57 protein-coding genes, 2 rRNA genes and 1 pseudogene (1 of these 60 running past the window's edge) are annotated in these 56318 nt (G+C 52.6%); 30 read left to right on the top strand and 30 right to left on the bottom strand.

Annotated features, from left to right (window positions below):
* Together ABU190_RS20860 and rrf are read left to right on the top strand one after the other, a co-directional pair.
* Positions 1-100, top strand: a 23S ribosomal RNA gene (locus tag ABU190_RS20860); the annotation flags it as partial.
* Positions 101-295: 195 nt separating this feature from the next.
* A 5S ribosomal RNA gene (gene rrf, locus ABU190_RS20865) occupies positions 296-411 on the top strand.
* Between the two features lie 234 nt (positions 412-645).
* On the opposite strand, the gene mobB is transcribed toward rrf, so the two are convergent.
* Together mobB and mobA are read right to left on the bottom strand one after the other, a co-directional pair.
* Positions 646-1149 (bottom strand): molybdopterin-guanine dinucleotide biosynthesis protein MobB, encoded by a 504-nt coding sequence (gene mobB / locus ABU190_RS20870; protein ID WP_354692280.1) that lies wholly within the window; start codon positions 1147-1149, stop codon positions 646-648.
* Between the two features lie 8 nt (positions 1150-1157).
* Positions 1158-1730 (bottom strand): molybdenum cofactor guanylyltransferase MobA, encoded by a 573-nt coding sequence (gene mobA, locus ABU190_RS20875; RefSeq protein ID WP_354692281.1) that lies wholly within the window; start codon positions 1728-1730, stop codon positions 1158-1160.
* A gap of 69 nt (positions 1731-1799) precedes the next feature.
* On the opposite strand from mobA, the gene ABU190_RS20880 reads away from it, so the two are divergent.
* The 3 genes from ABU190_RS20880 (at position 1800) to dsbA (ending at position 3785) form a co-directional block, all read left to right on the top strand.
* Complete coding sequence (locus tag ABU190_RS20880) at positions 1800-2069, top strand: YihD family protein (protein WP_039077379.1); 270 nt, start codon at positions 1800-1802, stop codon at positions 2067-2069.
* A gap of 76 nt (positions 2070-2145) precedes the next feature.
* Positions 2146-3132 carry a serine/threonine protein kinase gene (locus tag ABU190_RS20885; protein WP_354692282.1) on the top strand — a complete coding sequence of 329 codons (987 nt, stop codon included), beginning with the start codon at positions 2146-2148 and terminating at the stop codon, positions 3130-3132.
* 29 nt (positions 3133-3161) lie between these two features.
* Positions 3162-3785: a thiol:disulfide interchange protein DsbA gene (gene dsbA / locus ABU190_RS20890; RefSeq protein ID WP_354692283.1), complete on the top strand. Its 624-nt coding sequence runs from the start codon at positions 3162-3164 to the stop codon at positions 3783-3785.
* Between the two features lie 15 nt (positions 3786-3800).
* Here dsbA and ABU190_RS20895 read toward each other — a convergent pair whose 3' ends face one another.
* On the bottom strand, positions 3801-4709 hold the full coding sequence (locus ABU190_RS20895; protein WP_354692284.1) for an acyltransferase: 909 nt from the start codon (positions 4707-4709) through the stop codon (positions 3801-3803).
* A 424-nt stretch (positions 4710-5133) separates the two neighbouring features.
* On the opposite strand from ABU190_RS20895, the gene polA reads away from it, so the two are divergent.
* Positions 5134-7920 carry a DNA polymerase I gene (polA, locus tag ABU190_RS20900; RefSeq protein ID WP_354692285.1) on the top strand — a complete coding sequence of 929 codons (2787 nt, stop codon included), beginning with the start codon at positions 5134-5136 and terminating at the stop codon, positions 7918-7920.
* A gap of 297 nt (positions 7921-8217) precedes the next feature.
* On the opposite strand, the gene yihA is transcribed toward polA, so the two are convergent.
* Positions 8218-8850, bottom strand: coding sequence for a ribosome biogenesis GTP-binding protein YihA/YsxC (gene yihA, locus ABU190_RS20905; RefSeq protein ID WP_354692342.1), 633 nt, complete (start codon positions 8848-8850; stop codon positions 8218-8220).
* 574 nt (positions 8851-9424) lie between these two features.
* On the opposite strand from yihA, the gene yihI reads away from it, so the two are divergent.
* Positions 9425-9937, top strand: a complete 513-nt coding sequence (gene yihI, locus ABU190_RS20910; RefSeq protein ID WP_354692286.1) for a Der GTPase-activating protein YihI — start codon at positions 9425-9427, stop codon at positions 9935-9937.
* A gap of 185 nt (positions 9938-10122) precedes the next feature.
* Complete coding sequence (gene hemN, locus ABU190_RS20915) at positions 10123-11496, top strand: oxygen-independent coproporphyrinogen III oxidase (protein WP_354692287.1); 1374 nt, start codon at positions 10123-10125, stop codon at positions 11494-11496.
* A 75-nt stretch (positions 11497-11571) separates the two neighbouring features.
* Here hemN and ABU190_RS20920 read toward each other — a convergent pair whose 3' ends face one another.
* The 4 genes from ABU190_RS20920 to glnA all read right to left on the bottom strand — a co-directional run bounded on the left by ABU190_RS20920 (position 11572) and on the right by glnA (position 15946).
* Entirely contained in the window at positions 11572-11694 is a 123-nt protein-coding gene (locus ABU190_RS20920; protein ID WP_139153727.1) for a YshB family small membrane protein, read from the bottom strand.
* Positions 11695-11803: 109 nt separating this feature from the next.
* Positions 11804-13216 carry a nitrogen regulation protein NR(I) gene (gene glnG, locus ABU190_RS20925; RefSeq protein WP_039077372.1) on the bottom strand — a complete coding sequence of 471 codons (1413 nt, stop codon included), beginning with the start codon at positions 13214-13216 and terminating at the stop codon, positions 11804-11806.
* 8 nt (positions 13217-13224) lie between these two features.
* Entirely contained in the window at positions 13225-14274 is a 1050-nt protein-coding gene (gene glnL, locus ABU190_RS20930) for a nitrogen regulation protein NR(II) (RefSeq protein ID WP_071194771.1), read from the bottom strand.
* Between the two features lie 262 nt (positions 14275-14536).
* Positions 14537-15946 (bottom strand): glutamate--ammonia ligase, encoded by a 1410-nt coding sequence (gene glnA, locus ABU190_RS20935; RefSeq protein ID WP_039077370.1) that lies wholly within the window; start codon positions 15944-15946, stop codon positions 14537-14539.
* Positions 15947-16326: 380 nt separating this feature from the next.
* Here glnA and typA point away from each other — a divergent pair, with 380 nt between their 5' ends.
* The 5 genes from typA (at position 16327) to fabY (ending at position 21280) form a co-directional block, all read left to right on the top strand.
* The gene (gene typA, locus ABU190_RS20940; RefSeq protein WP_296426123.1) at positions 16327-18150 is read left to right on the top strand and encodes a ribosome-dependent GTPase TypA; all 1824 of its coding nucleotides are present in this window, start codon (positions 16327-16329) and stop codon (positions 18148-18150) included.
* Between the two features lie 247 nt (positions 18151-18397).
* Positions 18398-18997, top strand: coding sequence for a glucose-1-phosphatase (yihX, locus tag ABU190_RS20945; RefSeq protein ID WP_271850496.1), 600 nt, complete (start codon positions 18398-18400; stop codon positions 18995-18997).
* Positions 18991-19860 (top strand): virulence factor BrkB family protein, encoded by an 870-nt coding sequence (locus tag ABU190_RS20950; protein WP_039077367.1) that lies wholly within the window; start codon positions 18991-18993, stop codon positions 19858-19860. Before yihX ends, ABU190_RS20950 begins: the two co-directional genes overlap by 7 nt.
* Positions 19857-20294 carry a D-aminoacyl-tRNA deacylase gene (dtd, locus tag ABU190_RS20955; RefSeq protein WP_047372414.1) on the top strand — a complete coding sequence of 146 codons (438 nt, stop codon included), beginning with the start codon at positions 19857-19859 and terminating at the stop codon, positions 20292-20294. Before ABU190_RS20950 ends, dtd begins: the two co-directional genes overlap by 4 nt.
* Before the next feature lie 44 nt (positions 20295-20338).
* Positions 20339-21280 (top strand): fatty acid biosynthesis protein FabY, encoded by a 942-nt coding sequence (fabY, locus tag ABU190_RS20960; protein ID WP_354692343.1) that lies wholly within the window; start codon positions 20339-20341, stop codon positions 21278-21280.
* A 47-nt stretch (positions 21281-21327) separates the two neighbouring features.
* On the opposite strand, the gene ABU190_RS20965 is transcribed toward fabY, so the two are convergent.
* Both ABU190_RS20965 and ABU190_RS20970 read right to left on the bottom strand, forming a co-directional pair.
* Positions 21328-21666: a nuclear transport factor 2 family protein gene (locus ABU190_RS20965; protein ID WP_354692288.1), complete on the bottom strand. Its 339-nt coding sequence runs from the start codon at positions 21664-21666 to the stop codon at positions 21328-21330.
* 96 nt (positions 21667-21762) lie between these two features.
* Positions 21763-22680, bottom strand: a complete 918-nt coding sequence (locus ABU190_RS20970; RefSeq protein WP_354692289.1) for an alpha/beta hydrolase — start codon at positions 22678-22680, stop codon at positions 21763-21765.
* A gap of 150 nt (positions 22681-22830) precedes the next feature.
* Here ABU190_RS20970 and ABU190_RS20975 point away from each other — a divergent pair.
* Positions 22831-22989, top strand: a pseudogene (locus tag ABU190_RS20975) (PIN domain-containing protein); the annotation flags it as partial.
* A 36-nt stretch (positions 22990-23025) separates the two neighbouring features.
* Here the strand turns inward: ABU190_RS20975 and fdhE are convergent.
* From fdhE to fdnG, 4 genes are read right to left on the bottom strand one after another with little or no spacing between them, the layout of a single operon-like run.
* Positions 23026-23955 carry a formate dehydrogenase accessory protein FdhE gene (gene fdhE / locus ABU190_RS20980; protein WP_271850494.1) on the bottom strand — a complete coding sequence of 310 codons (930 nt, stop codon included), beginning with the start codon at positions 23953-23955 and terminating at the stop codon, positions 23026-23028.
* The gene (fdoI, locus tag ABU190_RS20985) at positions 23952-24587 is read right to left on the bottom strand and encodes a formate dehydrogenase cytochrome b556 subunit (RefSeq protein ID WP_039077361.1); all 636 of its coding nucleotides are present in this window, start codon (positions 24585-24587) and stop codon (positions 23952-23954) included. The genes fdhE and fdoI overlap by 4 nt, the downstream gene beginning before the upstream one ends.
* Positions 24584-25486 carry a formate dehydrogenase subunit beta gene (fdxH, locus tag ABU190_RS20990; protein ID WP_039077360.1) on the bottom strand — a complete coding sequence of 301 codons (903 nt, stop codon included), beginning with the start codon at positions 25484-25486 and terminating at the stop codon, positions 24584-24586. The genes fdoI and fdxH overlap by 4 nt, the downstream gene beginning before the upstream one ends.
* Positions 25487-25498: 12 nt before the next feature.
* Complete coding sequence (gene fdnG / locus ABU190_RS20995) at positions 25499-28549, bottom strand: formate dehydrogenase-N subunit alpha (protein WP_354692290.1); 3051 nt, start codon at positions 28547-28549, stop codon at positions 25499-25501.
* Positions 28550-28704: 155 nt separating this feature from the next.
* On the opposite strand from fdnG, the gene fdhD reads away from it, so the two are divergent.
* Both fdhD and ABU190_RS21005 read left to right on the top strand, forming a co-directional pair.
* Positions 28705-29541, top strand: coding sequence for a formate dehydrogenase accessory sulfurtransferase FdhD (gene fdhD, locus ABU190_RS21000; protein WP_354692291.1), 837 nt, complete (start codon positions 28705-28707; stop codon positions 29539-29541).
* Between the two features lie 129 nt (positions 29542-29670).
* Positions 29671-29883 (top strand): YdgH/BhsA/McbA-like domain containing protein, encoded by a 213-nt coding sequence (locus tag ABU190_RS21005; RefSeq protein ID WP_354692292.1) that lies wholly within the window; start codon positions 29671-29673, stop codon positions 29881-29883.
* A 50-nt stretch (positions 29884-29933) separates the two neighbouring features.
* Here ABU190_RS21005 and ABU190_RS21010 read toward each other — a convergent pair whose 3' ends face one another.
* Together ABU190_RS21010 and ABU190_RS21015 are read right to left on the bottom strand one after the other, a co-directional pair.
* A complete protein-coding gene (locus tag ABU190_RS21010; protein WP_354692293.1) occupies positions 29934-30437 on the bottom strand; it encodes a YgjV family protein in 504 nt (167 codons plus the stop codon).
* A 57-nt stretch (positions 30438-30494) separates the two neighbouring features.
* Positions 30495-31016, bottom strand: a complete 522-nt coding sequence (locus tag ABU190_RS21015; protein WP_354692294.1) for a Crp/Fnr family transcriptional regulator — start codon at positions 31014-31016, stop codon at positions 30495-30497.
* 140 nt (positions 31017-31156) lie between these two features.
* Between ABU190_RS21015 and ABU190_RS21020 the strand changes: the two genes are divergently transcribed.
* From ABU190_RS21020 to ABU190_RS21060, 9 genes are all read left to right on the top strand, one after another.
* On the top strand, positions 31157-31369 hold the full coding sequence (locus ABU190_RS21020) for a YdgH/BhsA/McbA-like domain containing protein (RefSeq protein ID WP_039077353.1): 213 nt from the start codon (positions 31157-31159) through the stop codon (positions 31367-31369).
* A gap of 413 nt (positions 31370-31782) precedes the next feature.
* On the top strand, positions 31783-32763 hold the full coding sequence (locus ABU190_RS21025; protein WP_039077352.1) for a 6-phosphofructokinase: 981 nt from the start codon (positions 31783-31785) through the stop codon (positions 32761-32763).
* Between the two features lie 10 nt (positions 32764-32773).
* Positions 32774-33088, top strand: coding sequence for a PTS sugar transporter subunit IIB (locus ABU190_RS21030; RefSeq protein ID WP_071194780.1), 315 nt, complete (start codon positions 32774-32776; stop codon positions 33086-33088).
* Positions 33081-34448 carry a PTS sugar transporter subunit IIC gene (locus tag ABU190_RS21035; protein ID WP_354692295.1) on the top strand — a complete coding sequence of 456 codons (1368 nt, stop codon included), beginning with the start codon at positions 33081-33083 and terminating at the stop codon, positions 34446-34448. Before ABU190_RS21030 ends, ABU190_RS21035 begins: the two co-directional genes overlap by 8 nt.
* A complete protein-coding gene (locus ABU190_RS21040) occupies positions 34435-35277 on the top strand; it encodes a class II fructose-bisphosphate aldolase (protein WP_354692296.1) in 843 nt (280 codons plus the stop codon). The genes ABU190_RS21035 and ABU190_RS21040 overlap by 14 nt, the downstream gene beginning before the upstream one ends.
* A 70-nt stretch (positions 35278-35347) precedes the next feature.
* Positions 35348-35617 carry a hypothetical protein gene (locus tag ABU190_RS21045; RefSeq protein WP_354692297.1) on the top strand — a complete coding sequence of 90 codons (270 nt, stop codon included), beginning with the start codon at positions 35348-35350 and terminating at the stop codon, positions 35615-35617.
* Between the two features lie 9 nt (positions 35618-35626).
* Positions 35627-36064, top strand: a complete 438-nt coding sequence (locus tag ABU190_RS21050) for a PTS sugar transporter subunit IIA (protein ID WP_039077347.1) — start codon at positions 35627-35629, stop codon at positions 36062-36064.
* The gene (locus ABU190_RS21055; RefSeq protein ID WP_071194784.1) at positions 36061-36606 is read left to right on the top strand and encodes an AAA family ATPase; all 546 of its coding nucleotides are present in this window, start codon (positions 36061-36063) and stop codon (positions 36604-36606) included. Before ABU190_RS21050 ends, ABU190_RS21055 begins: the two co-directional genes overlap by 4 nt.
* Positions 36607-36748: 142 nt before the next feature.
* Complete coding sequence (locus ABU190_RS21060; protein ID WP_354692298.1) at positions 36749-38251, top strand: glycoside hydrolase 43 family protein; 1503 nt, start codon at positions 36749-36751, stop codon at positions 38249-38251.
* Between the two features lie 40 nt (positions 38252-38291).
* Here the strand turns inward: ABU190_RS21060 and ABU190_RS21065 are convergent, their stop codons facing one another.
* The 10 genes from ABU190_RS21065 to ABU190_RS21110 form a co-directional block, all read right to left on the bottom strand.
* Positions 38292-38990: an oligogalacturonate-specific porin KdgM family protein gene (locus ABU190_RS21065; protein ID WP_039077345.1), complete on the bottom strand. Its 699-nt coding sequence runs from the start codon at positions 38988-38990 to the stop codon at positions 38292-38294.
* A gap of 294 nt (positions 38991-39284) precedes the next feature.
* On the bottom strand, positions 39285-40244 hold the full coding sequence (locus ABU190_RS21070) for a hydroxyacid dehydrogenase (protein ID WP_354692299.1): 960 nt from the start codon (positions 40242-40244) through the stop codon (positions 39285-39287).
* A 45-nt stretch (positions 40245-40289) separates the two neighbouring features.
* Positions 40290-41129, bottom strand: a complete 840-nt coding sequence (locus ABU190_RS21075; RefSeq protein ID WP_052249191.1) for a PTS system mannose/fructose/sorbose family transporter subunit IID — start codon at positions 41127-41129, stop codon at positions 40290-40292.
* The gene (locus tag ABU190_RS21080) at positions 41122-41925 is read right to left on the bottom strand and encodes a PTS sugar transporter subunit IIC (RefSeq protein WP_039077343.1); all 804 of its coding nucleotides are present in this window, start codon (positions 41923-41925) and stop codon (positions 41122-41124) included. Before ABU190_RS21080 ends, ABU190_RS21075 begins: the two co-directional genes overlap by 8 nt.
* 11 nt (positions 41926-41936) lie before the next feature.
* Positions 41937-42431: a PTS sugar transporter subunit IIB gene (locus tag ABU190_RS21085; RefSeq protein ID WP_354692300.1), complete on the bottom strand. Its 495-nt coding sequence runs from the start codon at positions 42429-42431 to the stop codon at positions 41937-41939.
* A 20-nt stretch (positions 42432-42451) separates the two neighbouring features.
* Positions 42452-43627, bottom strand: coding sequence for a glycoside hydrolase family 88 protein (locus ABU190_RS21090; RefSeq protein WP_354692301.1), 1176 nt, complete (start codon positions 43625-43627; stop codon positions 42452-42454).
* The gene (locus tag ABU190_RS21095) at positions 43624-44106 is read right to left on the bottom strand and encodes a PTS fructose transporter subunit IIA (protein ID WP_354692302.1); all 483 of its coding nucleotides are present in this window, start codon (positions 44104-44106) and stop codon (positions 43624-43626) included. Before ABU190_RS21095 ends, ABU190_RS21090 begins: the two co-directional genes overlap by 4 nt.
* Positions 44107-44304: 198 nt before the next feature.
* Positions 44305-46905, bottom strand: a complete 2601-nt coding sequence (locus tag ABU190_RS21100) for a sigma 54-interacting transcriptional regulator (RefSeq protein WP_354692303.1) — start codon at positions 46903-46905, stop codon at positions 44305-44307.
* 153 nt (positions 46906-47058) lie between these two features.
* Entirely contained in the window at positions 47059-47382 is a 324-nt protein-coding gene (locus ABU190_RS21105) for an AzlD domain-containing protein (RefSeq protein WP_039077338.1), read from the bottom strand.
* Positions 47382-48044, bottom strand: a complete 663-nt coding sequence (locus tag ABU190_RS21110; RefSeq protein WP_107223611.1) for an AzlC family ABC transporter permease — start codon at positions 48042-48044, stop codon at positions 47382-47384. The genes ABU190_RS21105 and ABU190_RS21110 overlap by 1 nt, the downstream gene beginning before the upstream one ends.
* Before the next feature lie 105 nt (positions 48045-48149).
* Here ABU190_RS21110 and ABU190_RS21115 point away from each other — a divergent pair, with 105 nt between their 5' ends.
* The 5 genes from ABU190_RS21115 (at position 48150) to ABU190_RS21135 (ending at position 52846) form a co-directional block, all read left to right on the top strand.
* Positions 48150-48698 carry an XRE family transcriptional regulator gene (locus ABU190_RS21115; RefSeq protein WP_039077336.1) on the top strand — a complete coding sequence of 183 codons (549 nt, stop codon included), beginning with the start codon at positions 48150-48152 and terminating at the stop codon, positions 48696-48698.
* A gap of 217 nt (positions 48699-48915) precedes the next feature.
* On the top strand, positions 48916-50130 hold the full coding sequence (locus ABU190_RS21120; RefSeq protein WP_107223610.1) for a PfkB family carbohydrate kinase: 1215 nt from the start codon (positions 48916-48918) through the stop codon (positions 50128-50130).
* Positions 50131-50144: 14 nt separating this feature from the next.
* Entirely contained in the window at positions 50145-51068 is a 924-nt protein-coding gene (locus ABU190_RS21125; protein ID WP_039077334.1) for a dihydrodipicolinate synthase family protein, read from the top strand.
* A 15-nt stretch (positions 51069-51083) separates the two neighbouring features.
* Entirely contained in the window at positions 51084-51575 is a 492-nt protein-coding gene (locus ABU190_RS21130) for a YhcH/YjgK/YiaL family protein (protein ID WP_125125592.1), read from the top strand.
* Positions 51572-52846, top strand: coding sequence for an MFS transporter (locus ABU190_RS21135; protein ID WP_039077332.1), 1275 nt, complete (start codon positions 51572-51574; stop codon positions 52844-52846). The genes ABU190_RS21130 and ABU190_RS21135 overlap by 4 nt, the downstream gene beginning before the upstream one ends.
* Positions 52847-52993: 147 nt before the next feature.
* On the opposite strand, the gene rhaM is transcribed toward ABU190_RS21135, so the two are convergent.
* From rhaM to ABU190_RS21155, 4 genes are all read right to left on the bottom strand, one after another.
* Entirely contained in the window at positions 52994-53308 is a 315-nt protein-coding gene (gene rhaM, locus ABU190_RS21140; RefSeq protein WP_354692304.1) for an L-rhamnose mutarotase, read from the bottom strand.
* Entirely contained in the window at positions 53305-54453 is a 1149-nt protein-coding gene (gene fucO, locus ABU190_RS21145; protein ID WP_354692344.1) for a lactaldehyde reductase, read from the bottom strand. Before fucO ends, rhaM begins: the two co-directional genes overlap by 4 nt.
* Before the next feature lie 490 nt (positions 54454-54943).
* Positions 54944-55948 (bottom strand): ABC transporter permease, encoded by a 1005-nt coding sequence (locus tag ABU190_RS21150; RefSeq protein ID WP_354692305.1) that lies wholly within the window; start codon positions 55946-55948, stop codon positions 54944-54946.
* Positions 55945-56318 carry the 3' portion of an ABC transporter permease gene (locus ABU190_RS21155; protein WP_039077328.1) on the bottom strand. Its footprint extends 631 nt past the window's final position, so the window shows 374 of its 1005 coding nt (coding positions 632-1005); its start codon lies off the right edge, out of view; it ends in the stop codon at positions 55945-55947. The genes ABU190_RS21150 and ABU190_RS21155 overlap by 4 nt, the downstream gene beginning before the upstream one ends.

The raw sequence follows: 56318 nt of genomic DNA on the forward strand, positions 1-56318 counted from the left end.
ACTAAAGGAACGTTGAAGACGACGACGTTGATAGGCCGGGTGTGTAAGCGCAGCGATGCGTTGAGCTAACCGGTACTAATGAACCGTGAGGCTTAACCTTACAACGCCGAAGATGTTTTGGCGGATTTGTGAAGACACAATATTCAGCTTAGATTCAGAGTCCGAAGGATTTTGCGCTGAGACAAGGCGGCAAACGAGGCGATGGAAGGAGCATACAAAAGTATGTGACTGACACTCGCGAGAGCAGCCAACGCAGTATGAGCGCAAAAGACACAGGACGAGCACAAAGAATTTGCCTGGCGGCTTTAGCGCGGTGGTCCCACCTGACCCCATGCCGAACTCAGAAGTGAAACGCCGTAGCGCCGATGGTAGTGTGGGGTCTCCCCATGTGAGAGTAGGGAACTGCCAGGCATCAAATTAAAAGACCTGCACCAGTCTTCGGGGCAGTTCGCTACTCGACAGAGAGTAGGACAAAAGCGAGCGCTTTTGAACGTTGCGCAGCAACGGCCCGAAGGGTGAATCACAACGTGATTCATAAACTGCCAGGCATCAAATAAGTAAGAAGCCCATCCTCACGGATGGGCTTTTTGCGTTTCCGCGCTTAAATTTATTACCAGACACTTTTCCTCCGGATGGTAACCTTCCTTATCGCCCTAACCAGCGCATCACAAATGACGAAATCTGCGCTATATCATTGATATCTAAAAGCGGAACATCCACGGTCAGCGGGACATCACTGGCGATAGCGATGACATGTTTATCGATAATAAGTTCTTCTTCGCTGTGTCCGCAGCCCTGACGAAACAGTAAGATCTTAGCGACTGCTTCGTGCTTAAAGCCCTCAACGAGCACCAGATCCAGCGTAGAAGCATCCATTCGGCTAACCAGATACGCTAAATTCAGCTCCGGCTCATCCGGCGTTTCGGTCATTAAGGCCCAGCGTTGCGAACTGGCCACAATCGTTTGTGCTGCACCGGCTTTACGTAATTCGTAACTGTCCTTCCCGGGCTTATCAACATCCATGTTATGATGGGTATGCTTAATCAGACCGGGGCGGATCCCTTGCTCGCATAATGCAGGAATTAGCTTTTTAAGTAGTGTCGTCTTCCCGGTACCACTCCAGGCGGCAATAGCCAGTGCGGGTATCATACTTTCTCCTACCAGCGCGCCAGATCTTCTGGTGTATTCACATTCACAAAGCTTTCCTTTGCATCGCTAAAGTCGACGGAATGTCCTCCGACTTCACGCATAAAAACCATGACCCGACGTTCTCCTCGGTTAAGGTAATCTTGCAGTTGCGGCGCGTTAATACGGTTTATCAGAGCAATAGTTGGATGGTCACGTTCACCATCATGCACCCATACCGCATTTGTGTTCTTACACTCTGCACTTAATCGCTCGACCAGATTGTCCGGAATGTAAGGTGTGTCGCAGGGAGAGAACAGAAACCACTCGCTCTCACACTGCTGCATGACAGACAGCATACCTGCCAGTGGACCGGGGAAATCAACCATCTGATCCTGGTACACGGGTAAGCCGCTTGCCCGGTAGCTTTCCAGATTACGGTTTGCACTGATCACAATGTGCCCCACCTGAGGCGCCATCGCGTGTGCGACGTATTCCCACAACGGTTTTCCTTTTAGCGCCAGTAATCCTTTATCCTGACCTCCCATCCGCGAGGCTTTACCGCCTGCGAGTATCACGCCTGTTACCACACCCTTTTTAATCAACCTTATCGCCTCTTTTATTGTGGGTTTGACCCTGATAACGTGTCTGTACCAAGAGTAAGGAGCACCACCATGAAATGTAAACGCCTGAATGAAGTTATCGAACTCCTCCAGCCTGCGTGGCAGAAAGAACCAGAATTAAGTCTGATGCAATTTTTACAGAAACTGGCGAATGAATCAGGTTATGAGGGAGAGCTTACCGATTTAAGTGACGACATTCTGATTTATCACCTGAAAATGCGTGACTCAGATAAAGATGCGGTAATTCCGGGTATTAAGAAAGATTACGAAGAAGATTTTAAAACTGCTTTGCTCCGCGCGCGTGGCGTAATTAAAGAGTAAAAGCTTGTAAGTGAAGCCACCGAAAGCGCAGTGAAATGATATCCTCAATCATTCGGCTTTATTTGCGGATAATGGGATGAACCATAACGCTTTTACTTTCCAGACTCTCCATCCTGACACGATCATGGATGCGTTGTTTGAGCGGGGAATTCGGGTCGACTCCGGTCTTACTCCTCTTAACAGCTATGAGAACCGTGTTTACCAGTTTCAGGACGAAGACCGTCGCCGTTATGTGGTGAAGTTCTACCGTCCTGAACGCTGGTCCGCAGAACAAATCCAGGAAGAACATCGATTTGCGCTGGATCTTCTGGGTGATGAAGTTCCTGTTGCCGCACCGCTCGCCTTCGACAATCAAACCTTACTGACCCATCAGGGTTTTTATTATGCGGTTTTCCCGAGCGTGGGGGGGCGTCAGTTCGAAGCGGATAATCTGGATCAAATGGAATGGGTTGGCCGCTATCTTGGTCGCCTGCATCAAACCGGCCGTAAGGCGCTATTCGTCCACCGTCCGGATATGGGGGTGAAGGAGTATCTTCTTGAGCCTCGTCAGGTCTTTGAAGATTCCGCGCTTATCCCAGCCTCGTTGAAAGACAGTTTCTTACGTGCCGCCGATCAGCTTATCGAAGCCGTCATGGCGCACTGGCATAATCGTTTTACCAATCTGCGTTTACATGGCGACTGTCATGCCGGGAATATACTCTGGCGCGATGGCCCGCTGTTTGTGGATCTGGATGACGCCCGTAATGGCCCTGCGATTCAGGATCTCTGGATGTTGTTGCATGGCGATAAAGCCGAGCAGCGCATGCAGCTTGAGATGATTATCGAGGCCTACGAAGAATTCTGCGAATTTGATACGGCTGAATTGAGCCTTATTGAACCGCTTCGCGCTATGCGCCTGGTTTACTATCTGGCGTGGATTATCCGTCGCTGGGATGATCCGGCTTTCCCCAAAAATTTCCCGTGGTTAACTGGGGAGGATTACTGGCGCGATCAGATTGCGACTTTTCTTGGGCAGGTAAAGGCATTGCAAGAACCGCCTCTACAATTAATGCCGATTTATTAATGTGTGACACATCCTGGAGAGATTTAATCATGAAGAAAATTTGGCTGGCGCTGGCAGGAATGATTCTGGCTTTTAGCGCTTCGGCAGCACAATTTACCGATGGTAAACAGTACATTACGCTCGATAAACCGATTGCTGGCGAACCACAAGTCCTGGAGTTTTTCTCATTCTATTGCCCGCACTGTTACGACTTTGAACATGTGTGGCATGTTGCGGATGCTGTAAAACAGAAGCTGCCGGAAGGCACTAAAATGACGAAATACCATGTTGAATTCCTTGGCCCGCTGGGCAAAGAGATGACTCAGGCATGGGCTGTTGCAATGGCTCTTGGTGTGGAAGACAAAATCACCGCACCAATGTTCGAGGCCGTGCAGAAAACGCAAACCGTTCAGTCTGTTGCTGATATCCGTGATGTCTTCATCAAAGCCGGCGTTAAAGGTGAAGAGTACGATGCGGCGTGGAATAGCTTTGTTGTGAAATCACTGGTTGCTCAACAAGAGAAAGCGGCTGCTGACTTGCAGTTACAGGGTGTTCCGGCCATGTATGTTAACGGCAAATATCAGTTGAATATGCAAGGCATGGATACCAGCAGCATGGATATCTTCGTACAGCAGTATGCTGACACCGTTCGATACCTTGTTGAGAAGAAGTAGTACCATAAACGCCGGTCATTGACCGGCGTTGTTATATCCACGTTTGATTGCGTCAATTTGCTGGTCTTTCTCGCTCCATAACGCATTTAGCCACTGCTGAAAACCACGCTTAAAGTTCTTATCGTTAACGTAGTCGCCATGCAAATCTTCGTTAACCGATAACAAATTTACGCGAACAACAATGCGCGTTAACTTCCCGCTTAGCATATCAAAAAACGGTTTTTTGTCGTTTTCCGGATAGCAGAGTGTAACATCAAGCAATTTATCGAATTGCTTGCCCAAAACGCCGAGGGCCATCGCTATCCCTGCTGCTTTAGGTGGGAGCAGGTTATTGAATGCCGATCGTGTCTCGATACGTTTTTCATCGGTAAAGCGTGAACCTTCAACGAAATTCACAATGGTTGTCGGATGGAGACGAAACTTCTCGCAGGAACGGCGAGTGGTCTCTACATCTTTACCGCGACGCTCGGGGTGGCGTATCAGGTAACCCCGCGAATAGCGACGCATAAACGGCATATCCAGCGCCCAGCAGGCCAGCCCAATAAAGGGAACCCAGGCCAACTGTTGCTTAAGAAAGTACTTATTCATCGGGATATGTTTGCGGAAAAGCACGCACAGCACCACGATATCTGCCCAGCTATGGTGGTTGCAGATAAGCAGGTACCAGTTCTTTTTGTTCAGCCCTTCCAGGCCTTCAATATCCCACTGGAGATGCGGGTTAAGATGCAGCAGCCAGGCCAGTCCTTCACACCAGCAATACATCATAAAATTACAAAATGCAGAGATAGCGCGCCACAGTACCGGAATCGGCAGTAATAGCTTAATAATACCGGCGATAATGATCGGTACAGAACAGAATATAGTCACCAGGATGGTGAGTATGACACTCAATACCAGAGTGCATACAGCGAGCAGTCTCGACATAGTTAATTTATTCAAATGGTTAATCACAGCATGCACACCATGGCGCATGCAAGGCGCTGATCTTATCAGAAAACACCTCATATGATTGGGTAAAGGTTAGCCTTAGTGTGCGGTCGTAAGATGTTGTGCTAAATCAAATTACTTTTTCTTATATCCACATGGAGCAAATTGTCGCCAAAAGGCAATAATGATCGTTTCTCTTTTTTTAATGCATTGAAAAATAAGGATACTTACTTTTCTGCGATCGAAAAAAATGCACAATAATCCAGTCCTTAAGAAATAATTCACAAACTTATCCACAGAAAGACGTAGGAAGCGATCCCGCAGATCGTGAAATCTTTTTCGGCAAATGCGGTGAAAAACTGATGTTTTCGCCCGTCTGTGGCATCCTTTAGCCATAAATTGATAAACAGGCACGGACATCATGGTTCAGATCCCAGAAAACCCACTTATCCTTGTTGACGGCTCTTCCTATCTCTACCGCGCATACCATGCGTTTCCGCCGCTGACTAACAGTGCAGGCGAGCCTACTGGCGCTATGTACGGCGTCCTGAATATGCTGCGCAGTCTGATCCTGCAGTATCAGCCGACACATGCCGCAGTGGTGTTTGATGCGAAGGGCAAAACGTTCCGTGACGAACTGTTTGAGCACTATAAATCTCACCGTCCGCCAATGCCGGACGATCTGCGCGCGCAGATCGAGCCATTGCATGAAATGGTCAAAGCGATGGGATTACCGCTGCTGGCCGTTTCGGGCGTAGAGGCTGACGATGTTATTGGCACGCTGGCGCGCGAAGCCGAAAAAGCAGGGCGTCCGGTCCTGATCAGTACCGGCGATAAAGACATGGCTCAGTTGGTAACGCCAGGCATTACGCTTATCAACACCATGACCAATACTGTCCTGGGGCCAGAAGAGGTCGTAACCAAATACGGCGTGCCGCCGGGGTTGATCATCGATTTCCTCGCTTTAATGGGCGACTCTTCAGATAACATTCCCGGTGTTCCGGGCGTGGGCGAAAAAACCGCACAGGCGTTATTACAAGGGCTTGGTGGCCTGGATACGCTGTACGCCGAGCCGGAAAAGATTGCCGAACTCTCTTTCCGTGGCGCCAAAAATATGGCGGCGAAGCTGGAGCAAAATAAAGAGGTGGCTTACCTCTCTTATCAACTGGCGACCATTAAAACGGATGTTGAGCTGGAGCTGACCTGCGAACAGTTGGAAGTTCAACAACCGATAGCGGATACGCTACTCAACCTATTTAAAAAATATGAATTTAAGCGCTGGATTACGGAGCTGGAAGGCGGTAAATGGCTCCAGGCAAAAGGTGCTAAACCGGCCACGAAGCCGCAAGAGACGGTTGTCGTTGAAGCTGAGGCCGAAGTGTCTGCTGCGGTCCTGTCGTTTGATAACTACGTCACCATCCTTGATGAGGACGTGTTAAACGAGTGGATTGCGAAACTCAAAAAAGCTTCAGTGTTTGCCTTCGATACCGAAACGGACAGTCTGGATAACATCAGCGCTAATCTGGTGGGGCTCTCGTTTGCAACCGAACCTGGTGTAGCCGCTTATGTTCCTGTCGCGCATGATTACCTGGATGCACCAGCCCAGATTTCGCGCGATCGGGCGCTCGAATTACTGAAAGACCTGCTTGAAGATGAGAAGGTCCAAAAAGTAGGTCAGAACCTCAAATATGACCGTGGCATTTTGCAGAATTATGGCATTGAGCTGCGCGGCATTGCCTTTGACACCATGCTGGAATCCTACACGCTGGATAGCGTCGCCGGTCGTCATGATATGGACAGCCTGTCTGATCGCTGGTTAAAGCATAAAACCATTACATTTGAAGAGATTGCGGGTAAAGGCAAAAACCAACTGACCTTTAATCAGATCGATCTTGAGCAGGCCGGGCGTTATGCTGCGGAAGATGCGGACGTCACGCTGCAACTGCACCTGAAGATGTGGCCGGAATTGCAAAAGAATGCTGGCCCTTTAAATATCTTCCAGAACATAGAGATCCCTCTGGTACCGGTGCTTTCCCGCATAGAGCGTAATGGCGTTAATATCGATCCTGCGGTGCTGCACAAACATTCGGAAGAAATTGCCCTGCGTCTGGCGGAATTAGAGAAGAAAGCCCATGAAATCGCAGGCGAGCCTTTTAACCTTTCTTCAACCAAACAACTGCAGTCGATTCTCTTTGAAAAGCAGGGCATCAAACCGCTGAAGAAGACTCCGGGCGGCGCACCGTCAACCTCCGAGGAAGTTCTGGAAGAGCTGGCGCTGGATTACCCTTTGCCCAAAGTCATTCTTGAGCACCGTGGTTTGTCGAAACTGAAATCGACTTACACCGATAAGCTGCCGCTGATGATTAATCCAAAGACCGGGCGGGTACACACTTCCTATCACCAGGCCGTCACGGCGACCGGGCGTCTGTCCTCCACCGATCCCAACTTACAAAACATTCCAGTGCGCAATGAGGAAGGCCGACGTATTCGCCAGGCGTTTATCGCGCCAAAAGACTACGTCATTGTTTCCGCTGACTACTCGCAAATAGAATTGCGCATTATGGCGCATCTGTCGCGGGATAAAGGCCTGCTCTCTGCCTTTGCCGAAGGGAAGGATATCCACCGTGCAACGGCGGCCGAAGTGTTTGGTTTACCGCTGGAAAGTGTGTCGAACGAACAGCGACGCAGCGCGAAAGCTATCAACTTCGGTCTGATTTATGGCATGAGCGCGTTTGGTTTATCCCGCCAGCTCAATATCCCGCGTAAAGAGTCGCAGAAGTATATGGATCTCTACTTCGAACGCTATCCGGGTGTACTGGATTATATGGAGCGCACCCGCGCACAGGCGAAAGAGCAGGGCTATGTTGAAACCCTGGAAGGGCGTCGTCTCTATCTGCCGGACATCAAATCCAGCAACGCAGCGCGTCGGGCCGGTGCAGAGCGTGCGGCTATCAATGCGCCCATGCAGGGCACGGCAGCAGACATTATCAAACGCGCAATGATCGCTGTTGATGCGTGGCTGCAAACGGAAAAACCGCGCGTGAAAATGATCATGCAGGTACACGATGAACTGGTATTTGAAGTGCATAAAGACGATGTGGATGCGGTATCGCAAAAGATCCACGAGTTGATGGAAAGCAGTACCAAACTGGATGTGCCGCTGCTGGTGGAAGTCGGCAGTGGGCAAAACTGGGATCAAGCGCACTAAGTACTGGTCACATAAGCTTCTTTTTCTGTAAGTAAGCAACATAACCAGTACATTTTGTGACGATCATTAGAATTCCCTATGTAAAGGTTGAAAAAAAACTACAAAAAGTGCTTTGTGCGAAAACGAAAAGGGAGTAGAGTTAAACACGTAGGGTACAGAGGTAAGATGTTCTATCTTTCAGACCTTTTACTTCACGTAATCGGATTTGGCTGAATATTTAGCCGCCCCAGTCAGAAATGACTGGGGCGTTTTTTATTGGGCGAAAGAAAAAGCGCGAACGGATGCCGCGCTTAAGGGTCATTCTTCGGTGGATTGCTCGGTAATCGGCGCAATGGTGTTAAACCAGTTATCCAGCTTCTCGCGCAATTTATCTACGCCCTGCTTCTTCAATGACGAAAACGCTTCAACCTGCACGTCACCATTAAAGGCAACCACTGCTTCGCGCACCATATTAAGCTGCGCCTTACGTGCACCGCTGGCGAGCTTGTCTGCTTTCGTCAACAACACCAGAATCTGCACATTGCTCTCGACCGCCCACTGGATCATCTGCTGATCGAGATCTTTAAGCGGATGACGGATATCCATCAGTACAACCAGACCCTGCAGGCACTGGCGCTTCTCAAGATATTCCCCTAAGGCACGCTGCCACTTGAGTTTCATCTCTTCTGGCACTTCTGCGTAACCATAACCCGGTAAGTCCACCAGGCGTTTGCCTTCGGCCACTTCGAACAGGTTAATCAGCTGCGTACGTCCGGGTGTTTTGGATGTACGAGCCAGGCTTTTCTGATTTGTCAGCGTGTTAAGTGCGCTGGATTTCCCTGCATTGGAGCGGCCGGCAAAAGCCACTTCTATACCGGTGTCGGCGGGTAAGTGGCGAATATCAGGCGCACTGGTGACAAAATGCGTCTGTTGGTAGTTCCAGTTAGTCAAAATGGTCGTCTCCGTAATCTCGGGCATGGGGGGATTATACCTGAACCCACGTAAAAGACTGTTTTTCTCGTCAACGGACATCTGCCAGAGAATACCCCTGTCGTTTGTAGGATATTTGCCATAAAGCTTATGCGAATTTTCAGAGAAATTGCAGGGTCATAAAAATGTAAGTTAATGAATAAAAAGGTTTTGTTATTAGAGAATTTTCTGAATTTGTGTTTTTGGGGCGTTTTGTTACTTGTGAGTTTAAATTAAGCAGGTAAAGTATTTGTAAAGGCGAGGAAGCCTGCGGGATGAAGACTTAAGGATGAGGGGTCAGGAGCGCCAGGAGGCGAAGACCAGGAAACTGTCCGGATGACAGTCTTAAAAGGGAATAAAAGGACCACAACACGGAACGTGACATGCTAAGGGAAAAACAGGGTGTGTTGTAAGCAAACAGGGAATGTTGTACCCATTGAGGGTTGAGGGTCAGAAAAAAAGGCGACAGATTACTCTGTCGCCTTTTTTCTTTGCTTGCTTTCTGCTAGATTCCGCCGCAATTCTATACTGAATAAAACCATCTAAGCCGATTATCATGAAAAAACCTTCAACCACTCCGCGCGGCAAAACACCTGGCAAAGCGCACCGTAAATCACGTGAAGAACTCAACCAGGAAGGGCGTGACCGTAAGCGCGATAAAAAGCACCGTGGCAATGCGGCTGGCAGCCGTGCAAGCGGTGCGAGCGCGTCTTCTGGCTCAGGAAAAGGCGCTTCTCAGGCCGATCCGCGTATTGGCAGCAAGAAACCGATTCCACTGGGTGCGACTGAGCCCCAGGTCAAAAAGCAGCACAAACCAAAGAGCGAGAAACCTATGCTTTCACCGCAAGCTGAACTGGATCTGCTGGAGAACGATGAGCGCCTGGACGCGCTGCTGGAACGACTTGAAGAGGGCGAAACCCTGAGCGCTGAAGAGCAAAGCTGGGTTGACGCTAAACTTGACCGCATTGATGAATTAATGCAGCAACTGGGCCTCTCCTACGACGATGACGAAGAAGAAGAGGAAGAAGGCCGGGAAGATATGATGCGCCTACTCAAAGGCGGCAATTAACGGTCAGGTATGGGCCTGACTGTCCTGCTTATAACCCTTCCGGTTATATGTTATCTGGTGTGGTTATTCGTTAAACTACAGCGGTTGTCGCGGCGCAAACTGTGGCTGCGCAACCGGCTTATGACCCGAAATGAGGTCAGGCCGGGCCGCCGTACCCGCCAGCGGCGTTATCGGAAGGAGTGAGCATGTCTGAGCAACGAATTGACTGGGATCTGGCCCTTATCCAGAAATATAACTATTCCGGGCCGCGCTACACGTCATACCCTACCGCACTGGAATTTTCCGCTGACTATGGCGAAGAAAATTTCCGTAGTGCCGTCGCACGTTATCCAGGGCGGCCGTTGTCACTGTATGTGCACATTCCGTTTTGCCATAAGCTTTGTTATTTCTGCGGCTGCAATAAGATTGTTACGCGCCAGCAGCATAAAGCTGACCAATATCTGGATGCCCTGGAACAAGAGATTATCCACCGTGCGCCGCTGTTCAGTGACCGTCGTGTCAGCCAGCTTCACTGGGGTGGTGGTACGCCAACCTACCTGAATAAGGTGCAAATTAGCCGCCTGATGAGCTTACTGCGTGGTCATTTTCAATTCGAGGCCAATTCGGAAATCTCCATTGAAGTTGATCCGCGTGAAATTGAGCTGGATGTCCTTGATCATTTACGATCGGAGGGCTTTAACCGCCTGAGCATGGGCGTGCAGGACTTTAATAAAGAGGTCCAGCGGCTGGTTAACCGTGAGCAAGACGAGGCCTTCATCTTTGCGCTGATTAAACGTGCGCGCGACATTGGCTTCACCTCGACCAATATTGATTTGATTTATGGTTTGCCAAAACAGACACCGGAAAGTTTTGCTTTTACCCTGAGTCGGGTGGCTGAGCTGAGCCCGGACCGCCTGAGCGTGTTTAACTACGCACATCTTCCCACCCTGTTTGCGGCCCAGCGTAAAATCAAAGACGCGGATCTGCCGTCCGCTCAACAAAAGCTGGATATCCTGCAGCAGACCATTGTCTCGCTGACTGATGCGGGTTATCAGTTCATCGGCATGGACCACTTTGCCCGCCCCGATGACGAACTGGCGGTGGCTCAGCGCGATGGTGTCCTCCACCGTAACTTCCAGGGCTACACCACCCAGGGTGATACCGATCTGTTGGGGATGGGCGTATCGGCCATCAGTATGATTGGCGACAGTTACGCGCAGAATCAGAAAGAGTTAAAAGCGTATTACCAACAGGTGGACGAAACCGGCAATGCCTTGTGGCGGGGAATCTCGCTGACCCGTGATGACTGTATTCGCCGTGATGTGATTAAAGCGCTTATTTGCCACTTCCGTCTCGATTTCAGCAGCATTGAGAATCAATGGGATTTGCGCTTTAACGACTACTTTGCCGAAGACCTGAAACTGCTAAAACCACTGGCGAATGATGGGCTGGTGGAGATTAACGAGCAGGGTATTGAAGTAACGGCGAAAGGGCGTTTATTAATTCGCAACATCTGCATGTGCTTTGACGTGTACCTGCGCCAGAAAGCGCGGATGCAGCAGTTCTCAAGAGTGATTTAAACGGTTTCCCCGGCGGCGATGTGCTGGCCGGGGATATCAGACCGTGACCTGATAAGCGAAGCGCCTGCTGGCGCTTTAGCTAAATAGCCCAAACAGCGCGGCGCACAATACGGCAGCGACGGCGGCTTGTGGCGTATGGCTGGCAGCGGCACTAACGCCTGCGCTGCTCGACACGATATTGATGAGTGATTCCAGCATGATGACCTCCCCGTGGACGGGCAAGATCATACTGAACTCATCGGAACAGTAAAGCGCAAAATTGCAGCAATTTGCGCTCGCTATTCAATCTTTACATTTAGCTGTATGACTACTCCATCCCCAGCTCTTTCAGCTTACGCGTCAGGGTGTTACGTCCCCAACCCAGCAAGCGTGCTGCTTCTTGTTTGTGCCCCTGCGTGTGACGTAATGCAGTGGTCAACAAGGTCCGTTCCATCTCTGGTTGTGCTTCGGAAAGCAGGTTTTGATGACCGGAACGTAGCGCTCTGTCTGCCCATTGCGCCAACAGCGTTGCCCAGCTATCCGGCAGCGACTGTCCCGTGCTGCTTTCCGGGATCGTGGTTTCAAACAATTCAGCCGGTAAATCCTGAATCAGGACTTCCTGCCCGGCAGCCATCACGGTTAACCAGCGGCAGGTGTTCTCCAGTTGGCGCACGTTACCCGGCCAGGCCAGGCGAGTGAGTGCCGCTTCAGTTTCCGGATGCAACTGCTTCGCTTCCACACCCAGTTCGCGTGCGGCGACCTGAAGAAAATGGCGCGCCAGGCGGGGAATATCTTCGCGACGTTCACGCAGCGGCGGAAGGTGCACGCGGATAACGTTCAGGCGGTGGAATAAATCCTCGCGGAATTTTCCTTCCTGCACCCGCATTTCCAGGTTTTGGTGCGTTGCGGCGATGATCCGAACATCGACCTTCACCGGCGCATAGCCACCAACACGATAGAACTGTCCATCGGCTAGAACGCGCAGCAAGCGGGTCTGTACATCCAGTGGCATATCACCGATTTCATCGAGAAACAGCGTACCGCCATCGGCCTGTTCGAAACGCCCCTGACGAATGGTATTGGCGCCGGTAAACGCCCCTTTCTCGTGGCCAAACAGTTCGGATTCAATCAAATCTTTTGGGATGGCCGCCATGTTCAGCGCAATAAAAGGTGCTTTCACCCGCGGACTATGGCGATGCAGCGCGTGGGCGACCAGCTCTTTACCGGTACCGGACTCACCGTTAATCAATACGCTAATAGACGAGCGCGACAGCCGGCCAATGATGCGAAAGACATCCTGCATGGCTGGCGCTTCACCAATAATATCGGTGGTTGGCCCACTTACCTGCACATTACGCGGTTGCTGCTGTTCCTGATAATGGCTGATGGCGCGCTCAACCAGCGCCACCGCTTCGTCAATATCAAATGGTTTTGGCAGGTAATCAAACGCCCCTTGCTGATACGCGCTGACTGCCGCATCCAGATCGGAATGCGCGGTCATAATGATGACCGGAAGCATCGGATGGCGCTGTTTGATTTGCTTTAATAGGGCAAGACCGTCCATACCGGGCATGCGAATATCTGACAGCAGTACGTCCGGCGTTTTGGTGGTAAGCGCATCAAGCACTTCATTTGCATTTTCAAACGTTGTACAGCTCAAGCCAGCCCCGGTGAGCGCGCGTTCAAGCACCCAACGGATGGAGCTATCGTCATCAACGATCCAGACTATCCCTCGTTGCATAAACACCTCTATTTCCGAATAGGCAGGAACACCGAGAACTCGGTATGGCCTGGCCAACTGGTGAATTCAATTTTGCCAGAGTGTTGATCAATCAAACTTCGTGCGATAGATAACCCTAAGCCAGTACCGCCTTCACGCCCGCTCACCATTGGGTAAAACAGCGTGTCCTGCAGGTTTGACGGAATACCAGGCCCGTTATCTTCCACATCAATACGTGCCGCAAGGCGATAGCGAACGCCGTGCAGCGTGAGCTGAAACGCGGTGCGGGTACGCAGAATAATTTCGCCGCCCTCAGGTCCCAGCGCCTGGAGTGCGTTGCGAACAATGTTCAGTAGCACCTGTTCAATCTGGTCGGGATCGTGTGCCAGCTCCGGCAGGCTAGGATCATAGTCGCGCACCAGGGTGACGTTTTCGGGTAATTCCATCGACACCAGTTTCACGACACGTTCAGCGACTTTATGAATGCTTTCTGTTACGTGCATACCGGGCTGTTGTGGCCCAAGCAGTCGGTCCACCAGGTTACGCAGACGGTCGGCCTGCTCAATGATGACTTTGGTGTATTCCAGCAACGAAGGGTCAGGCAGGGCTTTGCTTAATAGCTGCGCCGCGCCACGTAAGCCTCCGAGCGGGTTTTTGATTTCATGCGCCAGGCCGCGTACCAGATCGCGCGCTGCCACTTGCTGGGCGTGCTGGAGCTGTTCCTGGCTCAGGCGTCGCTGATTGTCCATCGGTGCCATCTCCAGAAGGATGAGGCCCTCAGGCAACCGTTGCGCCGTTAACGAGAGAATATGTGAACGTCCGTCGATAACGAGGGTGACTTCATTGTCCGTAAAGCCTTGTCCGGCATCCAGACTTTCCCGCATCAGGACGATATTGAGCGAGAAATAACTCAGCAGGTCCGGCAAAGGCGTACCGAATAATTTACGGGAACTTTGCGCCAGAAGTTGTTGTGCCGCCGGGTTGGCGTAATGTACCGCCAGCTCGTCATCAACCAGCAAAATGCTGTTGATTAAAGAATTGAGGATCTGCCCAGCATCGGGCAACGAGCCACTTGCCATCCAGCAGTCTCCCAAAGAATGCACTATTTTAGTGCAGTATAGCGTTTTATAAGTAAATAAGGCGGTAATTCAGGTTGTTGGTGGAGAAAAAAGCCCATCTAGGATGGGCTGAAAGTTTCCACGGCAACAAAATATCCTATGTCTTTCTCGCTACAGCGGCATTGTCTTCCTTCGCTTACCCCGATCACATAGATCTCTATGCTCCCGGGGATTCACTCAATCGCCGCCTTGCTGTAACAAGAAATCCCTCGGATTTAAATTATTAAACGCTGTAGTACAGCTCGAACTCTACCGGGTGCGGCGTCATGCGTACGCGGTCGTTTTCTTCGATACGCAGAGCGATGTAAGCATCAATTGCGTCGTCGGTGAATACGCCACCCGCAGTCAGGAACTCGCGGTCTTCGTTCAGGCAGTTCAGTGCTTCTTCCAGAGAGCCTGCAACCTGCGGGATTTCTTTCGCTTCTTCAGCTGGCAGGTCATACAGGTTTTTGTCCATCGCTTCGCCCGGATGGATTTTGTTCTTGATGCCATCAAGACCAGCCATCAGCAGCGCTGCGAAGCACAGGTACGGGTTAGCAGCCGGGTCCGGGAAACGCACTTCAATACGACGCGCTTTCGGAGATGCAACCACCGGAATACGGATGGAAGCTGAACGGTTACGGGCAGAGTAAGCCAGCATGACCGGTGCTTCGTAACCCGGGACCAGACGTTTGTAGGAGTTGGTGGTCGGGTTGGACAGGGCGTTGATCGCTTTAGCGTGTTTAATAACGCCGCCGATGTAGTACAGCGCCTGCTCAGACAGACCAGCATATTTGTCGCCAGAGAACAGGTTTACGCCGTTCTTGGACAGAGACATGTGGCAGTGCATACCGGAACCGTTATCGCCGAACATCGGTTTCGGCATAAAGGTTGCGGTTTTACCGAAGCGGTGCGCAACGTTGTGAACCACATATTTGTAGATCTGAATTTCGTCTGCTTTTTTGGTCATGGTATTGAAGCGGGTTGCCACTTCGTTCTGACCAGCAGTTGCAACTTCGTGGTGATGAGCTTCAACAACCAGGCCCATTTCTTCCATTACCAGACACATAGTGGAGCGCAGGTCTTGTGCGGAGTCCACTGGCGGAACCGGGAAGTAACCACCTTTAACAGCCGGACGGTGACCTTTGTTACCGCCTTCGTATTTGGTGGAGGAGTTCCATGCGCCTTCGATATCATCGATAGCAACGTGGGAACCGGAAATAGAACTGCCGAAACGAACGTCGTCGAACAGGAAGAACTCTGGCTCAGGCCCGAACAGAACGGTGTCTGCGATGCCTGTTGCGCGCAGGTATTCTTCAGCGCGTTTTGCGATGGAGCGCGGGTCGCGATCGTAGCCCTGCATGGTGCCCGGCTCGAGGATATCGCAACGGATGATCAGAGTCGGTTCTTCGTAGAACGGGTCAATGACAGCGGTAGAGGCGTCCGGCATCAGTACCATGTCAGATTCGTTAATGCCTTTCCAGCCACCAATCGAGGAGCCATCAAACATTTTGCCTTCTTCAAAGAAGTCAGCATTTACCTGATGAGCTGGGATCGTGACGTGCTGCTCTTTACCTTTAGTGTCGGTGAAGCGCAAATCAACAAACTTGACTTCGTGCTCGTTCAGCATCGTCAAAACGTGTTCAGCGGACATACTTAAACTCTCCCGGATTTATCATTGTCGTCGTGGTAACGAGGTCTACAATTACGGCGCTAACCTGTCGTTGTTGCCATGAAAAAGATAAAGCGAAATCTATGCCAACTTTTAAATGTCACTAAAAAGGCGCTATTATGCGCACCATAGTGCAAAAGGGCTGCACCACAATGGTTATGTTGCACCAATTCAGTGCTTGTATGTGAACATTGAGCACCGAATTGGTGCAATTTTAGTTGAGCAGCCCGATTTCGCTTCGTGAAAATGATCACAAAGCAACCCTGCAATACTTGTTTGCGGGGGATGTTTGTGATCCTGTTTTGTAGTGCGATTAATCCGTGTACAATAACGCGCTATTTCTAAATGCCTGAGGCAAAGTTGTGATCGAAAATCTGCGTAACATCGCCATCATCGCGCACGTTGACCATGGTAAAACTACCCTGGTTGATAAGCTGCTGCAGCAATCCGGTACGTTTGATGCGCGTGCCGAAACTCAAGAGCGAGTGATGGACTCCAACGATTTGGAGAAAGAGCGTGGGATTACCATCCTGGCTAAAAACACCGCTATCAAATGGAATGATTACCGTATCAACATCGTTGATACCCCGGGGCACGCCGACTTCGGTGGTGAAGTTGAACGTGTCATGTCCATGGTAGATTCCGTTCTGTTGGTCGTTGATGCAATGGATGGTCCGATGCCGCAGACGCGCTTCGTGACCAAAAAAGCCTTTGCTCATGGCCTGAAACCGATTGTTGTTATCAACAAAGTCGACCGTCCGGGCGCACGTCCTGACTGGGTTGTCGATCAGGTATTCGACCTGTTCGTAAACCTTGACGCTACCGACGAACAGCTGGACTTCCCTATCGTTTACGCCTCTGCGCTGAACGGTATTGCGGGTCTGGATCACGAAGATATGGCGGAAGACATGACCCCGCTGTATCAGACCATCGTTGATCGCGTACCGGCACCAAACGTAGACCTTGATGGCCCGCTGCAGATGCAAATCTCCCAGTTGGACTACAACAACTACGTTGGCGTCATCGGTATCGGCCGTATCAAACGCGGTAAAGTGAAACCGAACCAGCAGGTCACTATCATTGATAGCGAAGGCAAAACCCGTAACGGTAAAGTCGGTAAAGTTCTGACCCACCTGGGTCTGGAGCGTATCGAGAGCGATATCGCAGAAGCGGGCGATATCATCGCGATCACCGGTCTGGGCGAGCTGAACATCTCCGACACCATCTGCGATACGCAGAATGTTGAAGCACTGCCGGCACTGTCTGTTGATGAGCCGACCGTAACCATGTTCTTCTGCGTAAACACCTCCCCGTTCTGTGGTAAAGAAGGTAAGTACGTTACCTCTCGTCAGATTCTTGACCGCCTGAACAAAGAGCTGGTGCACAACGTTGCGCTGCGCGTAGAAGAAACCGAAGACGCTGATGCATTCCGCGTTTCCGGTCGTGGTGAGCTGCACCTGTCGGTACTGATCGAGAACATGCGTCGCGAAGGTTTCGAGATGGCGGTTTCCCGTCCGAAAGTTATCTTCCGCGAAATCGATGGCCGTAAACAAGAGCCGTTCGAAAACGTAACGCTGGACGTCGAAGAGCAGCACCAGGGGTCTGTGATGCAGGCACTGGGTGAGCGTAAAGGCGACCTGAAAAACATGAATCCAGATGGCAAAGGCCGCGTACGTCTCGACTACGTGATCCCAAGCCGTGGCCTGATCGGCTTCCGTTCTGAGTTCATGACCATGACCTCTGGTACGGGTCTGCTGTACTCCACATTCAGCCACTACGACGACGTTCGTGCCGGTGATGTGGGTCAGCGTCAGAACGGCGTACTGATCTCCAACGGTCAGGGTAAAGCGGTTGCGTTTGCACTTTTCAGCCTGCAGGACCGCGGTAAGCTGTTCCTGGGCCACGGCGCAGAAGTTTACGAAGGTCAGATCATCGGTATTCACAGCCGTTCTAACGACCTGACTGTAAACTGCCTGACCGGTAAGAAACTGACCAACATGCGTGCGTCCGGTACTGACGAAGCAACGGTTCTGGTTCCGCCGGTTAAGATGACCCTGGAGCAGGCTCTGGAGTTCATCGATGATGACGAACTGGTAGAAGTTACCCCGACCTCTATCCGTATTCGTAAACGTCACCTGACGGAAAACGATCGTCGTCGCGCTAACCGTGGTTCTAAAGAAGACTAATCTTCTTTTTTAACCAGATACGTGATGCCGGGCGGGCGTAATAGCCAGCCGGAAAAAAGCCGCTGCTCTCAGCGGCTTTTTCTTTTGCTGAGTGCGTACCACCTGATGAATGGGGAGGCTTTTTTCATCATCGTCTGTCCGGGAACCTCTACCCATCACAATCCTGTTGCCCGCCAGCGCGGGCAAACTATTCAACTTCTGACTTTCCCGCTACAGTTAACTTTCCACGGAAAATAAGGAGAGAGAGATGCTCTATATCTTTGATTTGGGTAACGTGATCGTTGATATCGACTTCAATCGGGTGCTGGGCGTATGGAGTGACTTTAGCCGCGTGCCGCTTGCGACGCTCAAACAAAGTTTCACGATGGGCGAGACGTTCCAGCTTCATGAGCGGGGTGAAATCAGTGATGAAGATTTTGCCAAAGCGCTCTGTGAAGAGATGTCTATGTCGTTAAGCTTTGAGCAGTTCGCAACGGGCTGGCAGGCGGTTTTTGTCTCCCTGCGTAAGGACGTTATCAGCATCATGCAAAAACTGCGTGAGCAGGGGCACCGCGTGGTCGTGCTCTCTAATACCAACAGTCTTCATACCACGTACTGGCCGGATCAATACCCGGAAATTTTGGCTGCCGCCGACCATATTTATCTTTCGCAAGATATGGGGATGCGTAAGCCGGAAGCACGCATCTACCAACGTGTTCTCGAACTGGAAGGCTATAGCGCTGATAATACTGTCTTTTTCGATGATAATGCCAATAATATAGAAGGGGCTAACCAGTTGGGGATCACCAGTATTCTGGTGACGGGTAAGAACACCCTCCCTGACTATTTTGCGAAGCAGTTATGCTGAAATTTATTCGCCATAAAACGAAACACCATACGCGACCCATTTGGTCGTGGCTGAAATTACTCTGGCTGCGTATTGATGAAGACCACATGACAACACTGGCGGGAAATCTCGCCTATGTTTCGTTGCTTTCATTGGTGCCACTCATTGCCGTTATCTTTGCGTTATTTGCCGCTTTTCCGATGTTTTCTGAGGTTAGCATCCAACTGCGTCACTTTGTTTTTGCTAATTTTATTCCGACTACCGGCGATGTGATTCAACGCTATATCGAACAGTTCGTTGCCAATTCAAGCAAAATGACCGCCGTTGGAGCATGTGGGCTGGTGGTCACCTCATTACTGTTGATGTACTCCATCGACAGCGCCCTCAATTCTATCTGGCGCAGTACGCGCGTGCGTCCGCGGATATACTCCTTTGCTGTCTACTGGATGATTTTGACGCTGGGGCCGCTGCTTGCCGGGGCAAGCCTGGCGATAAGCTCTTACTTGCTCTCTCTGCGCTGGGCCAGTGGGCTCAATGGCGCGATAGATAATATGCTGCGCGTTTTCCCGCTCATTTTGTCGTGGATCTCTTTTTGGTTGTTGTACAGCATTGTACCAACCACCCGCGTGCCCAACCGTGATGCAGTGATTGGTGCTTTTGTCGCCGCTCTATTGTTTGAAGCGGGGAAAAAAGGGTTTGCGCTTTATATCACCACATTTCCTTCTTACCAGCTCATTTATGGCGTGCTGGCGGTGGTCCCGATTTTGTTTCTGTGGGTCTACTGGACATGGTGTATCGTCTTGCTTGGCGCTGAAATAACTGTCACTCTCGGTGAATATCGACGATTAAAAAAAGCCGCAGAACAAGAAGAAGACCAACCATGATTGCATTGATACAACGTGTATCCCAGGCCAGCGTTACCGTGGCGGGTGAAGTGACGGGTGAAATCGGTCCGGGACTTTTGGTGTTGTTAGGTGTCGAAAGGGAAGATGACGAGCAAAAAGCGAACCGCCTGTGCGAGCGCGTACTGGGGTATCGTATTTTCAGTGACGCTGACGGCAAGATGAACCTCAATGTTCAGCAGTCCGGCGGCAGCGTGCTGGTGGTGTCACAATTTACGCTGGCGGCGGATACCGAACGCGGCATGCGTCCTGGCTTTTCCAGAGGGGCCGCGCCGGAAAAGGCGGAGGCGCTGTATGACTATTTCGTCAGTCGCTGCCGTAGCCAGCAGATAGAAACACAGACCGGACGATTCGCCGCAGATATGCAGGTATCGCTGGTTAATGACGGCCCCGTAACGTTCTGGTTGCAAGTATGAGCCAGCTTGCGGAGTTGCCACGGGTAACAAGAGAGAATACAGCTATGTATCACCTTCGCGTACCGCAAACAGAAGAAGAGCTAGAGCTTTACTACCAGTTCCGTTGGGAGATGCTGCGCAAGCCATTGCATCAGCCGAAAGGCTCCGAACGTGACGCCTGGGATGCCATGGCCCATCATCAAATGGTTGTGGATGAAGAAGGCAAAATCGTTGCCGTTGGTCGGTTATATATCAATGCTGACAATGAGGCTTCGATCCGTTTTATGGCCGTCCACCCCTCCGTGCAGGATAAAGGGCTCGGTACGCTGATGGCGATGACGCTGGAGTCTGTCGCGCGTCAGGAAGGTGTGAAGCGGGTGACCTGTAGCGCACGTGAAGATGCGCTAGAGTTCTTCGCAAAACTGGGTTTTATCAATGAGGGCGAAATCACCGCCCCGCAAACCACGCCGGTGCGCCATTTCCTGATGATCAAACCCGTGGCGACGCTGGATGATATTCTGCATCGCGGCGACTGGTGCGGGCAGTTGCAGCAGGCCTGGTATCAGCATATTCCACTCAGCGAAAAGATGGGTGTGCGCATTCAGCAGTACACCGGTCAGAAATTTATCACCACCATGCCGGAGACGGGCAACCAGAACCCGCACCATACGCTGTTCGCCGGAAGCCTGTTCTCGCTGGCGACGCTAACGGGCTGGGGGCTTATCTGGTTGATGCTGCGCGAGCGGCATCTGGGCGGGACGATTATTCTTGCCGATGCGCATATCCGTTACAGCACCCCAATCACGGGTAAACCGAGCGCGATTGCCGATCTCGGCTCTCTGAGCGGTGACCTCGACAGACTGGCTCGCGGGCGTAAAGCGCGTGTTCAGTTGCAGGTTGAACTGTTTGGCGACGATAAACAGGGTGCCTTGTTTGAGGCGGTTTATATCGTGTTACCCGCTAAACCTTATGGCGCTTATGAAGAAGGCGGCAACGAAGAAGAGTGATTAGCGAGTCCGGCGCCAGCGCCGGGCTCAACCCAGGCAAAATAAAGCTATTCGGCAAAGTAAAACCACACGGTTTTAATCAAGCCATCCTGAATCTCATACACCGCCATATTCTCGATAACCTGCTCGCCGATGCCATAGATTTTTTCGTGATCGAACACCTTATTGCCCATCACGGTGCGGCTAAGCAACTCTGCCCTCAGCGCCGGGTTGTTAAAACGATGCTGGCTGTAAAATGCGCGCAGTGCTTCCCGACCACGGGTGGAAGGGGATGTGGCTGGCATACGCCATGCGGTAAAATCTTCGCTAAAACAGGCCACGAACATCTCAATGTCATGGGCGTTATAAGCGGCAAATTGTTTTTCGACGGGCGCAACGATGGACATGGTGTTTCCTTGCTTCGTTAAGGGGTGTTTCTTCCTTTCAGCTATCTCTTGCAGCGTTAATGAACTTTCGCCGCTACGCAAACCTTCATTAAGTTCTCAATGTGGTAACTCTCTCAACCGCCATGCCACATCCCTTATCGCCCCGCGAGCTGTTTTGCTGATGCCAGCAAGCTGAAAGAAACCGTGAATCACCCCAAGATGGTGCTGGCAGGAACATGCCACCCCTTGCTCGGTCAGCCGTTGAAACAACGCTTCGCCTTCATCGCAGAGCGGGTCATATTCGGCAGTAAGAATATGCACCGGAGGGAGACCGTTAAAATCATCGCGCCAGAGCGGGCTGGCTTCCGGATGCATGGGATCCGTGTCACCGAGATATAGCTCGTAGCCGCTCAGCAGCGCGTCACGGGTAATCACATAGTCCTCGCCGTTGCTGGTATAGCTTTCAAAATAAGCGGTGGCATCGAGCATGGGATAAATCAGGATCAATTGAGCGGGTTGCCATGCCTGCGCTGCTTTAAGACGAAGTGCCGTAACCAGCGCCAGATGACCACCCGCGCTGTCTCCTGCGAGGGTGACTTTTTGCCGATCTACGCCCAGCTCATCGGTGTATTGCCAGATAATCTCGGCCCCTCTGTATGCGTCATCATGCGCGGCAGGAAAGGGATGTTCCGGGGCCAGACGATATTGCACCGCAATCACCCGACAGCCGCTATGAAAAGCGAGCTGGCGCAACTGGTTGTCATGGGTGGCAAACTCGCCGCTGATAAAGCAGCCGCCGTGGTAATAGACAAGCGTTGGCAATGGGCCGGTTGCCTCAAGCGGGGAGATAACGCGAAACGCCATACCGTCGAGATGCACATCTTCTACGTTTACCCGGGTTTCCGTTTCGCCCGCCAGCACGGTGCTGGCGATATAGCCCGCCCTCCGTTCATCAATACTTTTATCTCGCGAGGATGGCCGCCCGGCGGCAATAAACTCCCTGACCAGCTCTGCAATTCCGATTTCCAGTGCCATTACCACATCTCCATTCTGTATATATATCCAGTGTTATAACCTGGATTGACGTCGGTGGGAAAGGTGATTTTCAGGAGGCGAGTGAATCTGGAAAGCGTCTCGCAAAGATGAAATACAGGCAGAAAGACGCCTTATTCATGCACAGGTTAAATTGCAGAGCGGAGCGGTAAACTGCGGCAAGAATATGGCATGACGCTGCCAGACGCCATAATCCTGGCGACAGCGCAGATTCATCGCTGTGAATGGGTGACGCGAAATACACGTGATTTTGCCGGTGTAGCGGGAGTGATCACACCGTATCAACTGTAGCCGGGCGTATGGGCAACCCGGCACAGATAATGGCGCTTACTCCCCTTCGCCGGGGAAGAGGAATGGATTGATGGAACTGCGGGCGAACCCTTCCTGTTCCATGCGGGCATCGAGCACCAGTGAAGCTAAATCATCGGCAACAGGCTCCACATTCGGATCTTTTTCCTGATACAGAATCTTCAGATAGGTGCCGCAATCGCCACAGCTTTCGGCTTTGATTGCCGCCTTCTCGTTGTCCAGCGACCAGTAGTGTAAGTCGCGAGTCTGCTCGCAGTTGCTGCATTTAACGCGCACCACGTGCCACTCGGTTTCACAAAGATTGCAGTGCAGATAGCGCAACCCCTGGGTGGTGCCGATATGCACAACGCTTGAAACAGGTATCGATCCGCATACCGGGCAGAACTGACGCTGCTCGCCATATTCCGCACGGGCTTTGCCGGGGATCAGGCTGGCCATTTGCGACCAGTAGAGAGAAAGCGCAGCCCAAATAAACGGCGCTTTATCACTGCTCACCGCGCTAAAATCAGACGCAAACAGCGCGCTGGCCATCTGCTCCAGCTCCTGTTCGGAGGATTTTTCCAGATTTTCAATGACGGCCAGCGCAGGCCCACTCATTTCCGGTTTGAGTTCGGCAATGAGGGAGTGCAGCAGCCGGTGCCAGTGCTTATCGCGCGGCAGGACATGGATATCCAGCGGCGGCTTGCCCTCAGCGGCGGCCTGTTTGATACGTGCTGTCAGATCGATTTCCAGCGGATGGTCGTACAGCACCACCTCCTGGGCATGGGCGATCAGCGCGGCAAAACGCAGGTAATCACCCAGCGGATTGTGCTCTGCTAACGTGCGCAGGCGTTCTGCCCGGCGGTTATAGAGATTTTTCAGTCTGGGGAATAATAACGGCGGAATCACTTCCGCCGTGCGTTTCTCGCTCTTCTCCAGCTCGTCTTGCGGGATTATGCGAATACTCATTCCGTCGTTTTTTCCTCTTTCTGGCGGACTTCACGGTACCAGCGCGGGTGATGTTTCTTCGCCCACGTTTTGGTTACCCAGCCTTCCACCATGGCGGTTATCGTGCCCTTCACCCATAGTGCGGCGTAGATATGCACCATAATAACCACAATTAACGCTACTGCGGCAAACGAATGAACCATAATCGCGATTCGAATGACCGGGATAGAGAAAACGGGTGCGAAGTACGGACGCCACATAATGATGCCGCTCACCAGCAACAACACCAGGAAGAGAATCGCCGCCCAGAACACACATTTCTGGCCGAAGTTATAGCGCCCGGTATCACCCACTTCCTCGTTGACGACGATCTTACGAATATTCTTCGCCCAAAAGATATCATCCCGATTGATTAGGTTGTGATGCCAGTAGCGGAAGAACATGATGATGAACGACGCGAACATCACCACCCCAACAAACGGGTGCAGAATACGCGCTAACTGCGGCGTACCCAGAATGTGCATCAGCCAGTTAAAGGATGGGAAAAAGAATCCCAGTCCGCTCACCGCCGCCAGCACGAAGCAGAAGGCGGTGACCCAATGGTTGATGCGTTCCGGCGCCGTGTAGCGCACGATGGTGTCACGTCTTTTCATTTGCGCACCTCGTCTTTTTCTTCATGCAGATTGTCGTCTTCTTCCTCTGCGCGGTTTGGACCGACACCGACGTAGTGGAAGATACTGGCTGCAAATGTCGCTGCAAAACCCACAGCGGCCAGCGGCTTCCAGATACCTTTCCAGAATTTCACGGTTGCGCTGATTTCCGGGTTTTCCGGCAGGCCGTGATACAGATTCGGCTTGTCAGCGTGGTGCAGCACGTACATGACGTGTGTACCACCAACGCCGGCCGGATCGTACAGGCCCGCATTGTCATAACCCCGAGTTTTCAGCTCCGCCACGCGTTCGCCTGCCAGCGTTTTCATATCCTCTTTGCTACCAAAGTGGATAGCGCCGGTTGGGCACGTTTTCACGCAGGCCGGTTCCTGACCGACAGTAACGCGGTCTACGCACAGCGTACATTTGTAGACGCGGTTGTCTTCCGGGTTCAGGCGCGGCACGTTGAACGGGCAGCCTGCAATGCAGTAGCCGCAGCCAATACACTGTTCAGACTGGAAGTCGACAATCCCGTTGGCATACTGAATGATAGCCCCTTCTGAGGGGCATGCCTTCAGACAACCCGGATCGGCACAGTGCATGCAGCCGTCTTTGCGGATAAGCCATTCCAGTTTATCGTTCTGCTCCACTTCGGAAAAACGCATGACTGTCCATGACTTAGCGGTCAGGTCCGCCGGGTTATCGTAAACCCCGACGTTATGTCCCACTTCATCACGAATATCGTTCCACTCCGAGCAGGCTACCTGACAGGCTTTACATCCAATACAGGTGGTGACGTCGATAAGCTTCGCCACCTCCTGCTGGTGATCCCGCGCCTGTGGCGCGGGGGTAAAACCGTTAGTGGCGGAACGACGGATAATATCTTGAGATTGGTAAGCCATAATTCGTCTCCGCTATACCTTTTCCACATTCACCAGGAAGGCCTTAAACTCCGGCGTCTGGGTGTTTGCGTCACCGACAAACGGGGTAAGGGTGTTCGCGATAAAGCCTTTCTTCGCCACGCCTTCATAACCCCAGTGAATGGGAATACCGATGGTATCCACCTCTTTGCCGTGTACGTTCAGTGTGCGAATACGCTTGGTCACAACAGCCTTGGCTTTGATATAGCCGCGGTTGGAGGAGACTTTCACGGTATCGCCCTGCACGATCCCCAGCTTGCCCGCCAGCTTTTCACCGATTTCCACAAACTGCTCCGGCTGTGCGATCGCGTTCAGCAATGCGTGCTTGGTCCAGTAGTGGAAGTGTTCGGTCAGACGGTAAGTGGTGCCGACATATGGGAATTTATCCGCTTTACCCATCGCGGCCATGTCGTCTTTAAAGACGCGCGCGGCCGGGTTAGAGACCACATTCGGGTGCAGCGGGTTAGTGCCCAGCGGAGTTTCAAACGGCTCGTAATGTTCCGGGAACGGCCCTTCCGCCATCTTATCGATAGCGAACAGGCGGCCCATCCCTTCCGGCTGCATGATAAACGGCCCCACATCGCTGCCCGGTGCTGCAGTGCTGTAGTCCGGGATATCCGCGCCGCCCCATTTCGCCCCGTCCCATTTCAGGAGCTGGCGTTTCGGATCCCACGGTTTACCCTGCGGGTCAGCGGAGGCGCGGTTATACAGGATGCGACGGTTAAGCGGCCATGCCCATGCCCAGCCGAGCGTATTGCCAAGGCCTGACGGGTCGGCATTATCGCGTTTGGCCATCTGGTTACCATCCGGCGTCCAGCTACCGGCGAAAATCCAGCATCCACTGGAGGTGGTACCGTCGTCACGTAACTGGGCGAACGAACTGAGCTGCTGACCTTTTTTCACGAGGACCGTATTGGTAACCGGATCGATAATATCCGCCAGCGCCTTGCCGTTACTCTCCATTGCCACCTCTTCCGAAGCCGGTTCGTGTGGTGTGGAGTAGTTCCAGGTCATGCTTAGCACCTGTTCAGGGTTGGCACCGCCCTCTTCGGCGTACATTTTGCGCAGGCGCAGGAAGATGCCTGCCAGAATCTCACCGTCGGTGACCGCTTCCCCCGGCGCATCCTGGCCTTTCCAGTGCCATTGCAGCCAGCGACCGGAGTTCACGATGGAGCCGTTCTCTTCGGCAAAGCAGGTGCAGGGCAGACGGAACACTTCGGTCTGGATTTTTGATGAGTCAACGTCGTTCGACTCACCGTGGTTCTGCCAGAACGTGGAGGTTTCCGTGTTTAGCGGGTCGATGGTCACCAGGAATTTCAGTTTCGACAGTGCCGCCACAACTTTGTTTTTGTTCGGGAACGATGCGACCGGGTTGAAGCCCTGGCAGATATAACCGTTCACCTGACCTTTAAACATCATGTCGAAATACTGCAGGACGTCGTAACTCTTATCCCACTTCGGCAGCAAGTCGAAGCCCCAACTGTTTTCTTTCGTCGCTTTTTCGCCATAGAAGGCTTTCATCATTGAGACGAAGAATTTCGAGTAGTTGCCCCAGTAGTTCACCTGACCCTGCAACAACGGTTTTGGCGTGTTGGCCGTCAGGTAGGTTTGCAGATCCGCCTGTTTCTCGCTTGGCAGCGTCATATAACCCGGCAGGCTTTGCGACAGCAGGCCTAAGTCGGTCAGCCCCTGAATATTGGAGTGGCCGCGCAGGGCGTTAACACCGCCGCCTGCCATCCCCATGTTGCCGAGCAGCAATTGGATCATCGCCATGGTACGGATGTTCTGCGCACCAACAGAGTGTTGCGTCCAGCCCAGCGCGTACAGGAACGACGCTGTTTTGTCGTGAGCGCTGGTTTCCGCGATGTATTCACAGACTTTCAGGAAGTCCGCTTTTGGCGTACCGCAGATGTTTTCCACGACCTCTGGCGTATAGCGAGAAACGTGTTGTTTCAGTAAATTCCACACGCAGCGCGGATGGGTAAGGGTGGTATCGCGTTTAGCGAAGCCCTGTTCATCCAGCTCATAGTTCCAGCTTGAACGGTCATATTTGCGTTTTTCCGCGTCATAGCCAGTAAAAAGGCCATCTTCGAAGCCGAAGTCCTCACGCACGATCAGGCTGGCGTTGGTGTAGGCTTCGGTGTATTCGCGGTTGTATTTTTCATTTGTCAGCAGATACAGCAGAACCCCGGAGAGGAAAGCGATATCCGTCCCGGAACGAATGGGCGTGTAAAAGTCCGCGACCGAAGCGGTACGCGTAAATCGAGGATCGATAACGATTAATTTGGCGCCATTATGGATTTTTGCTTCCATCGCCCAGCGGAATCCCACCGGATGCGCTTCAGCAGCGTTCCCTCCCATCACGATGATGAGATTGGCGTTTTTCATATCTACCCAGTGGTTGGTCATCGCACCGCGACCAAATGTTGGAGCAAGACTTGCTACCGTTGGTCCGTGTCAGACACGCGCCTGGTTATCCACGGCGAGCATGCCGAGGGCGCGGGTAAATTTCTGGGTTAAATAACCGGTTTCGTTACTGGATGCGGAGGCGCACAGCATACCGGTGGAGAGCCAACGGTTGACGGTAGTGCCTTCGGCGTTTTGCGCGATGTAGTTGGCATCGCGGTCTTTTTTGATCAGTTTTGCGATGCGATCAAACGCGTCATCCCAGGTGATTTGTTGCCATTTGTCGGAGCCTGGCGCACGGTATTCTGGATATTTCAGGCGGCTTTCTGAATGAATAAAATCCACCAGACCTGCACCTTTCGGGCAGAGCGCGCCACGGTTAACCGGGTGATCCGGGTCGCCTTCGATATGGAAAATAGATGCTTTGGCGTTTTTCGCGCCGTCGCCGAGGCTATACATTAAAAGCCCACAGCCGACAGAACAGTATGTGCAGGTATTTCGCGTTTCACGGGTGCGCAGTAATTTGTATTGCCGCGTCTCCGCCAGTGCTACGCCTGGGGCAAAGCCCAGCGCCGCTACCGTTGTACCTGCCATACCGCCAGCGCAGATCTTAAAGAACTGCCTTCTGCTGACCTGCATGGTTTGCTCCTTGTTTCGACATTGTCACGAGGTTTTTTTTACTTTGCGGTCGTCGCCGCAAAGGTACAAAATTGCTGTAAATCCCCTGGCCCAAAAGGGGTATGACTCAGAATACCACATTGCGGTTACGCCTGTTTTAATTCGGTTAATACAACGTGAACAAAATCCATACTGAACAATACGAAGTTGCTACTCAGATCACAGGTTCCCGCCAGGTCGCACTCTGGAAGCGCGATGATCTGCAACATTCTCATCCCGATGTGTTAGCGGAGGAAGTGCCCGTTGCGCTGGTTTATAACGGCATTTCTCATGTGGTGATGATGGCCTCCCCCAAAGACCTGGAGTGGTTTGCCGTCGGTTTTTCCCTCTCCGAAGGAATTATCGAAACCCGCCAGGAAATTTTTGGTATGGAGGTGGTGCCGTCCTGCAATGGTCTGGAAGTGCAGATTGAGCTTTCCAGCCGTCGGTTTATGGGTCTAAAAGAGCGTCGTCGCGCGCTGGCCGGGCGGACAGGGTGTGGCGTGTGCGGCGTTGAGCAACTGAACGACATTGGCAAACCCGTCGCACCACTGCCGTTTACGCAGACATTTGATCTGGCAAATTTGGACCAGGCGCTGGCGCATCTCACCGATTTCCAGCCGATTGGCAAACTTACGGGCTGTACCCATGCGGCCGCCTGGATGCTACCTTCCGGGCAACTTGTGGGTGGGCATGAGGACGTGGGGCGTCACGTGGCGCTGGATAAGCTGCTTGGTCATCGCGCCCATGAAGGGGCATCCTGGCAGACGGGAGCAGCGCTGGTCTCCAGCCGCGCGAGCTATGAAATGGTGCAGAAATCCGCCATGTGCGGCGTGGAAATTCTGTTCGCCGTTTCCGCTGCGACCACGCTGGCCGTTGAGGTTGCTGAGCGCTGCAACCTGACGCTGGTAGGTTTTTGCAAGCCGGGCAGGGCAACGATTTATACCCATCCGCAGCGTTTGATTCCGGGTTAAGATATAAATCAGTTTTTTTGAATGTGGAGAGCAAATTCTTCCGCTTTTTGTTGATGAGGTTCAGGTCTAGTATTTATTTCATCGAGGCAAAACGCCTCACCTCAACAAACATTCAGAAGGGTTTATATCATGAAAAGCATCAAAAATTTTGTCGCAGTTATCGCTCTGGCTTCTTCTTTCGGTTCATTCGCTGCACAGACAGTGACCGCGACCTCCTCCACAATGGACGGTGCAGAAGCGAAAATCGCCGCTCAGGCTCAGCAGGCTGGTGCCTCTTCTTACCATATCACCGAAGCTTTCACCGGTGACCGCGTGCACATGACCGCAGAACTGACCAAATAAGCGTAACACTGTCGAAAGAGCGCCTGCGGGCGCTTTTTTCGTTTCTGGTGTTACCCGCCCACCGCCACACCTCGCTTTAGCCGCCAGTACGAAACCAACGTACTCAGCATAAACGTGCCTTCCATGACTATCGCCATGGGCGAGCCCGCCAGAACATTATTGATAAGCCAGCACAGGCTGCCGCCCAGGGTGATCAGCCGTAACCCCGCTGCCGTTGGCTGAAATGCGGCAATCGTCATGAGTAAACTGCCCGCTAGTGGGAAAATATCTGTCGGGTGTTGCCAGGTCAGTCCGCTGCATAGCACCGACGCACAGAGAAATCCCCCTTTTACTCTTTGGCTTGTGGTGACGATTGCCAGCAGGTATCGGCTGGCGGCCAGCGCCATCAATCCACAGGCACTGTTTTCACCGAGCAGCCAAAAATGGAACGCCAGCAGGCTGGTAGAACAGGCGAGCGTCAGCAGAGAACAGTGTCGACGGATAAACTGAAAGGCCAGCAAATCCAGGCCAAACGACAGGCCCGCCAGGATCTGTGAGAGGAAAAATGGGGTCATCGCATTGCCCGCAGAGAGAACGAGGGGGCAGCATAAGACGGGCGGGTGTGTCGGTCATTAACCTTTGTTAAGACGTGCGCGAATTCGCGACAAACTCACCGGGGAGATGCCAATGTAGCTGGCGAGATCTTTTTGCGTGAGCTGTTGCTCCCAGTCCGGAAAATTGGCCTGTACGTATTGCCAGCGCTGTTCGGGATTATTGAGCAAAAACATCTGCTCTTTCTTTTCCTTGTAGACCACCTGTTGGCTGAGCAGAGCCAACCGCGCAGCAAGGTGTTCGGGTTTATCAAGCAGACGCAGCGGGATTTCACAAAGCCTGCCTGGGGTCAACATTTGCAGGCTGTAATCCGCCACCGATCCGGTAAGCCAGCTCAGGTAGAGAAAACAGCATTCACCGGCGAAATAGAATTCTTTCACTTTTTCCTGGCCCTGTGCGGAGTGATATACCGCCCGGGCAGTCCCTTCCTGTAGCCAAAAAAGACGGTGTTGTGGCTCCCCTTGCCGTTGCAGAGTCTCCATTGCCGACATGCTGCGCATGCGTCCAAATTGCTGCAAGGCGGTGAGCCAGTCTGTGGTCATTTTCCTCTCTCTTTTATGTTCAGATAATTTGAAAGATAAATGCAAATCATTCCGCTGTCTGTTGATGGGATTAAGGTCTATTATTTATTTCATCGAGGCGAAGCGCCTCATTCCAACAAACATTCAGAAGGGTTTATATCATGAAAAGCATCAAAACTTTTGTCGCAGTTATCGCTCTGGCTTCTTCTTTCGGTTCTTTTGCTGCTCAGACAGTAACCGCAACTGACTCTACACTGTCTGGTGCAGAAGCGAAAATTGCCGCTCAGGCACAACAGGCTGGTGCCTCTTCATACCAGATTACCGAAGCTTTCAGCGGTAACCAGGTTCATATGACCGCTGAACTGACAAAATAAGTTTTCCCGCATTGCCGCTGTCCCTGACTCTTCGGAGCGGGGACAGGTTATTTCCCCGCTGTTTTTGCTCTCCCTTTTCTGAATCCTCCTCCCGTATGCCTCTTTTACGTTAAAAAATGAGGTTGCAATCACAAAATTACCATCCTTCTAAAAGCCTTAATCGCAGTTTTATTTCTCCGAAATATTTCAAATTACCTTCTTTTATAACTCAATGATTGGAAAGGAATTAATAAAAATACTGTGAGTTGAATCCCACTGTGTTTTTGTGATTAAAGTCGCAAATAAAAGCCATTTAACATATGTGTCAATGGTTGGTTGACGGAAAATTATCGATAAAATGTGACTTTCATTGCAAATGTACCTCTTGAAGTCAGGGAAAAATATTCCCACGGGAAGCCAACGGAGAATTTGCGATGAGAATCGGTGTGGTCATTAGCGGTGGTGATGTATCGGGAATAAATAACTTTATTTTCCAGATCGCAAGACTGATGCAGGCAGACATTACTCTGTTCAATGGCGGGATACCTGGTTTACTTGAAAAGAAGCATAACGAAATCGCCTGGCGCGATTTGGTGGATTTCTCTATTGCCTCTATACCCATTATTACCTCTGGTCGCACAACCCGAAAATTAGTACGAAGCGAATATGAAATAATTGCAAAAAAATTAAGGTCGCTACGTATTGATGTACTGGTTATGGCGGGCGGTGATGGATCGCTGCAATTTTTAAATACGCTGAGCGAATTTGATGTGAATTGCTTTGGTGTCGGCATGACAATTGATAACGATGTCTATGGCAGTGATTATTCCATTGGCTTTTCTACCGCCTGCGAACAAATTATTAAGGAAGTTTCCCGACTCAGGAATACCGGTCGGGCGTTACCCGGCCGTGTCTTTATGGTAGAGGTCCTGGGAGGATACTGTGGGGAGTTGACGCTGCAATCAGCGATAAAAAGCAATGCGGATATTGCCCTTATACCGGAGTGCCAGATCCCAATTGATGAGTTATCTCAACGCATTACAGACCGGCTTGCCAGCCAGAACAGTGTCGTTATTTTATGTTCAGAAGGTTACACCAGAGAGTACACGCCGGGCTTTCAGGGGGCTATCGATACCATGATCAAGCAGCTTGAACCGCGAATTGGCGTGCGTATTCGTAAAACGATTATTGGTTATGGTTTACGTAACGGTGACCCTACCTGCGAGGAGATTTATCAGGGCACTATCATGGCCAGTGAAGTGGTTCGTTGTATTCAATCTGGTATGAAGAATAAAGCCATTATTATCAATTCGAGTAATAAACCTATCCCTATTGATCTTATTAGTATGAAAAAACGTCTGGTAGACACAGAAGGACATCATTACAAACTGGCCAAACAACTCAATATTATTTGAGGAGATTTACATGCTTAAAGTTCTTTGTGTATGTGGCTGCGGCCTCGGCTCCAGCTTTGCGATCGAAATGAGCGCGAAAGCGGTGCTGAAAAAATTAGAAATTCCGGCAAAAGTTGAACACACAACCGTTTCTGAAGCTGGTGCATTTAAGTCCGATATGATTTTGACGCAAAAAGTCTTTGCCGACATTTTAACGGCGGATGCCAGTGAAGAAGAAATCAGCCGTGTCGTTGTGCTTAATAAATTGACCGACAAAGAGGAAATCGAGCAGAAGATTATCGCATTCTTAAAAATGCATAACATGAAGGTAACTGACCATGAATAGCTTCATTGAGTTTATCGTCAAAGATCTACTCGGGCAGGCGTCAATATTAATTGCCTTTATCGCCATGCTCGGTTTGATCTTACAAAAGAAATCACCGGGAAAAATTGCCGAAGGGACATTTAAAACGCTGCTCGGTTTTTTAATCATGATGGCCGGTATCAATATCATTGTCGTCACATTGACCTTCCTGAATGATATTTTCACCCACGGTTTCGGGATGAAAGGCTACATCACCGATGTGGCGGCCATCGCCGGGCTGGCGAACCGCGAACTGGGTTCAGAAGTGGCGCTGACGCTGATGGTGATTTTCGCAGTCAATATCATCATTGCCCGCCTGACACCGCTGAAATACATCTTCCTTACCGGACAAGCATTGCTGTGGATGGCAACCATCGGGGCGGTTATTGGCTATAAAGCCGGTCTGACCGGGCTGCCACTGATCCTCACGGGCGGTATCTTTGGCGGCGCGATGGCGGTACTGATGCCTGCGCTGGCACAACCGGTGGTCAGACGCATTACCGGTTCTGATGATGTGGCGCTGGGGCACTTCTGCACCATCGGCTACCTGGTGCAGGCAGCAGTGGCGAAAGTGGTCGGTAAAGGCTCCCGCTCAACGGAAGATCTGCAACTGCCGGATAACTTTAAATTCCTGCAGGATACCTATCTGGCCATGGCGGTGGTGATGGTACCGATGTACCTGATCCCGGCCGTGGCTGCGGGGCCGGAATACATCTCTCAGTTCTCCCATGGCGTGAACTTCCTGATGTACGCCTTCATGCAATCCATCCAGTTTGTGGCCGGGGTATTCGTTCTTTACAGCGGTGTTCGTCTGCTGTTGAACGAACTGGTGCCCGCTTTCCGTGGTATCGCCATGCGCATCGTCCCGGACGCCAAACCGGCGCTCGATTGCCCGGTGCTGTTTCCCTACGCCCCGAACGCGGTCATTGTCGGCTTCCTGGCCACTACCGTTGGTTCGATTATTGGCATGTTGGTCTTTCCGATGTTTGGTCTGGCGATGATTCTGCCAGGACTGCTGACCAACTTCTTTGCGGGCGGCACGGCGGGCGTCTTTGGTAACGCACTGGGTGGGCGTCGTGGCGCGGTTATCGGCGGCGTTGTCCACGGTCTGTTTATTACCTTCCTGCCCGCCATCCTGGTGCCAATGCTGGAAAGTTACGGTTTCACCGGGGTGACGTTCAGTGACTCTGATGTCATCAGCTCTGGTCTGGTGCTGGGGCATGCCTTCCAGAATAACTGGCTGTTTGTCGGTCTGTTTATTGTCTTTGTCGCGTTCCTTGCCTGGTTCGTTAATGGCAACTCAGCTAAACCAAAAGGGGAGAAAGTCCATGAGTCTGCATAATTTCACTGCGTTGTTAGAAATTGCCAAAGCACGTCAATTTAAAGCTGTCGGTTCCTTTAATTTACACTGTCTGGAAATGCTGCCTGCTTTTTTTAAAGCGGCAAAGCAAACGAACAGCCCGTTAATGATTCAGATATCAACCGGAACGGCGCAATATCTGGGATATCAATTACTGGTTGATTCCGTGCGCTCATTATCAGCAAGTGAAAATGTGCCTACCTGTTTGCACCTGGATCACTGTTCGGATATTAACGCGATTCAAACGGCGATTGATGCCGGATTCAGTTCAATAATGTATGACGGTTCGCATCTGGATATTGATGAGAATATTGCCAGGACCCGTATTGTGGTGGAGATGGCGCGACCACGCGATATTTCGGTCGAAGCCGAATTAGGCGCAATTGGCGGTTCGGAAGACGGTAAAGCCGTTGCCGAAGAGGATATCTGCTTCACCACCGTGGAAGACGCGAAGCGTTTTGTCGAGGAAACCCGCGTGGACATGCTGGCGGTTTCGGTCGGCACGGTACATGGGCTATATACCGGTAAGGCGCAGATCCAGCATCAGCGTTTGCAGGAGATAAGCGCCGCCACAGGGACGCCGCTAGTGCTGCATGGCGGGACCGGTGTGAGCGACGAGGATATGCGCAAAGCCGTGACCGAAGGGATCAATAAAGTGAATGTCGGCACGGAGATGAATGTGCAATGGGTTGGCCAGTGCAAATCGACCTTTGAAAAAGGAAAGGTGAACGACAGCGTGCGGAAGTTTTTGATTCCGGCGAACGACGCCGTCACCCAGGTGCTGGTCGAGAAAATGAATTTATTTAAATAATCCTCCATTACCACGTTAATTTTATTCCATAACCCTGGTGCTCCGGCACACGTCGGGGCGGGAGTGAGCCATGTTTGAATCATTGAAGTCGTTGTGGAAAAAAGATGATACGACGCTGGAAGAATATAACAAGCAGGCACAATTGCTGGCTGTCGATATAAAAGCACTCGAAGGTAATCTGGCGGAGGATCCGCGAAATAGCGATGTTCAAAAACAATTAATGCTGCTATATAACCGGGCATTAAATGTCTTTGTTAAAAGTAAACAATATCGCCATGAAGTGGATTCTCTCTTTATTCGTATCGACGAGTTGCGCAATATTATTCGGCGTAATATTTAGGGAGAACAGATGACGATTAAAGATCTTCTTATTGAAGCGGATGCGATTCAGGTTGGCGTAACGGAAAAAGACTGGCGGCAGGTGATTCGGCTTGCCGCCCGCCCGCTGATTGACGGGGGCTATCTGGAGGCACGCTACGGCGAGGCAGTGATCGACAGCACGCTGGAGCATGGCGCGTACTATGTCTTTGATGAGGGCATCGCCATGCCGCATGCACGCCCGGAATGCGGGGTAAAGCGTGACTGCTTTAGCCTGGTATTGTTGCAGGAACCGATTCGCTTTGGCGAAAGTGAAGCGGCGGATATTGTTATTATGTTCGGGGCGCGCGACAGCAATGCGCACATCGAAGAAGGTATTCGCGCCATTGTGCATCTGCTGGACAGTGATGACACGATGGCGGCGCTCCGGGCGGCACGGACAAGGGAGGAGGTGGTAGCGCTGCTATGACTACGCAAATAAAAACGGTCGTACTGGTCAACGGTGTACCGGCATCGGGCAAAACCACTGTAACACGTCAGTTGTCGGAACGGTTTTCGCTGCCGGTTCTGACCATCGATGGCATCAAAGAGCCATTTATGGCGCAGTTTAGTGAAATAGACCGGGCGTTTAACCGCAAGCTGGGCTGCGCGGCCTATGACGTCATCTGGTCAATTATTCGTAATGCGCCAGCAGGCTGCCCGTTTCTTGTCGACGCCTGGTTTGGTTTTCAGCCGAAGGAGAAGCTGGTTGAGTATCTGGAGAAGGCCGGGGTGACACGGATCCTCGAAGTCTGGAACGCGGTCGCCCCTGACGTGGCCGTCGCGCGTTATGCACAGCGTCTTGGCGAGCGTCGGGTTGGTCATCCTGGCGAAGAGTACCTGCCGGAGCTGGCGGTACTGGCCGCCAAAGCCGAACCGATGGCGCTCGGCCCGGTGTTTCGCTTTGAACAGGGAAGTGAAGAGGGGTACACCCGCCTGTTTGCCTGGATGGGCGAGCATTTGCGGGCCTGAGGGGAAAATAACCGCTACCGTCGAAAGAGCGCCATCTGGCGCTTTTTTTGTGTCTTTCCGTTTTTAATATATTGAAAATAATCATAAAAAATTGGTGGCGTGATTATTGCAGCGGCTTCGACAGATAAAAAGGAGCCATAGCATGCCGTTACACTATCAAAACCCTGTTATTCACGCCGATTACGCCGATCCTGATGTTATTCGGGTAGAAAATGATTTCTGGATGGTTTCATCCAGCTTTAATCAGCTCCCCGCTTTACCGATACTCCACTCACGCGACCTGATTCACTGGCGCATCGTTAACCATGCCGTTAAGCGGCTCCCGTCACCAGAATATGATGCTGTCCAGCACGGGAAGGGGGTCTGGGCACCGTCAATTCGCTATCACGATGGGCAGTTCTGGATTTTCTACAGCCTGCCGGATGACGGTATTTTTGTTACCCATACCCGTGACCCGCTTGGCGAATGGAGCACGCCGCGCTGCCTGAAAAAAGCGCCTGGCTGGATTGATCCCTGCCCGTTCTGGGACGAAGATGGAAGGGCGTGGCTGGTGCATGCTTTTGCGTATAGTCGCTGCGGCATTAAAAATAAGCTGCAACTGATTGAAATGGCACCGGATGCTTCCCGCCTGCTTGATGACGGACGGATTATTTTCGATGGCACGTCCTCACACCCGACGCTGGAAGGGCCAAAGCTCTATAAACATGCCAATGAATACTGGATTTTTGCGCCCGCGGGCGGCGTTAAACGCGGCTGGCAAACGGTATTACGCGCCGCACAGCTTTCGGGTCCGTGGCAGCACCGGGATGTGTTGCATCAGGGCGATACGGCGATTAATGGCCCACACCAGGGGGCATGGGTAGCGCTGGAGAATGGGGAACACTGGTTTTTCCATTTTCAGGACAAGGGCGTCTATGGCCGGGTCGTGCATTTGCAGCCCCTGCGCTGGCAGGAAGATGGCTGGCCCGCCATCGGTGAACCGCTGGGCAATGCGGGCAAAGGGCAGCCCGTCATCCTTCATCCCCGGCCTTCCTTACCGGTAATGCCTTGCTCACCACAAACCAGCGATGACTTCCCCGAAGGTAAGCCGGGCCTGCAATGGCAGTGGCAGGCTAACCCTCAGTCGCAGTGGCTTGAGGCCAGCACAGCGGGCCTGGCGCTGCGCTGTGCGCCCCATACCGGTAGCCTCTATACCTTGCCGCAGATGCTGTTGCAAAAATTTCCCGCTGAACGCTTTGTGGTCACCCTTTCACTGGAGAACCGGTTCAGCCAGTTGGGGGATGAAGCGGGCCTGATTATCTATGGCGAGCGTTTTGCCGCGCTGTGCCTGGTACGTGAAGCCTCTGGCGTGCGGTTATGGTTGCGCCATGGCTGGAACAGCGATAGGGGGGAACTGAGTGAATCCGTGTTGCCCATTTGCGACGACATGTCAGGGAACCCTGAACTAGGTTTCCATGTTGATTACGATGGTATCAGCCGTTTTTGCTACCGCGTTGCCGGTGAAGCGTGGCGGGAAGTAACTCCGGGTTTCTCTGCAGGGGCGGGGAAATGGGTTGGGGCCAGATTTGGCCTTTATGCCTGTGGGCAGGGGAGTGAGACGCAGGGGATGGCGCTGTTTTCGCACATCGTGGTGCGCGAGGCATAAAAAAACCGGGGCAGCATGCCTGCCCCGGCGGATAATGCGTTTAGTTGATGTAATAGCGGATACCGATACGGAATCGAACCTGGTCGTCATGGTTCTGATCCTGGTCCAGCCAGGCCACTTCGGCATACGGCATCCAGTTTTTATCCAGCCGATAGCGCGCCACAATGCTCGGTTCCCAGTGGGTTTTCTGTCCATTTGAGGCGTTGAAATCGTTGGCGTTGACGAAAAACTCCGGGTTTAACTGTAACCAGAGTTTATCCGTGGCCTGGTAGTTGAAGAACAGGTCAAACTGATGGCTATCGTTGTAGTTCATGTTGCCGTTGTAATCATGCTCTTTGTGGGTCATGTGGTTATAACGGTAGCGACTGCCAATACTGAAAACTTTGCTGACTTTATAATCCAGGCCTAAATACGGGGCGATTTTCGTGCCGTTACTGTCGATATCGGACAGTCCACCCGGCGTGAGCGTCCATTTATCGTTCAACGGAACAGGATACCACCCTTCATATTCCTGAAAGGTACTGCGCATCTGATCAAAATTTTGACCTAAATCGTACATCGCCGAAACCAGAATACCGGCACCGTTATCAAAAATATGTCCTGCGCCAATTTTATACTGGTTTTTCTCAGAGGCAGTGGTATGCGCGTAACGATTATCTACCCAGGTGGCGGCAGAGAAAGCGTTCATGGTAAATAAGGTTAGCGGTAAGGCAATGGTAAAATAAGTTGATTTTTTCATGGTTTGTCCATTTATTTATTAACAAGCATGGTCTTAACGCGCATCTGTAGCGTTATTTTTAAATTTAAAATACGGGTGCGGCGTGAGTCGTTATTATTTATCTGTGCCTCGATTGTGTTGATGGTTGAAAATATAAGTGCAAGTCACGTGCCAAATATTAACCTTATGAAATTTCGATAATTTATCTGGGTGCTTTTTGTTAGCGTTAGACACAATAAAGAATGTTGGAAATTGCTAAACACTAGCTTTGACCGTGCTCACATAAATTAAGGCTATTCTTAGGGGTGTTGGAAATTAAAATATTACCCGATGCTGTAGCGGTTCATTGTCCATCCAGCGTTTAAATTCAGCGATAATAAGATCGCCAAGCCTGCGCGTTTCATTATTTAGTGCGCCAGCAATATGGCTGGTCAGTAGAATATTGGGTAGCTGATAGAGCGGTGAGTTGAAAGCTGGTGGCTCCGGGGACGTCACATCCAGTAAGGCAGTCAGATCGGGGCGTTGCTGCATGACAGTGATAAGCTCTGCCTCGTTAACCTGCATCCCTCTGCCGGTATTAATAAACACCGCGCCGGGGCGCATTCGGCGAAATAAATCGCCATTGAGAATGTGTTTGTTGTCATCGCGATTGGGTAAATGGTTACTTACCACCAGCGCGGTTTCAAAGGCGGCTTCCAGACTTAAGGTTCGCTTCCCGGCGTGGGAAGGAACAGTGATCACCTCCAGTGCAAAGGGGTGAAGAAGCTGGGCCAGTGTCTGTGAAATAGCCCCTGCACCAATTAATGCGACGCGCTCATCATAGACACCGGGCGCGGGGTGCTGATAGTGTAACGGCGTAAAATCTGCGGGTGTCTGGTATTCTCGCTGATTACGAAAATACCCTTTGCAGGCCAGTAAGATCTGTGCGAGACAAAATTCCGCCACCGGTACGGCATTAGCGCGCCAGGCGCTGACGACGATAATGCCGCGTTTAATAAGTGTACTGGCGAAAGCATCCGTTTTCCCGGCGGCATAAAACAGAACTTTTAAATTTGGCAGGGCATCAAGCTGGGATTCATTAAGGGGAAACATGCCCCAACTCGAAAATATCACCTCAGTTTTTGCAAGCTCAGGAAGTCGTGCTGAAATATTTTGCTCGGTGATCGTCTGCGGATAAAACTGACACCAGTTGGAGAGTTGTTGTAAGCGCCCTGCGGAGAAAACCTGATTAAATTTTTCTGGTTGGTTGGTAAAACAGGCGGCGTATAACGTCATTATCAGTCCTGTTATGCCCCTCTTTTCTCAAGAGGGGCACGTAAATTAAATAATGCCGATACCTGCGGCAGCGAAGCCAAATATAATCAGGAATATAAGAATCTTATTTGGGCTGACCTTTTTATTGAGCATACGCAGGCACACCAGTACCAACAGCAGGGGAATAAGCCCAACGCAAATTTTGTCGAGAATATCCTGCAGCACGAAGGGCTGCCCGGCGATGGTCGTTTTAAAGGTGGTGGTAAATTTCACCATGCTGGCGCTCATTGCCCCGACCATCATTAGCCCCATTATCGCCGAGGCTTTGGTGACGCAACTTAACAACCCAGACTGTGTCGCTTCGGCAATATATTTCGACCCCAGCCGGTAGCCCATCACCCCGCCGTAATAGCGAATCAGGTAGCTTGGAATGTTATAAATCAGCAGGAACAGCAATGGCCCGAGCGGGTTGCCCTGAGACGCCAGGCCGATGGCGATACCGGTGGCGATAATGCGCAGAACGCCATAAAAGAAGGAGTCACCCACGCCTGCAAACGGCCCCATCAAGGCGACTTTGATACCGTTAATGCTGGACGTATCAAAGTTAGGGTTCGCCGCGTTCTCTTTTTCCATCGACAGCGTCAGGCCCATGATAAACGGTGCCAGATGCTGGTTGGTGTTGAAGAACTGGCTGTTGCGTTTTAACGCTTCCATATAGCGGTGCGGATCCGGATAAATCTTTTTCAGCATCGGCGCCAGCGCCCAGCCATAGCTTAGCCCTTCCATACGGGTAAAGTTCATCGTGCCCAACAGGGGGAACTGGCGAATAAAGAGCTGACGAAACAGCTTTTTCTCGCTTTTATCATCATCGCGGGCGGCGACGTTTTTCATGTGAATATCAGTCATTGAAGAACCCATCCTTATCATCAACAGACGCGGGCGCGGTGGTCGCGGCTTTCTGTTTGTTGGCTTTTAGCTGATTGAACTCGTTCAGGCACAGGTACACGGCAACGGAGGCGGCAATAATGGCGATGCCGATGATCGGCAGCTTGAGGTAGGCGGTCATTGCGAAGCCGATAAAGAAGAACGCGGCAATATTGCGGTTCCACAGGGCCTTGAGCAGGATGGCGAAACCCAGCGCAGGCAGCACGCCGCCCACCGCCGTCATGCCGCGCATAACAGTATCGGGAATGCTTTCCACCAGGCTGCGGATTACATCGGTGCCGAAAAGCACGCCAAAGAAGGCGATCACGGCGAAGGGTACGCCATAGAAGAAGGTCATACCGAGCACCAGTCCCAGCGCGGCGCGATCGCGCCCCTCTTCCAGCAGCGCATCATATTTTTCCACCAGACCGGTGTAGACCAGCTTGAGAACCTGGTAGACAAAAACGGCCAACAGGCTGATCGGCAGTGCGAGCGCGACGGCGACAGGCGGCTCGGCTTTGGTGAGGATAGTGAAGGCGGTTGCCAGAACGGAACCGACCGCCAGATCGGCAGGCACAGAGCCGCCAATCGTGATGGTACCCAGGAAAATCAGTTCCAGAGTGGCACCAATGATGATCCCCTGCTGAAAATCCCCCAACACCAGCCCCACCAGCGCACCGCAAATCAGTGGGCGCTCCACAAGCGGCTGGCCGAGGGTATGGTCGGCGGTCTTGGCGAAGAACATAACAAGGGCAACGAGTATGGCTGACGTTAACATAGCGGCCTCTCTTAACCGGCGTGGTTCAGCATTTCAATCAGGTTTTTGACCGGATGAGACGGTAAAACCTGGTAGTCCACCTGCACACCGCGTTCGGCGATGGCGTGGAAATCCGTGACATCTTCCGGGGTGACGTAGACGGTATCGCTGATGCGGGTTTTCGCCGCCAGGTTGTCGGTGATGCGCCCATAATTGGCAACGTTAAGCGCTTTGATCGCCGGTACCTGCTCGATCAGACGGCGGGCATCAGCGGCGTTATTTACGATAACCATAATTTTCATCGCCTCTGAACGTGGGTCATTCAGAACATCACCTGCATCGCTCACCGCCATGATGGCGCATTTCGCCGTATCCGGTGCGGCCATGCGCAGGGACATCTTCTGGACTTCGTTATTCACAATCTGATCGTTGGCAACCAGAATGCGGTTAACACCCAGATGCTTGGTCCAGACAACCGCGACCTGGCCGTGGATTAATCGGTCATCAATTCTTATTAGCGAAATCATTACGTACTCCTGTTTTTGTTTTACCAGTAGGGTGTCCAGACGCGGGAAAGGCGTACCAGGGCTTCAAACCAGAAGTAGTCGCCCCAAAGATTCGGTACGTTGATGCCCATATCACGGCCAAAGTTGTAAACGCCTTCGCGCAAGAGGCCGTCTTCGTTATGCGCAAAGTAATGAGCCTGAAGGTGACGCATCATCAGGCTGATAGCATTGAGGTAAGCCGGACGCAGCGAATCGGTCAGCGGCAGGTGTTTAAGCAGTTCCGCCATACCGCAAACGGCAATCGCAGCGGCTGAGGTGTCCCGGTACGCGTGGTCCTGGGCGGTGAAGATTAAATCCCAGTAGCACACACCATCTTCCGGCAGACGATTAAGGAAATAATGCGTCAGCTTGCGGGAGAGCTCTGACAGCGCAGGGTTGCCCGTGTGTTGAAAACCCAGCGCAAAACCGTAGATGCCCCACGCCTGGCCGCGTGCCCAGCATGAACTGTCGCTGAACCCCTGATGGGTATCGCCGCGCAGTGGTTCGCCGTTCGAGATATCCATATAGAACGTATGGAACGTCGAGGCATCTTCGCGCACCAGATAACGGGCTGCCTGGGCCAGGTGGCGTGTGGCCGCGTCGCGCCAGTCGGTATTTCCGGTTTCATTAGCGGCCCAAAAGAGCAGGGGAACGTTGAGATTACAGTCGATAATCATTCGCCCCTGGCGCGCCGGGTCGTTTAAATCCCCCCACGCCTGAATAACGCCCGCCGTGCTGTTGAAACGCCGATAAAGCAGGTCCGCCGCCCGCAGCGCCAGGGCGCGTGCTCGGGTGTTACCGGTGAGCCGCCAGCTATTCACGCAGGAAAGCAGATACAAAAAACCGAGGTCGTGGGTATCGACTTTAATCTGCTTATCCAGGCGCTCTTCAAAGTTATCGAGAAAACCCTCTGCGACGCGACGGTATTTCTCTTCTCCCGTGAGTTCCCAGGCGAGCCACAACAGGCCAGTCCAGAAGCCTTCCGTCCAGTCCACTTTCTCAACGGGGGGATAGAAGCCGCCTTGCGCGCTGGCCGACGGGAACGTCTGGCTAAAGCGCGGCAGCATGGCATCAATGCTGCTGAGCACATCAGCGATTGCGTCATTGAGCCAGGCTTTGTCCAGTGCGGGCTGTGGTGCGAAGTAGCGGCAGTCCAGCCTTTCCAGGATGACGCTCATAGGTTGCTCTCCATCGCAAAGAAATCGTCCGCATTGTCCCGGTGAGCGGCAAGCGTCGCCTGGCGCGCCGCCATGATCTCTGGCACAACGTTCATGTATTGCATGGCGTCCCTTGCCGCCCGAATCGCATCCTGCAGGCGGTCTTCTGTCCGCGCATGTTCTGACATACAAAATTCCATCAGCATGATCAGGTTCGCGCCGCTGATGACATGCATATGCGGATATTTCACCATCAATTGCACCGCAGTATTGTTGACGCTGCCGCCCTGCATATCGGTAAACAGCACCAGCTCATTGCCGCGGCGTGCGGCTTCGCTGGCGATAGTCTCAAAATGGTGGCCAAGTTCTGCTGTTGACCCAATCTCCCCGCAATAGGCGCAAATGGGGATGACGCCGTGGTCTTCGCCAATTAATAAATTCAGGCCGGAAATAATGCCTTCGGCATAGCGGCCATGACTTGCGATATAAATCTCTCGCATCAGGTATTCCTTCATTTTTTCTGGGTGCGGGGAATATTTTGCAAGCGGTGTGCCAGAAATTTAATTTGTTGTTTTAAATGGTTTTTTAATAATTTTTGGACGCTGGAATTACTGTTGAAAGCAGTGCTTTTGGCTAGCGTCGAAAGGGAAAATGCGCGTGTCGCCCGGGTGCTTTGCTTATCCGGGCGACGAACTGACCTAAACGGCGTCGGTGGTGATCCACGGCTCCATAATTTCATAAATCATCAGCACTTCGGTGAGCGGCACGGCGAGATGGTATTTACGGTTCAGGGCCTGGAAGAAGGTGTCGTGGACGGCTACAAACGCTTGTTGCTCCAGCGCTAATTCGACGTCATCCCGATGACGCATGCCGGTATTGACCATCACGCGCTCAATCATCAGGGCGATGTGCATAAAGAGATTGATGCGCAGATAACTCTCGAAATGGATTTTATAAAAGGACTCGTATTGCTTAATGACCGATTCAACTTCGTCGATGATGATCACCGGATTGAGGAAATTCAGACGGCTGGCAACGCCTTCGACGGTAAACAGTTTCACCACTTCTTCCACCATCGGTTCGAGGCTGTCTTCTACTACCAGGTCCGTAAAATAGTCGCGGCGTAGCACCTGCGTTTTTTCTTTAATTAGCTGTTCGACACTCAGCAGCGGAATATAGCCTGCCTCCAGATCGGTAGTGGTGATGATAAGTCTTGTGCCGTTCAGGGCCGGGTCAGCTCGGGCAATTTTCCATTTCAGATCGTCGTATTCCATGGTGACGATGTCGATCTCTTCCCGGGCCAGGTAGCGGCTTAAAATATCTTTCAGCTTGCGCGATATCCCTTCCCCCGAGATGCAGGAGATGATGATTTTATTGCCGGGAAGTACGCCTGCGTAATAGCGGGTCTCGATTTCATAGGCCCCTTTTACGCCCTCGATAATTTCTTCCATCGGCAGTTGGCTTTGTATTTTCCCGGCGATATCCAGCGCCATGGCCGTGCTGACGTTATTAATAACCAGCAGCTCGCCGTGCAGATGGAGTTTGATCTCTTCATAGATCTCTTTTAGCGAGCCCATATCGACCAGAATAATGAGCCCCGCCCCTTGTTTCAGGGCCGCCAGATGGGCAATCAGCAAATCGATAATATCGCGCGTTGACGTGGCCCACGGCATATCAAACGCGTTGAAGTAATACCCACCGGTCAACTGGTTGGCGATACCGGCGATGCTGGAAGCGGTTGAACGCCCGTGCGACACGATAACGCCCTGAATGGCATCGTCTTCGCCCGCTAACTTATTAAGAGCACAGCTCAGCAGCGGCAAAAGAATGGGCAGAGGTCTGTCGGTCACGTGTTTGTTGAGCAGAGTGACGCAGCTTTCCGCCAGCAGACGCGCCTTGCAGGAGACATAGTCTGTGGCAGCCTGCAACTCTGCGGTTTGCGCTTCATCGTGCGTGACGTGTAGCGCCCAGATCAGGCAAAGCCAGATGGCCTTGCGAAGTTCCTGGCCACACTCCACGCCGGTCTGCGTTTCCAGTTCGTTGATGGCATGCATCGTATTTTGCCAGATATAGCCCGTAAACACGCTGTCCTGAGCGATGACGCCATGCACGGTAGTCAGCAGTTGCTCCAGTTTACGGTTTAACAGCATCACATTGCCGCTGTGGCAAAACTCGCGAAAGATAACGTCATCGCGCATCGCTTTCGGGAGCAGGGTGGCGATATCCAGCGCTGCGGATTTTCCTTTCGCCGCAATCACCAGCACCTCACCGCTGGGGCGCGACGTCTGCAAGGTGATAAAGGGACTTTGCTGCTGCTCGCTCCAGGCGCTGGCGGCCATCACTTTGATCTGATTCTTTAACTCGCCAATATTGCCGCGCACCGGGGACATCACCAGTTGGTGCATTAACTGCGTGTCCAGGTGGATATCACGACTCAGGCTGGCTGCTTCTGCTTGCAGGAAATGTTCGACCTGCGCCACGCGCTCGGTGAGTGGGCGGGAAATGTAGTTGGGTAACGTAACGCGTACCGGGATGCGCCGCCGGAAGGTGTTTAATAACACGGTGTCGATATTTTCCGTGGTGGCGAAGATAAAGCGCAGCGTGGCAGGGTGGCGCGTGCGGTTATCGCCAAGACGGTAAAAGTAGCCCTTATCCATAAACAGAAAGAGCTTCTCCTGATTTTCCGCTGAGAGACGATGCACCTCATCCAGAAATAAAAAGCCGCCGTCTGCTTCATCAAACGCGCCACGCTTTTCCCGGTCTGCGCCGGTAAAAGCCCCGCGCGTGTAACCGAACAGCGTGGCTGACAGCAGTTCCGGGTTATTGGCGTAATCCGCGCAGTTGAGTTCAATAAATGGCTTATCGGTAGAAATCACGCCGCGCTCCAGTGCGTACTGCCAGATAAGCGACGCCAGATGGCTTTTGCCGACACCACTCTCACCGGAAAGCAAAATGGGTAGACCGCTTTTGGGGTAATCCACTGCCGAACGACACAACGACACGATCTCTTCGAGACTTCCCTGTGCGCCAATCAGTCGACTGAAGGCATCACTGCTTTTCGACACTGGCATCGGACGATGGGGTTGGGTGGCGGCTGCATCGTTCACAAAAAAGCGTACCGGGCGGGTATTATCTTTCTGTAATTTCCCGTCGTCACACAGCCGATTGAGGTAGTGGCTGATGACGCTGCGATTCACGTGCATGAAGTCAGCACAGTCCTGAGCGGTAAATCCCGCCGTATGATTCGCATAGTGCGTTAAAATATTCTGGAAGAGTTTTTCTTTGGCAGACAGTGCCATCTCAGCGCCCCACAAATGCCAGCAGCGCCCAGTGTCGATTTGTTTTCGACACTAGACACTAATAAAGTGATTGAACACTGTTTACTTTCTACCGACATGCAGGAAAATGAAACTCTGTTTTAATCAGAGTGTGACGGGACTCGCAACGGTTTTTTATGCCACTCCTGCCAGGCGCAACAGCGCGGTGACCACGGCGGCAGAGAGGATCACCACGATAAGCGGCATTTTGCGCCAGGCGAGAAACAGGGCAAACATCACTCCCAGCACGCGGGCCATACCGGCGAAATGTTCGCCTTCATACAGCGTTGCCGCCAGCGCCACGGCGAACAGTAACGTGGTCGCCGCATCGGATAACAGTGCCTGGGCGCGTTCCGACAGCGCCAGTTTATTGCCAAGCCGGGCGCCGCCAAAACGCATCAGGTAAGTACCCACCGACAGCACCGCAATACCGATAATGACCAGCGTGGTATTCGCCATTATTTCTTCCTCGTAAGCAGGCCAAATAAAGAAAACAGCACCGGCAAGCCCACAGGGGCAAAAGGCACGGCGGCAAGGGAGAGAACGGCTCCGCTGGCAGCGCGAATCAGTGTGGTTTTCTTTTTCAGTGCCGGCAGCACCAGCGCCAGCAGGATAGCCGGGAAGACCGCATCCAGCCCGATGGTTTCCGGGGCGGGTAGCAGTTTCCCAACCCCAGCGCCAACAATAACGCCAAGCGGCCAAAGCAGGGCGACGCCCGTCCCGCACAGCCAGTAGGCGGCTTTACGCTGTTCCGGCGTCGGTTGTGCCAGGCCAAACACGACACTTTCATCATTCATAATGTGACAGCCGAAGAAAGCCTTCGCCCGCGTGCCCACCAGGTCGCGCACCGTGACGCCAAAGGGAAGATGGCGGGCATTCACCAGCAACCCGGCAAGCGCCGCCGCCAGCGGATTGCCGCCGCTGGCGACAATGCCGATAAACATGAATTCGGAGGCGCCAGCCAAAACCAGCGTGGAAAGGGCAAGGGGAACCCACAGCGGAAAACCGTAGGCCATCGCCAGTGAACCGTAGGAGATGCCGACCACGCCAACCGCCAGACAGACCAGCAAAATGGCTCTGATCGTATCGCCTGTAAGATTTGAGAAGTTGTGTTTGAACATACAATTTTTTGGCTATATCGAACGAATATTCATTATAATGAACACATCGGGTTCGTTTTTCAAGAAGAACGATTCGTTCATTTTATAGAACACTGGAGCCGTGTAATGACACAGCCTATTAGCGTGATCGCCAAAAGTCTGGTACGAGAACGCCTGCGAACCGGGCTTTCACTGGCGGAAATTGCCCGCCGTGCCGGAATTGCCAAATCCACACTTTCCCAGCTTGAGGCCGGCAACGGCAACCCGAGTATTGAGACTCTGTGGTCTCTGTGCGTGGCGCTGGATATCCCCTTTGCCCGCCTTCTGGAGCCGCAAGCCGCCAAAACACAGGTCATTCGCCGTGGCGAGGGGACGAAAGTGGTCGCCGAACTGGCGCATTACCAGGCGACACTGCTTGCAACCTGCCCGCCGGGGGCGCGACGCGATATCTATTTTCTTGATACTCAACCCGGGGCTGACCGTATTTCGCAGCCGCATCCGCCCGGTTCAGTTGAGCACATTATCGTGACCCGTGGTCGGGCGATGGTGGGGCTGACGGAAGCGCCAGAAGAATTAAGTGAAGGTGACTACATCTGTTACCCGGCGGATCTGCCACATATTTTTAAGGCGCTGGAGCCGGATACCCAGGCTATCCTGGTGGCGGAACAGAATTAAGTTATCCCTGCGTGTTTTGCTGACACGCAGGTCATTTATCGCCTGCTTCTCTCTAATTCACCCTCATTAATAGTACGAATAACGCCTGAAAATACAGCTTTCCGCTTTTTATCCTGCCATTTTTGTTTGGTTCCGTTTTGCCTGGAAACATGAGATTGATGTCACTCTTAAAACGGTATGCGGTTCGTATACTTCTATTGTGATTTCGGGGTTTATTATGTTTCTTGAAGAACGAAGACATCGTATCTGGCAATATTTGAATGAAAATGAACGTGGGAATGTTAATTATTTTTCCACGCTTTATGGCGTGTCTAAAGAAACGATACGCAGTGATTTAAATATTTTGGCGGAAATGGGGCTGGTGAAACGGTGCCACGGCGGGGCAATTATTTTGCGGCGAAGTTTGCAGGCAGAATTGATCTCCGAGACAGGGCCGGGATTTGAAGTTTTACTCCAGCAAATAGACCACCGTAAACCGCAGAACGATCATCAACAAAAAGGAAAAACCATGCAGGGTAAGGTCTGTGTTTTCGGTTCATTTAATGTCGATATTGTTGCGCGAGTGGAGCGCTTCCCACGCGGTGGCGAGTCCTTGCTGGCCCTGGCCAGCAGCCTGGGGCCGGGCGGTAAAGGCGCCAATCAGGCCACGGCGGCAAGTAAGGCCGGGGCAAAAGTGCATTTTGCGGCGAAAGTGGGTAAAGACCAGTTTAGCCAACTTGCTGCCGACCATTTAAATGCGTCCGAAATTCACTCTTATACCTTGTATCAATCCGACAGTGAGCCTACCGGTAATGCAATTATTTATGTCTCGCAGGAAAATGGCGAGAATATGATTGCCATTTATTCGGGTGCCAATAAAACCATTACGCACAGTGAAGTTCAGGCTATTTCTTCTGAATTATCTTCATCGGATGTACTGTTGGTGCAACTGGAAAATAACCTTGATGCTACTGTGGCATTAATTCAAATTGCCCATGAGCTTGGTAAGACAGTCATTCTTAATCCGGCGCCGTGCTCTGATGAGATAATTTCATGCTTGCCGTTTGTTGATGTCATTACTCCTAATGAAACCGAGGCGTCTTTATTATCCGGCGTTGAGGTTCGCGATATCGATACCGCAAAAGAAGCGGCATTAATTATTGCCGGAATGGGGGTGAAAAAAGTCCTCATTACGATGGGATCACGCGGCGCATTGTTACTGGATAACAAACAATTTAGCCATATTCGCGCTTTCCCTGCCGTTACCGTCGATACCACCGGTGCCGGCGATGCGTTTAATGGTGCGCTGGCAGCGTCACTTGCCGCCGGAAACAGTCTGGTTCAGGCCGCGACCTGGGCCTCTGCATTTGCCTCTCTCGCCGTTGAGCTGGAGGGCGCATCCAATATGCCTGACTTCGAACAGGCAACAACACGACTCCGTACTCACAACTAATTCAGGACGAGAAAATGAAAACCATTAACGGTATTGTTCCGGTCATGTTGACCCCTTTCACGGCCGATGAGCAGATTGACTACCCGGCGCTGGCGAAACTGATCGACTGGTATCTGGAGAAAGGCGTCGACGCGCTGTTTGCCGTTTGCCAGTCCAGCGAAATGCAGTTCCTTTCCTTGCAAGAGCGTGTAGAGCTCGCCCGCTTTGTGGTGCAGCACGTTGATGGACGTATTCCGGTGATCGCCTCCGGCCATATCAGCGATGATATCGCCGCGCAGAAAGAAGAGTTGCTGGCGATGGCGCAGACCAACATTGATGCGCTGGTACTGGTCACTAACCATCTTGATCCGCGCAACGAGGGGAGCGAGACCTTTTTTGCCACCCTGAATACGCTGCTCGACGCCCTGCCAAAAGAACTGCCGCTGGGGCTTTATGAATGCCCGGCGCCGTATCGTCGTCTGCTGACGGATGATGAATTTAGCTGGTGCGCCAACAGTGGTCGTTTTGTGGTACTGAAAGATGTGAGCTGCGATCTGCCGACCGTCGAACGCCGCGTCAAACTGGCGCAGGGCACCCCGCTGAATGTTATCAATGCCAATGCCGCCATCGCCTGGCCTGCCATTCTGGCGGGTTCGCAGGGGTTCAGCGGTGTGTTCACTAACTTCCATCCAGAGCTGTATAGCTGGCTGTGGCATAACGGCAAAACGCAGCGCGCACTTGCCGACGAACTGGCGATTTTCCTCTCGCTGGGCGCCGTAACCGAGACCCTTGGCTACCCCAAAAACGCCAAAATCTATCACCAGCGTCTGGGGACGTTTGACGATGTGACCTGCCGGGTAAACAAAGATGATGTGCTGGCGAAATTCTGGGGGCTGACGGTGATCCTCGATCAAATCCGTGCAGGCACTGAGCTTTGGCAGACGCGCCTTGCGCGCTAATGCGGAGAGACTGTCATGATTGTGACCAGCCTTCAGACCTGGCCTGCCCAGGCCAGTGCGTATCATCCGGTCTTTCGCCGGGCGCTGGAATTTATCGCGCAGCACGATTTTCGACATGAGAAGCCGGGGAAAATCGACATTATTCCGGGAAAACTTTTCTGCCTGTTGCAGGAGATGGACAGCGTGCCATTCAGCGATGCGCGTCCGGAATCACACCGCCAGTTTATCGATATTCAGTACCTCATTTCCGGCCATGAAGTGATGGGAGTGAGCTCGGTGAGTAGCGGTAAACATAGCGTCGTGGAAGACCGTACGCCTGAACAGGACATTCTGTTCTGGCAGGTTAATGAGGATGAAAACCCGGTGACGCTGACCCCGGGTATGTTTGCCATTTTTTTCCCTGATGACATCCACCGCCCGTGCGCCCACCAGCCTGGCGATGCGCCATGCCATCTGCGTAAAGCGGTTATCAAAATTCACCGTGAACTTCTGGAGGAAACGGTATGAGTACTGTGCAATCTCCCGCTGAATCCGTTGTTAAGGCACCTGAACTTTCGCGTCGCCGCTGGGGCATCATCTTCATTCTGTTGCTGGCGGCGGTGGTGAACTATCTGGATCGCGCCAACCTCAGTATCGCCAACACGACGATTTCACAAGAGTTTGGTTTTTCTGCGACCCAAATGGGACTGCTGCTCTCTGCGTTTTTGTGGCCATACGCGCTGGCAAATCTGCCTGCCGGTTGGCTGGTTGACCGCTTTGGTCCGAAAAAGATGTTTACCGGCGCGCTGGGGATGTGGTCGGCAGTGACCTTCCTGATGGGATTTGTTAATACCTATAGCTTCTTCTATGGCCTGCGTATGCTGCTGGGGATTGCGGAATCACCGTTCTTCACCTCCGGCATTAAAATTACCCAGAGCTGGTTCTCGGAAAAAGAGCGCGGTCTGCCTACCTCTATCATCAACACCGGCTCGCAAATTGCGAATGCGATTGCGCCGCCGCTGCTGACCATACTGCTGCTGTGGGTGGGCTGGCGAGGCATGTTTATCGCCGTAGGGTTGTTAGGTCTGCCGTTGATTCTGGCCTGGCTGAAATTTTATCGCGATCCTGATGCGCGTGAAGCGATGCAGATCCACACCGGGCAGGTGACTACCGCCGCATCGGACGAACCAAAAGGGAACTGGGGCACGTTATTTCGCAACAAGACGACCTGGTGCATGATTGCCGGTAACTTCTGCATTATGTTCACCATTTGGGTCTACCTGACCTGGTTGCCGGGATACCTGGAAAAATCCCTTGGCTTTAGCCTGAAACAAACTGGCCTGATCGCCTCGGTGCCTTTCTTCGCCGGGATACTCGGGGTGTTATGTGGCGGTACGCTGTCTGACCGCCTGGTGCGCAGAGGCGTTTCTGCGGTGACGGCGCGTAAGGTTCCGATCGTCTTAGGGGCCGGGATGGCGGCCTGCTTCGTGATGCCGATTCCGTTCGTGAGCGATACCACAACCGCGATTACATTGCTGACGCTGGGCTATTTCTGTTCACAGATGCCTTCCGGTGTTATCTGGACGCTGGCGACGGATATGGCGCCGAAAGGGCAGGTGGCTTCGTTAGGGGCTATTCAGAACTTTGGTGGTTTCCTCGGAGCCGCGCTGGCACCGATCGTCACCGGTATCATTCTGGATGTGACCGGTCAGTTCACCAATGTCTTTATTCTTGGCGGTTGTCTGTTGTTTATGGGCGCCTGTTTCTACGGCTTCTTTGTGCGTAAACCGATTCGTTAACAACGGATTGATACAGGAGAAATGAGAAGCCTGACGGGTAACCGCCGGGCTTTTTTTATTCGCTTGACCCTTCCTGAACGCATTTGCCGGCGGCCTACAAAACGACTGTTTCGCATAATAGCTCCCCCTGCGAGGAGCTATTACGTTTTACGCCAGGTAAAACACCTCTTTAAGCTCTGCGCTTACCGGGCTGTTGTCCGGGTTGGAGGGCATCACATCGCGCATGTGCTTCCACCAGCGCTGGCACACGTCGGTATTGGCCACCGCGTTCCAGCGCTCTTCGGACTCAATTTCTACCGTCGCGAACAACAAGTTACGTTCTTTATCGAGATAAATCGCGTAATGGTGCGCGCCATGTGCTTTCAGCACCGCCTCCAGCTCGGGCCAGATAGGGCTATGGCGACGTTCATACTCTTCGTGTGCATCGGGGTTAACCTGCATCACAAAGGCCTTGCGGATCATAATGCCTCCAGGTAGAGCTCGCGGACTTCGTCGCGGCTTGCGGTGCGTGGGTTGCACGGCGCGCAGGGGTCTGCCAGCGCTTTGTCCAGCCAGCCTTCGATATCCTCTTTGGTGACGCCCAGTTTACTGAAACCAGACGGAATACCTACGCGCGCGCTGAGATCGCGAATCGCCTGAATAGCCGCCATGCTCGCCGCTTCGTCGCTCATGCCACGGGTCTCAACCCCCATTGCCTGCGCGACGCGCGCGAAACGTGCCACGGCATTCGGGCGGTTAAAGTTTTCGATGATCGGCAGCAGGATGGCGTTACAGACGCCATGCGGCAGGTTGTGAGTTGCACCCGGCTGGTGGGCGAGGGCATGCACCAGGCCAAGACCGGCACTGTTAAATGCCATCCCCGCCAGGTACTGGCCAAAGGCCATTTGTTCGCGTGCTTCCAGGTTGTGGCCATCATCGACGGCTTTCGGTAGCCACAGGTTGATCAGGCGAATGGCTTCCAGCGCATTGGCGTCTGTCAGTGGATGGGCACCAATGGAGACAAAGGCTTCGACCGCGTGGGTCAGGGCGTCCATACCGGTTGCGGCAGTGACAGAGGCCGGGATTTCCAGCATCACGCTGGCATCGTCCACGGCAATATCCGGGATGATATTCGGGTCGATGATGACCTCTTTCACCTGGCGGGCGGAGTCGATGATAACCGCGTTGCTGGTCATCTCAGCGGCGGTTCCGGCGGTGGTGTTGATGGCCACCAGGGGGACGCCCGCGTTTTTCACTTTGCCCACGCCGGAATAGGCGGTGGACGGACCTGGGTTGGCGGTGAGGATTTTCACGGCTTTCGCGGTGTCTATCGGGCTACCGCCGCCGAAGGCGATAACGTAATCGCAGCCCGCGGCTTTGTATGCCGCATAGCCTTTTTGCACCAATTCTTCGGTCGGGTTCGGGAAAACCTCATCGAACAGGTGATACGCCATCTGGTGCGCTTTCAGCGCCGCAAACAGGCTATCGAGCAGGCCGAGTTTGACCAGTTGGCCGTCGGTGACAATCAGCGCTTTACCCCACTGTTTGCCTGCGACCAGGTTGACCATATCGCCGATTGCGCCCGCGCCATGCAGGCTGATTTTGGGAAGGGCTAACATAAAGCTCATCATATTCTCCTTAACATTGATTTTGGGAAATCCTGTTCCCCTCACCCTAACCCTCTCCCCAAAGGGGCGAGGGGACTGTCCGGTGCGGCCCAGTACACGGGAGCCAAACAACGGCTCCGCGCGGTTTTCACCCTCTCCCCAAAGGGGCGAGGGGACTGTCCGGTGCGGCCCAGCGCACGGGAGCCAAACAACGGCTCCGCGCGGTTTTCACCCTCTCCCCAAAGGGGCGAGGGGACTGTCCGGTGCGACCCAGCGCACGGGAGCCAAACAACGGCTCCGCGCGGTTTTCACCCTCTCCCCAAAGGGGCGAGGGGACTGTCCGGTGCGGCCCAGTACACGGGAGCTAAACAACGGCTCAGCGCGGTTTTCACCCTCTCCCCAAAGGGGCGAGGGGACTGTCCGGTGCGGCCCAGTGCACGGGAGCTAAACAACGGCTCAGCGCGGTTTTCACCCTCTCCCCTTTGGGGAGAGGGCAGGGGTGAGGGGCAAATTAAATGCGCCTGCGCTGCATGATCCGGCGGTAAATAATCGGCAGTGAAATCACCACGATCAGCATCGCGCCGACGATAATCGACATCACAATCCCCGGTACATTGAGCAGGCTCAGACCAAAGGTCACCAGCCCCATCAGGAAGGCGGCAATCACCACGCCCACCATGCTGCCGGAACCACCAAGAATATTGACGCCGCCCAGCACCGCCATCGTTACCACCGCCAGTTCCCAGCCCATGGCAATCGTTGGGCGGGTACTGCCCAGACGCGAAGTGAGCAGCACAGACGCCAGACCTGCCATCAGGCCCACCAGTGCGAACAGAATCAGGTTGTGGCGTTTCACATTGATACCGGAATACCACGCACCGGTTGGGTTATTGCCGATGGCGTAAGTGCGGCGACCAAAGTTGGTGCGATGCAAGACAAAGGCGAAAACTGCGGCAAGCACAATAAACAGCGCAAACTCGAAGGACAGCGCGCCGAAGACATAGCCCTGGCCGAACCAGGCGAAACTCTCCGGATACGCATTGAGCGCCTGATCGCCGAGCAGGATGTAAGTGATGCCGCGGTACAGACTCATGGTGCCGATGGTGATAACGATGGAGGAGAGGTTAAAACGCGTCACCAGGAAGCCATTGAACAAGCCGCACAGCAACCCCACGCCCAGTCCCACGCAGACCAGCAGTGCGGTATCCATACCTGCGGCGGCGCAAAAGCCCATTACCGTTGAGCTGAGCGCCATGGTGGAGGCCACCGACAGGTCAATCTCACGGGCGATAATCAGCATCGCCATTGGCAACACGATGATCGCTTTTTCCGTGAAGTTGAAGGTCGCGTCGGACAAGTTCCAGATATTAAGGAAATAGGGTGACGCCAGGGCGTTAGCGATAAACACCGCGAGGGTCACCGCCAGCAAAAAGCCTTCCCAGCACATCAGACGCTGCCAGAACGGGGTGGCGGTGGGAACGCTTTTCATGGCGTCGGAAGTCAGCATTTTTGTCATGATTTCACCGCCAGTTTTTGTCGGGCCAGGGCCGCATCGCGCAGGATTAAACGCCCTTTACGCTTGTTGCCACGTTCATTGAGCAGAACCGCAATGACAATCACCGAACCGGAAATCGCCATCTGCCAGAAGGGGGAAATACCGATGACCGGTAGCGCATTGTTGATAACGCCAAGGAACAGCGCGCCCAACAAACATCCCAGCACGCGGCCTGTGCCGCCCATGGTGCTGATGCCGCCAATCACACAGGCTGCCACGACCTGCAGTTCAAAACCGTTAGCCACATCGACATACGCCACGGCGAAGCGGGAAATCCACAAATAACCACAGAACCCCGCCAGCGCACCGGACAGACAGAAACTGACGAACT

Origin of the sequence: Phytobacter sp. RSE-02, assembly GCF_040578655.1 — a bacterium.
GTDB classification, from domain to species: domain Bacteria; phylum Pseudomonadota; class Gammaproteobacteria; order Enterobacterales; family Enterobacteriaceae; genus Phytobacter; species Phytobacter diazotrophicus.

Coding starts and splice junctions, on each gene's coding strand:
- ABU190_RS21015 (WP_354692294.1), bottom strand. CDS start 31,016: ATGACCACAGACTGGCTCACCGCCTTGCAGCAATTTGGACGCATGCGC.
- ABU190_RS21110 (WP_107223611.1), bottom strand. CDS start 48,044: ATGTTCAAACACAACTTCTCAAATCTTACAGGCGATACGATCAGAGCC.
- glnA (WP_039077370.1), bottom strand. CDS start 15,946: ATGTCCGCTGAACACGTTTTGACGATGCTGAACGAGCACGAAGTCAAG.
- rhaM (WP_354692304.1), bottom strand. CDS start 53,308: ATGATCCGCAAGGCCTTTGTGATGCAGGTTAACCCCGATGCACACGAA.
- ABU190_RS21130 (WP_125125592.1), top strand. CDS start 51,084: ATGATTGTGACCAGCCTTCAGACCTGGCCTGCCCAGGCCAGTGCGTAT.
- fdoI (WP_039077361.1), bottom strand. CDS start 24,587: ATGAAAAGACGTGACACCATCGTGCGCTACACGGCGCCGGAACGCATC.
- ABU190_RS20895 (WP_354692284.1), bottom strand. CDS start 4,709: ATGTCGAGACTGCTCGCTGTATGCACTCTGGTATTGAGTGTCATACTC.
- ABU190_RS21075 (WP_052249191.1), bottom strand. CDS start 41,129: ATGACTGATATTCACATGAAAAACGTCGCCGCCCGCGATGATGATAAA.
- fdxH (WP_039077360.1), bottom strand. CDS start 25,486: ATGGCTTACCAATCTCAAGATATTATCCGTCGTTCCGCCACTAACGGT.
- ABU190_RS21115 (WP_039077336.1), top strand. CDS start 48,150: ATGACACAGCCTATTAGCGTGATCGCCAAAAGTCTGGTACGAGAACGC.
- dtd (WP_047372414.1), top strand. CDS start 19,857: ATGATTGCATTGATACAACGTGTATCCCAGGCCAGCGTTACCGTGGCG.
- ABU190_RS21105 (WP_039077338.1), bottom strand. CDS start 47,382: ATGGCGAATACCACGCTGGTCATTATCGGTATTGCGGTGCTGTCGGTG.
- ABU190_RS21090 (WP_354692301.1), bottom strand. CDS start 43,627: ATGAGCGTCATCCTGGAAAGGCTGGACTGCCGCTACTTCGCACCACAG.
- ABU190_RS21040 (WP_354692296.1), top strand. CDS start 34,435: ATGAGTCTGCATAATTTCACTGCGTTGTTAGAAATTGCCAAAGCACGT.
- ABU190_RS21030 (WP_071194780.1), top strand. CDS start 32,774: ATGCTTAAAGTTCTTTGTGTATGTGGCTGCGGCCTCGGCTCCAGCTTT.
- ABU190_RS21035 (WP_354692295.1), top strand. CDS start 33,081: ATGAATAGCTTCATTGAGTTTATCGTCAAAGATCTACTCGGGCAGGCG.
- polA (WP_354692285.1), top strand. CDS start 5,134: ATGGTTCAGATCCCAGAAAACCCACTTATCCTTGTTGACGGCTCTTCC.
- fucO (WP_354692344.1), bottom strand. CDS start 54,453: ATGAGCTTTATGTTAGCCCTTCCCAAAATCAGCCTGCATGGCGCGGGC.
- ABU190_RS21150 (WP_354692305.1), bottom strand. CDS start 55,948: ATGACAAAAATGCTGACTTCCGACGCCATGAAAAGCGTTCCCACCGCC.
- ABU190_RS21045 (WP_354692297.1), top strand. CDS start 35,348: ATGTTTGAATCATTGAAGTCGTTGTGGAAAAAAGATGATACGACGCTG.
- ABU190_RS20880 (WP_039077379.1), top strand. CDS start 1,800: ATGAAATGTAAACGCCTGAATGAAGTTATCGAACTCCTCCAGCCTGCG.
- ABU190_RS21060 (WP_354692298.1), top strand. CDS start 36,749: ATGCCGTTACACTATCAAAACCCTGTTATTCACGCCGATTACGCCGAT.
- yihI (WP_354692286.1), top strand. CDS start 9,425: ATGAAAAAACCTTCAACCACTCCGCGCGGCAAAACACCTGGCAAAGCG.
- fabY (WP_354692343.1), top strand. CDS start 20,339: ATGTATCACCTTCGCGTACCGCAAACAGAAGAAGAGCTAGAGCTTTAC.
- fdhE (WP_271850494.1), bottom strand. CDS start 23,955: ATGAGTATTCGCATAATCCCGCAAGACGAGCTGGAGAAGAGCGAGAAA.
- ABU190_RS21055 (WP_071194784.1), top strand. CDS start 36,061: ATGACTACGCAAATAAAAACGGTCGTACTGGTCAACGGTGTACCGGCA.
- ABU190_RS21025 (WP_039077352.1), top strand. CDS start 31,783: ATGAGAATCGGTGTGGTCATTAGCGGTGGTGATGTATCGGGAATAAAT.
- ABU190_RS21065 (WP_039077345.1), bottom strand. CDS start 38,990: ATGAAAAAATCAACTTATTTTACCATTGCCTTACCGCTAACCTTATTT.
- ABU190_RS20885 (WP_354692282.1), top strand. CDS start 2,146: ATGAACCATAACGCTTTTACTTTCCAGACTCTCCATCCTGACACGATC.
- ABU190_RS21005 (WP_354692292.1), top strand. CDS start 29,671: ATGAAAAGCATCAAAAATTTTGTCGCAGTTATCGCTCTGGCTTCTTCT.
- ABU190_RS21085 (WP_354692300.1), bottom strand. CDS start 42,431: ATGATTTCGCTAATAAGAATTGATGACCGATTAATCCACGGCCAGGTC.
- ABU190_RS21120 (WP_107223610.1), top strand. CDS start 48,916: ATGTTTCTTGAAGAACGAAGACATCGTATCTGGCAATATTTGAATGAA.
- dsbA (WP_354692283.1), top strand. CDS start 3,162: ATGAAGAAAATTTGGCTGGCGCTGGCAGGAATGATTCTGGCTTTTAGC.
- ABU190_RS21050 (WP_039077347.1), top strand. CDS start 35,627: ATGACGATTAAAGATCTTCTTATTGAAGCGGATGCGATTCAGGTTGGC.
- ABU190_RS20950 (WP_039077367.1), top strand. CDS start 18,991: ATGCTGAAATTTATTCGCCATAAAACGAAACACCATACGCGACCCATT.
- mobB (WP_354692280.1), bottom strand. CDS start 1,149: ATGATACCCGCACTGGCTATTGCCGCCTGGAGTGGTACCGGGAAGACG.
- ABU190_RS21095 (WP_354692302.1), bottom strand. CDS start 44,106: ATGCGAGAGATTTATATCGCAAGTCATGGCCGCTATGCCGAAGGCATT.
- yihX (WP_271850496.1), top strand. CDS start 18,398: ATGCTCTATATCTTTGATTTGGGTAACGTGATCGTTGATATCGACTTC.
- ABU190_RS21125 (WP_039077334.1), top strand. CDS start 50,145: ATGAAAACCATTAACGGTATTGTTCCGGTCATGTTGACCCCTTTCACG.
- ABU190_RS21135 (WP_039077332.1), top strand. CDS start 51,572: ATGAGTACTGTGCAATCTCCCGCTGAATCCGTTGTTAAGGCACCTGAA.
- ABU190_RS21080 (WP_039077343.1), bottom strand. CDS start 41,925: ATGTTAACGTCAGCCATACTCGTTGCCCTTGTTATGTTCTTCGCCAAG.
- ABU190_RS21010 (WP_354692293.1), bottom strand. CDS start 30,437: ATGACCCCATTTTTCCTCTCACAGATCCTGGCGGGCCTGTCGTTTGGC.
- hemN (WP_354692287.1), top strand. CDS start 10,123: ATGTCTGAGCAACGAATTGACTGGGATCTGGCCCTTATCCAGAAATAT.
- ABU190_RS20970 (WP_354692289.1), bottom strand. CDS start 22,680: ATGGCACTGGAAATCGGAATTGCAGAGCTGGTCAGGGAGTTTATTGCC.
- ABU190_RS20920 (WP_139153727.1), bottom strand. CDS start 11,694: ATGCTGGAATCACTCATCAATATCGTGTCGAGCAGCGCAGGCGTTAGT.
- ABU190_RS21020 (WP_039077353.1), top strand. CDS start 31,157: ATGAAAAGCATCAAAACTTTTGTCGCAGTTATCGCTCTGGCTTCTTCT.
- ABU190_RS21070 (WP_354692299.1), bottom strand. CDS start 40,244: ATGACGTTATACGCCGCCTGTTTTACCAACCAACCAGAAAAATTTAAT.
- ABU190_RS20965 (WP_354692288.1), bottom strand. CDS start 21,666: ATGTCCATCGTTGCGCCCGTCGAAAAACAATTTGCCGCTTATAACGCC.
- ABU190_RS21100 (WP_354692303.1), bottom strand. CDS start 46,905: ATGGCACTGTCTGCCAAAGAAAAACTCTTCCAGAATATTTTAACGCAC.
- glnG (WP_039077372.1), bottom strand. CDS start 13,216: ATGCAACGAGGGATAGTCTGGATCGTTGATGACGATAGCTCCATCCGT.
- glnL (WP_071194771.1), bottom strand. CDS start 14,274: ATGGCAAGTGGCTCGTTGCCCGATGCTGGGCAGATCCTCAATTCTTTA.